The 55652-nt window shown below is 71.2% G+C and carries 52 protein-coding genes and 4 pseudogenes (2 of these 56 cut by a window edge); 27 read left to right on the top strand and 29 right to left on the bottom strand.

From position 1 onward, the window contains the following. A pseudogene (locus AB0I51_RS26665) lies at window positions 1-1113 on the top strand (erythromycin esterase family protein); it begins 225 nt to the left of the window's first position. Here AB0I51_RS26665 and AB0I51_RS26660 read toward each other — a convergent pair. After that, window positions 1077-1643, bottom strand: a complete 567-nt coding sequence (locus AB0I51_RS26660; protein ID WP_362979223.1) for a CGNR zinc finger domain-containing protein — start codon at window positions 1641-1643, stop codon at window positions 1077-1079. The pseudogene AB0I51_RS26665 and the gene AB0I51_RS26660 overlap by 37 nt on opposite strands. 152 nt (window positions 1644-1795) lie before the next feature. On the opposite strand from AB0I51_RS26660, the gene AB0I51_RS26655 reads away from it, so the two are divergent. Continuing rightward, entirely contained in the window at window positions 1796-2797 is a 1002-nt protein-coding gene (locus AB0I51_RS26655; RefSeq protein ID WP_362979221.1) for a zinc-binding dehydrogenase, read from the top strand. A 28-nt stretch (window positions 2798-2825) separates the two neighbouring features. Here the strand turns inward: AB0I51_RS26655 and AB0I51_RS26650 are convergent, their stop codons facing one another. Then, a complete protein-coding gene (locus AB0I51_RS26650; protein WP_362979219.1) occupies window positions 2826-3320 on the bottom strand; it encodes an FBP domain-containing protein in 495 nt (164 codons plus the stop codon). An 89-nt stretch (window positions 3321-3409) separates the two neighbouring features. On the opposite strand from AB0I51_RS26650, the gene AB0I51_RS26645 reads away from it, so the two are divergent. Further along, entirely contained in the window at window positions 3410-4309 is a 900-nt protein-coding gene (locus AB0I51_RS26645; protein WP_362979217.1) for a DUF3626 domain-containing protein, read from the top strand. An 85-nt stretch (window positions 4310-4394) separates the two neighbouring features. Here the strand turns inward: AB0I51_RS26645 and AB0I51_RS26640 are convergent. Further along, window positions 4395-5187, bottom strand: a pseudogene (locus AB0I51_RS26640) (alpha/beta hydrolase fold domain-containing protein). A 270-nt stretch (window positions 5188-5457) separates the two neighbouring features. Between AB0I51_RS26640 and AB0I51_RS26635 the strand changes: the two are divergent. The 4 genes and pseudogenes from AB0I51_RS26635 to AB0I51_RS26620 form a co-directional block, all read left to right on the top strand. Further along, window positions 5458-6184: pseudogene (locus tag AB0I51_RS26635) on the top strand (flavodoxin domain-containing protein); the annotation flags it as partial. 266 nt (window positions 6185-6450) lie between these two features. Continuing rightward, window positions 6451-7419, top strand: a complete 969-nt coding sequence (locus tag AB0I51_RS26630; RefSeq protein WP_362979216.1) for an aminoglycoside phosphotransferase family protein — start codon at window positions 6451-6453, stop codon at window positions 7417-7419. A gap of 66 nt (window positions 7420-7485) precedes the next feature. Next, on the top strand, window positions 7486-8775 hold the full coding sequence (locus AB0I51_RS26625) for an ROK family transcriptional regulator (protein ID WP_362979214.1): 1290 nt from the start codon (window positions 7486-7488) through the stop codon (window positions 8773-8775). Window positions 8776-8805: 30 nt separating this feature from the next. After that, on the top strand, window positions 8806-9456 hold the full coding sequence (locus tag AB0I51_RS26620) for a M15 family metallopeptidase (RefSeq protein ID WP_362979212.1): 651 nt from the start codon (window positions 8806-8808) through the stop codon (window positions 9454-9456). A gap of 4 nt (window positions 9457-9460) precedes the next feature. On the opposite strand, the gene AB0I51_RS26615 is transcribed toward AB0I51_RS26620, so the two are convergent. Next, window positions 9461-10420: an SDR family NAD(P)-dependent oxidoreductase gene (locus tag AB0I51_RS26615; protein WP_362979210.1), complete on the bottom strand. Its 960-nt coding sequence runs from the start codon at window positions 10418-10420 to the stop codon at window positions 9461-9463. A gap of 292 nt (window positions 10421-10712) precedes the next feature. Further along, window positions 10713-11735 (bottom strand): PHP domain-containing protein, encoded by a 1023-nt coding sequence (locus AB0I51_RS26610; RefSeq protein WP_362979208.1) that lies wholly within the window; start codon window positions 11733-11735, stop codon window positions 10713-10715. A gap of 80 nt (window positions 11736-11815) precedes the next feature. On the opposite strand from AB0I51_RS26610, the gene AB0I51_RS26605 reads away from it, so the two are divergent. Then, on the top strand, window positions 11816-12052 hold the full coding sequence (locus AB0I51_RS26605) for a hypothetical protein (RefSeq protein WP_362979207.1): 237 nt from the start codon (window positions 11816-11818) through the stop codon (window positions 12050-12052). A gap of 11 nt (window positions 12053-12063) precedes the next feature. Here the strand turns inward: AB0I51_RS26605 and AB0I51_RS26600 are convergent, their stop codons facing one another. The 4 genes from AB0I51_RS26600 to otr(A) form a co-directional block, all read right to left on the bottom strand. Further along, window positions 12064-13305: a lectin gene (locus tag AB0I51_RS26600; RefSeq protein WP_362979205.1), complete on the bottom strand. Its 1242-nt coding sequence runs from the start codon at window positions 13303-13305 to the stop codon at window positions 12064-12066. A 153-nt stretch (window positions 13306-13458) separates the two neighbouring features. After that, on the bottom strand, window positions 13459-14085 hold the full coding sequence (locus AB0I51_RS26595; RefSeq protein WP_362979203.1) for a VanZ family protein: 627 nt from the start codon (window positions 14083-14085) through the stop codon (window positions 13459-13461). 132 nt (window positions 14086-14217) lie between these two features. Next, window positions 14218-14880 carry a DUF4230 domain-containing protein gene (locus AB0I51_RS26590; protein WP_362979201.1) on the bottom strand — a complete coding sequence of 221 codons (663 nt, stop codon included), beginning with the start codon at window positions 14878-14880 and terminating at the stop codon, window positions 14218-14220. Between the two features lie 205 nt (window positions 14881-15085). Beyond that, window positions 15086-16996, bottom strand: a complete 1911-nt coding sequence (gene otr(A) / locus AB0I51_RS26585) for a tetracycline resistance ribosomal protection protein Otr(A) (RefSeq protein WP_362979199.1) — start codon at window positions 16994-16996, stop codon at window positions 15086-15088. 197 nt (window positions 16997-17193) lie between these two features. Here otr(A) and AB0I51_RS26580 point away from each other — a divergent pair, with 197 nt between their 5' ends. Together AB0I51_RS26580 and tuf are read left to right on the top strand one after the other, a co-directional pair. Continuing rightward, window positions 17194-18147, top strand: a complete 954-nt coding sequence (locus tag AB0I51_RS26580; RefSeq protein WP_362979197.1) for a ribose-phosphate pyrophosphokinase — start codon at window positions 17194-17196, stop codon at window positions 18145-18147. Between the two features lie 55 nt (window positions 18148-18202). After that, window positions 18203-19396 (top strand): elongation factor Tu, encoded by a 1194-nt coding sequence (gene tuf, locus AB0I51_RS26575; RefSeq protein WP_362979195.1) that lies wholly within the window; start codon window positions 18203-18205, stop codon window positions 19394-19396. Between the two features lie 9 nt (window positions 19397-19405). Here the strand turns inward: tuf and AB0I51_RS26570 are convergent, their stop codons facing one another. Both AB0I51_RS26570 and AB0I51_RS26565 read right to left on the bottom strand, forming a co-directional pair. Then, window positions 19406-19786 carry an anti-sigma factor antagonist gene (locus AB0I51_RS26570; protein ID WP_362979193.1) on the bottom strand — a complete coding sequence of 127 codons (381 nt, stop codon included), beginning with the start codon at window positions 19784-19786 and terminating at the stop codon, window positions 19406-19408. A 156-nt stretch (window positions 19787-19942) separates the two neighbouring features. Beyond that, the gene (locus AB0I51_RS26565; protein ID WP_362979362.1) at window positions 19943-20380 is read right to left on the bottom strand and encodes a MarR family transcriptional regulator; all 438 of its coding nucleotides are present in this window, start codon (window positions 20378-20380) and stop codon (window positions 19943-19945) included. Between the two features lie 127 nt (window positions 20381-20507). Here AB0I51_RS26565 and AB0I51_RS26560 point away from each other — a divergent pair, with 127 nt between their 5' ends. Continuing rightward, complete coding sequence (locus AB0I51_RS26560; protein WP_362979191.1) at window positions 20508-21962, top strand: aldehyde dehydrogenase family protein; 1455 nt, start codon at window positions 20508-20510, stop codon at window positions 21960-21962. 25 nt (window positions 21963-21987) lie between these two features. Beyond that, on the top strand, window positions 21988-23094 hold the full coding sequence (locus tag AB0I51_RS26555; RefSeq protein WP_362979189.1) for an NAD(P)-dependent alcohol dehydrogenase: 1107 nt from the start codon (window positions 21988-21990) through the stop codon (window positions 23092-23094). A gap of 5 nt (window positions 23095-23099) precedes the next feature. On the opposite strand, the gene AB0I51_RS26550 is transcribed toward AB0I51_RS26555, so the two are convergent. Beyond that, window positions 23100-24050, bottom strand: coding sequence for an NADP-dependent oxidoreductase (locus tag AB0I51_RS26550; protein WP_362979187.1), 951 nt, complete (start codon window positions 24048-24050; stop codon window positions 23100-23102). Between the two features lie 71 nt (window positions 24051-24121). Between AB0I51_RS26550 and AB0I51_RS26545 the strand changes: the two genes are divergently transcribed. Together AB0I51_RS26545 and AB0I51_RS26540 are read left to right on the top strand one after the other, a co-directional pair. Next, complete coding sequence (locus AB0I51_RS26545) at window positions 24122-25069, top strand: helix-turn-helix domain-containing protein (protein ID WP_362979185.1); 948 nt, start codon at window positions 24122-24124, stop codon at window positions 25067-25069. Between the two features lie 57 nt (window positions 25070-25126). Then, complete coding sequence (locus AB0I51_RS26540; RefSeq protein ID WP_362979183.1) at window positions 25127-25954, top strand: hypothetical protein; 828 nt, start codon at window positions 25127-25129, stop codon at window positions 25952-25954. Between the two features lie 7 nt (window positions 25955-25961). On the opposite strand, the gene AB0I51_RS26535 is transcribed toward AB0I51_RS26540, so the two are convergent. The 4 genes from AB0I51_RS26535 to AB0I51_RS26520 form a co-directional block, all read right to left on the bottom strand. Beyond that, entirely contained in the window at window positions 25962-26525 is a 564-nt protein-coding gene (locus tag AB0I51_RS26535; RefSeq protein ID WP_362979181.1) for a TetR/AcrR family transcriptional regulator, read from the bottom strand. After that, window positions 26522-26884, bottom strand: a complete 363-nt coding sequence (locus AB0I51_RS26530) for a DUF1304 domain-containing protein (protein WP_359608614.1) — start codon at window positions 26882-26884, stop codon at window positions 26522-26524. Before AB0I51_RS26530 ends, AB0I51_RS26535 begins: the two co-directional genes overlap by 4 nt. Before the next feature lie 74 nt (window positions 26885-26958). Next, a complete protein-coding gene (locus AB0I51_RS26525) occupies window positions 26959-28590 on the bottom strand; it encodes an amidohydrolase (RefSeq protein WP_362979179.1) in 1632 nt (543 codons plus the stop codon). A gap of 20 nt (window positions 28591-28610) precedes the next feature. Continuing rightward, complete coding sequence (locus tag AB0I51_RS26520; RefSeq protein ID WP_362979177.1) at window positions 28611-30101, bottom strand: APC family permease; 1491 nt, start codon at window positions 30099-30101, stop codon at window positions 28611-28613. 134 nt (window positions 30102-30235) lie between these two features. Between AB0I51_RS26520 and AB0I51_RS26515 the strand changes: the two genes are divergently transcribed. Next, window positions 30236-30991 carry a helix-turn-helix domain-containing protein gene (locus tag AB0I51_RS26515; protein ID WP_362979175.1) on the top strand — a complete coding sequence of 252 codons (756 nt, stop codon included), beginning with the start codon at window positions 30236-30238 and terminating at the stop codon, window positions 30989-30991. Here the strand turns inward: AB0I51_RS26515 and AB0I51_RS26510 are convergent. After that, window positions 30957-31742 carry a hypothetical protein gene (locus AB0I51_RS26510; RefSeq protein ID WP_362979173.1) on the bottom strand — a complete coding sequence of 262 codons (786 nt, stop codon included), beginning with the start codon at window positions 31740-31742 and terminating at the stop codon, window positions 30957-30959. The genes AB0I51_RS26515 and AB0I51_RS26510 overlap by 35 nt on opposite strands. Next, window positions 31661-32395 (bottom strand): hypothetical protein, encoded by a 735-nt coding sequence (locus AB0I51_RS26505; protein ID WP_362979171.1) that lies wholly within the window; start codon window positions 32393-32395, stop codon window positions 31661-31663. The genes AB0I51_RS26510 and AB0I51_RS26505 overlap by 82 nt, the downstream gene beginning before the upstream one ends. 177 nt (window positions 32396-32572) lie before the next feature. On the opposite strand from AB0I51_RS26505, the gene AB0I51_RS26500 reads away from it, so the two are divergent. Next, window positions 32573-32959 carry a VOC family protein gene (locus tag AB0I51_RS26500; RefSeq protein ID WP_362979169.1) on the top strand — a complete coding sequence of 129 codons (387 nt, stop codon included), beginning with the start codon at window positions 32573-32575 and terminating at the stop codon, window positions 32957-32959. Between the two features lie 21 nt (window positions 32960-32980). On the opposite strand, the gene AB0I51_RS26495 is transcribed toward AB0I51_RS26500, so the two are convergent. Further along, window positions 32981-33283 (bottom strand): DUF4235 domain-containing protein, encoded by a 303-nt coding sequence (locus AB0I51_RS26495; protein WP_362979167.1) that lies wholly within the window; start codon window positions 33281-33283, stop codon window positions 32981-32983. 105 nt (window positions 33284-33388) lie between these two features. On the opposite strand from AB0I51_RS26495, the gene AB0I51_RS26490 reads away from it, so the two are divergent. Beyond that, window positions 33389-34396, top strand: a complete 1008-nt coding sequence (locus AB0I51_RS26490; RefSeq protein WP_362979166.1) for a cation diffusion facilitator family transporter — start codon at window positions 33389-33391, stop codon at window positions 34394-34396. 79 nt (window positions 34397-34475) lie between these two features. Here the strand turns inward: AB0I51_RS26490 and AB0I51_RS26485 are convergent, their stop codons facing one another. Continuing rightward, the gene (locus AB0I51_RS26485) at window positions 34476-34925 is read right to left on the bottom strand and encodes a nitroreductase family deazaflavin-dependent oxidoreductase (protein ID WP_362979164.1); all 450 of its coding nucleotides are present in this window, start codon (window positions 34923-34925) and stop codon (window positions 34476-34478) included. Window positions 34926-35125: 200 nt separating this feature from the next. On the opposite strand from AB0I51_RS26485, the gene AB0I51_RS26480 reads away from it, so the two are divergent. The 3 genes from AB0I51_RS26480 to AB0I51_RS26470 all read left to right on the top strand — a co-directional run bounded on the left by AB0I51_RS26480 (window position 35126) and on the right by AB0I51_RS26470 (window position 37155). Further along, window positions 35126-35569, top strand: coding sequence for a nuclear transport factor 2 family protein (locus AB0I51_RS26480; protein WP_362979162.1), 444 nt, complete (start codon window positions 35126-35128; stop codon window positions 35567-35569). A gap of 142 nt (window positions 35570-35711) precedes the next feature. Further along, window positions 35712-36935, top strand: a complete 1224-nt coding sequence (locus tag AB0I51_RS26475) for a cytochrome P450 (protein ID WP_362979160.1) — start codon at window positions 35712-35714, stop codon at window positions 36933-36935. Window positions 36936-36948: 13 nt separating this feature from the next. Continuing rightward, entirely contained in the window at window positions 36949-37155 is a 207-nt protein-coding gene (locus AB0I51_RS26470) for a ferredoxin (RefSeq protein ID WP_362979158.1), read from the top strand. Between the two features lie 23 nt (window positions 37156-37178). Here the strand turns inward: AB0I51_RS26470 and AB0I51_RS26465 are convergent. Beyond that, window positions 37179-38094, bottom strand: a pseudogene (locus AB0I51_RS26465) (sigma factor). 68 nt (window positions 38095-38162) lie between these two features. Between AB0I51_RS26465 and AB0I51_RS26460 the strand changes: the two are divergent. Next, a complete protein-coding gene (locus tag AB0I51_RS26460) occupies window positions 38163-38804 on the top strand; it encodes an NAD(P)H-dependent oxidoreductase (RefSeq protein ID WP_362979156.1) in 642 nt (213 codons plus the stop codon). A gap of 22 nt (window positions 38805-38826) precedes the next feature. Here AB0I51_RS26460 and AB0I51_RS26455 read toward each other — a convergent pair whose 3' ends face one another. Continuing rightward, a complete protein-coding gene (locus AB0I51_RS26455; protein WP_362979154.1) occupies window positions 38827-39378 on the bottom strand; it encodes a helix-turn-helix domain-containing protein in 552 nt (183 codons plus the stop codon). 99 nt (window positions 39379-39477) lie between these two features. Between AB0I51_RS26455 and AB0I51_RS26450 the strand changes: the two genes are divergently transcribed. Then, complete coding sequence (locus tag AB0I51_RS26450) at window positions 39478-39936, top strand: nuclear transport factor 2 family protein (protein ID WP_362979152.1); 459 nt, start codon at window positions 39478-39480, stop codon at window positions 39934-39936. Window positions 39937-39951: 15 nt separating this feature from the next. Beyond that, window positions 39952-40476: a flavoprotein gene (locus AB0I51_RS26445; RefSeq protein WP_362979150.1), complete on the top strand. Its 525-nt coding sequence runs from the start codon at window positions 39952-39954 to the stop codon at window positions 40474-40476. On the opposite strand, the gene AB0I51_RS26440 is transcribed toward AB0I51_RS26445, so the two are convergent. Beyond that, window positions 40473-41327, bottom strand: a complete 855-nt coding sequence (locus AB0I51_RS26440) for a hypothetical protein (RefSeq protein WP_362979148.1) — start codon at window positions 41325-41327, stop codon at window positions 40473-40475. The two genes, AB0I51_RS26445 and AB0I51_RS26440, sit on opposite strands and share 4 nt — an antisense overlap. Before the next feature lie 206 nt (window positions 41328-41533). On the opposite strand from AB0I51_RS26440, the gene AB0I51_RS26435 reads away from it, so the two are divergent. Continuing rightward, entirely contained in the window at window positions 41534-42505 is a 972-nt protein-coding gene (locus AB0I51_RS26435; RefSeq protein ID WP_362979146.1) for an aldo/keto reductase, read from the top strand. Window positions 42506-42550: 45 nt separating this feature from the next. Here AB0I51_RS26435 and AB0I51_RS26430 read toward each other — a convergent pair whose 3' ends face one another. Continuing rightward, the gene (locus AB0I51_RS26430; protein WP_362979144.1) at window positions 42551-43330 is read right to left on the bottom strand and encodes a phytanoyl-CoA dioxygenase family protein; all 780 of its coding nucleotides are present in this window, start codon (window positions 43328-43330) and stop codon (window positions 42551-42553) included. Between the two features lie 538 nt (window positions 43331-43868). Here AB0I51_RS26430 and AB0I51_RS26425 point away from each other — a divergent pair. Continuing rightward, window positions 43869-45713 carry a ricin-type beta-trefoil lectin domain protein gene (locus tag AB0I51_RS26425; RefSeq protein ID WP_362979142.1) on the top strand — a complete coding sequence of 615 codons (1845 nt, stop codon included), beginning with the start codon at window positions 43869-43871 and terminating at the stop codon, window positions 45711-45713. 3 nt (window positions 45714-45716) lie between these two features. Here AB0I51_RS26425 and AB0I51_RS26420 read toward each other — a convergent pair whose 3' ends face one another. The 4 genes from AB0I51_RS26420 to AB0I51_RS26405 all read right to left on the bottom strand — a co-directional run bounded on the left by AB0I51_RS26420 (window position 45717) and on the right by AB0I51_RS26405 (window position 49742). Continuing rightward, window positions 45717-46208, bottom strand: coding sequence for a universal stress protein (locus AB0I51_RS26420; protein ID WP_362979140.1), 492 nt, complete (start codon window positions 46206-46208; stop codon window positions 45717-45719). Window positions 46209-46224: 16 nt separating this feature from the next. Next, window positions 46225-47475 carry an arsenic transporter gene (locus AB0I51_RS26415; RefSeq protein WP_362979360.1) on the bottom strand — a complete coding sequence of 417 codons (1251 nt, stop codon included), beginning with the start codon at window positions 47473-47475 and terminating at the stop codon, window positions 46225-46227. A 70-nt stretch (window positions 47476-47545) separates the two neighbouring features. Then, entirely contained in the window at window positions 47546-48247 is a 702-nt protein-coding gene (locus AB0I51_RS26410) for a DUF4232 domain-containing protein (protein ID WP_362979138.1), read from the bottom strand. A 112-nt stretch (window positions 48248-48359) separates the two neighbouring features. Beyond that, a complete protein-coding gene (locus AB0I51_RS26405) occupies window positions 48360-49742 on the bottom strand; it encodes a serine/threonine-protein kinase (RefSeq protein WP_362979136.1) in 1383 nt (460 codons plus the stop codon). Window positions 49743-49788: 46 nt separating this feature from the next. Between AB0I51_RS26405 and AB0I51_RS26400 the strand changes: the two genes are divergently transcribed. Next, entirely contained in the window at window positions 49789-50340 is a 552-nt protein-coding gene (locus tag AB0I51_RS26400) for an RNA polymerase sigma factor (RefSeq protein ID WP_362979134.1), read from the top strand. 4 nt (window positions 50341-50344) lie between these two features. Here the strand turns inward: AB0I51_RS26400 and AB0I51_RS26395 are convergent, their stop codons facing one another. Next, window positions 50345-52720 carry a SpoIIE family protein phosphatase gene (locus tag AB0I51_RS26395; RefSeq protein WP_362979132.1) on the bottom strand — a complete coding sequence of 792 codons (2376 nt, stop codon included), beginning with the start codon at window positions 52718-52720 and terminating at the stop codon, window positions 50345-50347. Window positions 52721-52976: 256 nt separating this feature from the next. On the opposite strand from AB0I51_RS26395, the gene AB0I51_RS26390 reads away from it, so the two are divergent. Beyond that, window positions 52977-55652 carry the 5' portion of a glycoside hydrolase family 2 TIM barrel-domain containing protein gene (locus AB0I51_RS26390; protein WP_362979131.1) on the top strand. Its footprint extends 423 nt past the window's final position, so 2676 of the gene's 3099 nt are visible here — the first part of the coding sequence; it begins with the start codon at window positions 52977-52979; its stop codon lies beyond the right edge, outside the window.

Below are 55652 nucleotides of genomic sequence, written 5' to 3'. Positions count from 1 at the left end.
CTCGGCGAGGCCACCCACAGCTCCCACGACTTCCTCGCCCTCAAGGACCGCGTCCTCCGCGACCTCGTCGAGAAGAAGGGCTTCCGCACCTTCGCCCTGGAAGGCGCGTGGAGCACCGGCCTGCGGCTCGACGACTATGTCCTGTACGGCAAGGGGGACCCGCGGCGCATCATGCGCGAGGAGTTCCAGCGCGACTACCTGTGGTGGAACAACACCGACTGTCTGCGGCTCGTCGAGTGGATGCGCGCGTAGAACGTCCGGCACCCCGGCGACCCCGTGCGGTTCATGGGCGACGACATGGGCCAGACCCGAACTGTACGACTCGGTGACCCCCTATGCGGCCCGCATCCACCCGGAGTCGAGTTCCCGCCTCGCCGGGCTGTACCGAGGGCTGCGGCCACCGTCCCGGCCGGGACGCACATCGAACAGTACCTGGACAAGCCGTACGCCGAACGCAAGGGGATGGCCGAACGCACCGGCAGGGCACTGGAGTTGCTGAAGCGGCAGGCACCGGGCAAGGACCGTGCCGCACACGACCGGGCGGTGCGGAACGCGGCCGCCGTCGACCAGGTGGCCCGGCTGTACGACTTCGCCTTCGACGAACCCGGGCAGACGGCCGCCGCCATGCGTTGTCGCGACCAGACGATGGCGGCCGATGTCGTCTGGTGGCAGCGGCACACCGGCACCAGGGTGCTGCTGTCCGCGCACGACGCCCACATCGGCCATGTGCCGTCCGACCCGGTCAACTACCCGAAGATGCAAGGGGCGTTCCTCCGCGACACCCTCGGCTCCGGGTATGTCGGCGTGGGCCTGACCTTCGACCGGGGCTCGTTCAACGCCACCGGCCCGGACGACGCGATCCACCGCTGGACGCTGGGACCGGCCGGCCCGGGCGGCAACGAACGGACCCTGGACCAGGTGCGGTTCGCCGACCACCTGGTCGACCTGCGCACGGTCGCATCACCGGCCCGCGCATGGCTCGACGAGGCACGGCCGACCCGCAGTATCGGCACCGACTACCCGGAGGACCCCGAGAACTTCGCACTGGCCCGCAGCTGCGACGTCCTGGTCCACCTTCACCGCGTCACGGCCGCCCGGCTGCGCGACCGGTAGCCCGCGATCTTCGCGAGGTTGCCGCAGCGGTCCATCGAGCACCAACGGCGGCGGCGGGCCTGGGAGTCGTCCAGGAACAGCAGGGAACACTCCGGGTTCTCGCACTCCTTGACGCGCTCCAGCAGCGGACCGCCCACCAGTAGGACGCCGTCCCGGGCCACCGTCGCCAGCGCCGCGCGCGCCGGATGCGCCGACTTCCAGCGCCACTCACCCAGTTGGGGCGCGAGATCCGGGCGCGCGGCGGCCTCGTTGACCCGGTCGACATCGGCCGCCGCCGGTTCCCGCCCGGCCATCGCGTCCCGTACGACCCGGTAGAGCGCCTCGCGCAGGGTGCGCGCGTCCGTCAGCTCCCGGGCCGTGACCCGCACCGGTTCGGTGTCCGTCGACAGCTCCGCCTCCGTGATCCAGGCGGCCAGGGCGGCCGGATCGGGGAGCCGTTCGACGGGGGTGGCGTGCCGTTTGCCGAGCGTCGCCACGAAGTTCAGGCACGGGCGTCCGCCGATGAACGGGAAGACGGGCGGGGTGGTCATGGCGGTCAGCTTACCTCGTGCACACCGGTTCATGCGGTGTACGCGAGGAGGGCCGACAAGCCTTGACACCGATTCGTCCGGTGTCGCATGGTGACACCAGTTCAAGCGGTGTCGGCCGGGTTCGGTGGCCGCGACAGGGAGTGGGTGGCGGTATGCGTGCGGTACGGATCGACGAGTTCGGCGGGCCCGAGGTGCTGGTGCCGGTCGAGGTGCCCGACCCGGTCGCGGGTCCGGGGGAGGTGTTGGTGCGGGTCGCCGCGGCGGGCGTGAACCGTGCGGACGCCCTGATCAGGTCCGGGAACTACCACCGGGCCGGACGCCCGCCGCTGATCCCGGGGGTGGAAGGAGCCGGTACCGTCGCCGCGTTGGGCGAGGGGGTCACCGGATTCTCGGTCGGCCAGCGGGTCGTGGCCCTCGACGGCGTGAACTCACCCGGTTTCTATGCCGAGTTGGCGGCCGTGCCTGCGACCCAGGTGACCGCACTGCCCGACGGGATCGAGCTCACGCACGCCGCCGCCCTGCCCGTCGCCTGGCTGTCGGCCTGGTACTGCCTGCGGCACCTCGCCCGGGTCACCGAGGAGGACACGGTGGTCGTGAAGGCCGCCGCGAGCGGGGTCGGCAGCGCGGCCGTGCAGATCGCGGCCGAGTCCGGCGCACGGGTCGTCGCCCTCGCCGGATCACCCGAAAAGGCCGCCTGGGCGGGGGAGTTCGGCGCCCAGGCGACCATCGACACCTCGGCGCACCCGGACGAGGCCGAGGTCGACGAGGTGCTGCGGCTCACCGACGGACGCGGCGCGGACGTCGTCCTCGACACCGTCGGCGGCCGGGCCTTCGGGCGCAGCCTGCGCGAGATCGGACACGGCGGCCGGGTCGTCGCCCTCGCCAATGTCGCCCTGGAGCCGAGCACCGTCGACACGCGTGACTTCTATCCGAAGAACGCGTCGATCCTCGGCTTCCAGCTCACCGACCTCCAGGTCCACGGCGGCTACGACCCCCGCCCCGACCTGGGTGAACTGGCCGAGCGGGTGGCTGCCGGCACCTACCGCGTGCCGATCGAGACCGTCGTACCCCTCGCCGAGGCGCGTGCTGCCCACGAGCGGCTGGAGCGCCGCGACAACCGGGGCAAGATCGTCATCGCGGTGCCGGGAGAGTGACGTCGGACGTACAACTCGGGGGCCGACGTCAGACGTACAGCTTGTCGAGGAAGGCGGTCAGATTGCCCACCGTCCGCTCGACCTGCTGCTCCACGGTCAGGCTCTCCTCGATACGGATGCCCGACTCGGGGATCTTCCTGCCGCGCACATAGAGGGAGCAGGCGAGGTCGGTGCACATGTACAGGCCGACCGAGTTGCCCTCGCGGCCCGCCGGACCCGCCTTGCGCGCGGTCATCAGGGAGACCCCGCCGCCCGGATGGGTCGTCACGCACAGCGAACACATGCTCCGGTGCAGAAAGCCGCGCTGAGCGGACGGGAACCGCAGGGTGACCCCGACAGGCCCGTCCGCCCGCTCGGCGACGAGACAACTGCGGTCCGGTGCCCCCGGATCCCGCCAGCCCAGGAAGTCCAGGTCGTCCCAGGGGCGGCTGTCGAGATCGCGGGGGACCGCCAGCCGCTTCGCCTCGCCCTTCGAGCAGTTGACAAATGAGTTGCGGATGGCCTGCTCGGTGAGTGATCTCATGGGGGAGTCTCCTGGGGCGGTGTCCGTCTCCGAAACCTAGGGGGTCTAGGTTTCGGTTCAGGGTAGTGAGGTGAGCGGTGGGGGAGCCAATGGATTTCGGGGCTGTCGGGGCACGCCAGGCGCGGGCACTGCGGCATGTCGCGGCCAGGTCGTCGGGCCCGGCCGTCGATCCGCGACTGCGCATCACCCTCAACTTCCACCCCGACCGCACGGCGGCCGGACGCCCGATCCTCGACGCGCTGGCCCAGGACGGCACGTACCACTCGCAGTTCGTCACCGGCACCGGCAACGGCGGCCTCACCGCCCACCCCGGCGGCGACCGCTGGCGCTGGGAGAGCGGGATCTTCGCCGGTGCCTACGACGGGGCGCCTGCCGCCGAGCGGCCGGTGTACGGCGCGCTGAACTTCCGGCGCCAACTGGTCGGCGCCGCCCCGAGGTTCGGTTCCTCGCACCTCCGGCTGACCGGCGCTGCCCTGGCCCGCGCCACCTTCTGCTACCCCGACAGCGCCGCCGAACCGAGCGACTTCGGAGTCGCCGCCGGAATGTCCCTGATCGCGCTCGCCGAGGCCGACGAGCAGGACGCCCTCAACGACTACATCGAGGCACAGGTGCACGGCGGAGTCGACCTCGCCCGGGACGCCGAGGCCCTCGTCCTGGACGCGAGCTACCGCGGCACCCCGGTCGAGACCGCCGCCCGCCGTCTGCCCGGCCCGGTCGAATGGCACCCTGGATACCGGCTCACCGTGGGCGAGTTGAGGCGGCACGCGGACTACCGAGGGCAGGAGTACGCCGATCTCGGCGCCCGTATCGCGGAGAAGGGCGTGCTCGACCCCCGGATCATCGGCGATGCCGCCCGCACCGGCCGATATGAACTCCAGGACCTGAAGATGGTGTGGCACACCCTGGCCCGCTTCGGGGCGCCGGCGGGGGCGGGGACCGCGGTGGACGGGGTGGACGGCCGCGGTCAGCCGGTGGCGCGGACGAGTTGACGGATGCGACGCCTTGATGGATGTGACGCCGGACAGAACGAGACGCGGGCGGTACGGACTTCACGCGCCGAGGCGCGGGGGCCGTTCAGGCCCGGAGCCGTGCAGTCAGGAACCGTCCGGCCCGGTCCAGGGCGGCGGTCGCCTCGTCGAGGAGCGCACCGTGGGCCCGGAAGACGTGCGGTACCCCGGGGGTCACGTCGAGGGTGACCTCCACGTCCGCGCCGGCGGCTCGCCCGGCGAGGCGCACGGCGTCGTCGAGGAGGACCTCGTGGCTGCCGGCCTGGATGAGCAGGGGCGGAAGGCCGGACAGGTCCGCGAAGACGGGGCTGATCAGGCCGAGCGCGGGGTCCTGCCCCGCCGTGCAGCCGGCGACGAGGGGTTCGAGGAGTTCCCGGGACAGCAGCGGACCGGCCCCTCGCCCGGTGTCCATGGAGGGGCCGGCGAGGGTGAGGTCGACGTAGGGCGACATGACGAAGGCGGCGGCAGGGGCAGCCCGTGGTCGCGGGCGCCGACCAGGGTGGCGACGACGAGTCCACCGCCCGCCGACTCGCCCGCGAAGACGATGTCCGAGGGTGCGACACCGTCGGTCGGCAAGGCTTCGTGGACCGCCGACGCGTCGTCCACCGCCGCCGGATACGGATGTTCGGGGCGAGCCGGTACTCGACGGAGCAGGCATTGGCGGCGGTCCGGCCACCGACCTGCGCGGCCAGACCGGCGGAGCTGAGGGCGCGTCCCCCCAGGAGATAGACACCGCCGTGGAAGTAGACGACGACATGGCGGAGCTCGACTCCGTCGAAGGTGATGTCCGGGAGCGGCCGGGCCGGGTCGTTGTCACGGGCCAGCGGCTTCTTGGTCTCGGCGTGCCCGATCCGTACCACGTTCCTGCCGAACAGCGACGAGGCGCCGAGGTGGTCGGCGGGGTGGTCGGAGCAGACCAGGTGGGTCAGTCCGTTGGAGACGCCGTTGGCGGCCGCGATCTCGTCGATCGTCCGCTGGAGGTCGTGCCCGATGGTCGGGGGCGCCTCGAAGAGCACGACGCTCTCACGGGGCGTCAGGAATGCCGAGTGGTAGGTGCCGTCGGTCACCCAGTACAGGTTCTTCTCGATCCGGCCGACGTAGTGCCCCGGGAGTTGACGGCGGGACCGGGCGCGCTACGACTGTGGCCCACGGCCGCCGCGTTCAGCCGGCACGCGCTTGAGGACACGGTGCTCGGCGGGCGCATCCCGCTCAGCGCCGGGCAGGCCGTCACCGTGATGGCGGTGTCGAGCGTCGTGCCGTCGGCCGGGTGCTCGGCGCCGAGCTGCTCGCGATGCTCGTCCACCGCTACCGGCTCCACGACCACGCGGACTACCGGATCACGGTGAGGGAGACCCTCACCCTCAAGCCCGACGGCTTCACGCTCACGCTCACCCCGCGCACCTCCGCCGACCGGGTGCACCCGCCGCTGCCGGGTCCCGTCGAGGCCCCGTGACTCCCGTGGCGGAGACCGACGTTCCCGCCCGGGTCCGTCCTGGCACCGGAGCCCTCTTCCTGCACGGCAGCAACTACGGCACCTGCCGTGAGTTCGCCGCCCAACTCGCGGACGAGGCAGCAGTGTTGGGCTGCTCCGTGGAAGTCGCACCGCTGGACGCGTACGCCGACGGCCTCCCCACGGACCGTCCCGTCGTGATCACCGCCGCCTCCTACGACGGCCGCCCCACCGACGACGCCGTCGCCTTCACCGCCCGGCTGGAGGAGCACCACGACCTCAGCGACGTGACCTACGCCGTCCTCGGCGTCGGCGACCGCAACTGGGCCGTCACCTACCAGCACATGCCGACCCGCATCGACGCAGGCCTCGCCGAACTCGGCGCCACCCGTCTGACCGACCGGGCGGAGCGACCTTCGTCCAGCACCGGATCGCCGCCGAGGCGGACGAGGTGTGGGCCCTGCTGGACGCGGGCGCCAGGGTGTTCGTGTGCGGCGACGGGTCGCGCATGGCACCGGGCGTGCGGGAGGCGTTCCGTACCCTGTACCGGGACCGCACGCCCGGCGCCGACGAACCGGCCGCCGAGCAGTGGCTCAACCGACTGATGGCGGACGGGCGTTACGTCGAGGACGTGTACGCCGCCGGCTGAACGAAAGGGAGAGGTGGGCGCACGGTGACGGACTCCTGGGAGCGGGCCCGGAAGATCCTCGGCTCGGCGGGCATTCCGCCGGACCGACTCGCCCAGCTTCGTCCGATGGGCGGCGGCACCTACAACACCGTCGAGGAACTCACCCTCACCGACGGCAGCCGCTTCGTCCTCAAGACCGCCCCCACCGCTCCCGGCCTCGCCCACGAGCGCCAACTGCTCGTCTCCGAGGCCGACTTCTACGGTGCCGCCGCCAAGGCCGAAGTGGTGGCACCGCGCGTCCTGGTCCTCGACGGCGACACCCTCCTGATGACCCTCTGCCCCGGCGAACCCTGGGACCACGACTCCCTCACGGGCGGCGAAGTGGCCGTCCTGCGCACAGAGTTGGGCCGACAGCTCGCCCGCCTGCACGAGATCACCGGCCCCGGCTTCGGCTACCCCTCCGGCGCCCTGGGTCCCCTCGCCGCCGACTGGCGGACCGCATTCGCCACGCTCTACGACGCCGTCCTCGACGACGCCCGCCGCTACCGGGCCTGGCTGCCGCTCCCCGCCGACGACATCGCCCGTACGGCCCGCTCCGCCTACGCCGCCCTGGACGAGATCACCGTCCCCCGCGCCGTCCACTTCGACCTGTGGTGGGGCAACGTCCTGGTCGACCGCACCTCCGGAACGCCCCGCATCGGCGGACTCATCGACGGCGAGCGCATGTTCTGGGGCGATCCCCTCGCCGACTTCGTCTCCGTGGCGCTGCTCGGCGACATCAGGAAGGACGACGCGTTCCTCGCTGGTTACCGGGAAGCGGGCGGACGCGTCGAGTTCGACCGGTCGGCCGGCCTCCGCTACGCCCTCTACCGCAGCTACCTCTACCTGATCATGCTCACCGAGGCGGTCCCCAGGGAGTTCGGCGCGCAGGAGAACCGCTGGCGGCGCGAGCGGGTGGGCCCCGAGCTGCTCGCCGCCCTCGGAGAGATCGACGGGACGGCTTCCACCACGTAGTGTGCATTCCACCGCCCCTTAGTTCAGGGCGTGAATTAAGAGGGTGCAGGGTTCGGAGGGAGCCACATGGCGGGGCGGAACGGGCGCACGGTACGCGACCTCAGGCGGGCCAACCGCACGGCCGTGCTGCAACGGCTGTACTTCGACGGACCCCTCAGCCGCTTCGAGCTGGGTCCGGCGACCGGACTCAGCTCCGGTTCGGTGAGCAATGTCGTCGCGGACCTTGTCGCCGACGGCCTGGTCGAGGAGGCCGGCAGTGTCGACTCCGACGGCGGCCGTCCCCGCACCCTCCTCCGAGTCGCCCCGCACAGCGGTCACATGATCGGTGTCGACGTCGGCGAGACCCGGGTCCGCGTCGAGCTGTTCGACCTCGCTCTCACCGAACTCGCCCGCGCCGAACGCCCGTTGGAGCAGCAGCGGTACGAGGTCGAGGTCATCGTCGGCCACATCCGCGACGGAATAGCCGAAGTCCTCACCGCCGCCGACATCGCACCCGAACAGCTCCTCGGTGTCGGCATCGGCGTCCCCGGCATAGTCGAGCACACCCCGGACCACGGCGCCGTGGTGCACGGCCAGACCATCGGCTGGGACGCGGTCCCCCTTGAGGAACTGCTCCGTTCCACCTCCCAACTCCCCGACGCCGTCCCGTACCTCATCGACAACGGAGCCAAGACCCTCGGCCAGGCCGAGATGTGGTTCGGCGGCGGGCGCGGCGCGCGCAACGCGATCGTCGTCCTCTTCGGCTCCGGCGTCGGCGCCTGCCTCGTGACCCCCGAGGTGGAGCACGGCCGGGCGGTCGAGTGGGGGCATCTGACCGTGCGGGTGCGCGGTCGCCGCTGCCGTTGCGGGGCCCTCGGCTGCCTGGAGGCGTACGCGGGCGCCGAGTCGCTGCTCGACCGCTGGCGCGAGCAGGGCGGACGCCCGCCCGAGGGCACCGACGAGGAGACCGCGATGACCGCGCTGCTGGTCGCCGCCTATCCGGCCGAGGGTGCCGAGGCCGACCCGGTGGCGCTCGCCGTCCTGGAGGAGACCGCCGAATACCTCGGTGCGGGTCTCTCCGACCTGATCAACCTCTTCCAGCCCGAGCGCATCCTCATCGGCGGCTGGGCCGGTCTCCAGCTCGGTTCCCGCTTCCTGCCCGCCGTCCGCCACCACGCCACCGCGTACGCGCTGCGCCACCCCGCCGGACGCGTGACCATCGAGCTGGGCCTCCTCGGCCCCGACGCGGTCACCGTCGGCGCCGCGATCCTCCCGCTCGCCGACTTCTTCGCCCGCGGCGGCCGCCGGGCCGAGCCCGCACCGGAGGGCCCACCGCCCGCCTGGCGCACGGCACTTGAGGAGCGCGCCCCGCACTGAGGCGACGGGCCAGCGGGAGATGATCACCCCATGCGCGAAATCGTCCTGATGTCCGACGCCCGGGTCGCCGCCGTCCCCGTCGAGGAGTGCGGGGAGCCCCTCGTCGACGTGAGCGGCGTACTGCTGGTCGACGGCCGCAAGAACAAGGACTCCGACGGCGCGCAACTCCACCTGCGCCGGGGCGTGCTGGACCGGCTGCTCGCAGCGGAAGCGCTGTTGCCCGGTGGCCTGCGACTGCTGTTCGTGGAGGGATACCGGCCGCCGGCGCTCCAGCGCCGCTACTTCGAGAGATACGGCGACGAGCTGCGCGCCGCCAACCCGGACTGGTCCGCCGACCGGATCCGGTCGGCCGCCAGCCGCTATGTGTCGCCGCCCGAGAACGCCCCGCACACCGCCGGCGCGGCCGTCGATCTGACGCTAGCCGATGCCGACGGCCGTGAACTCGACCTGGGCACCCCGATGAACGCCAATCCGGAGCAGAGCGACGGGGCCTGCTACACCGGCGCCGGCAACATCACCGCCGGGGCCCGGGCCAACCGCGCTGTGCTGGGCAGGGCGCTCGGCGCGGTCGGACTCGTCAACTACCCCACGGAGTGGTGGCATTGGTCGTACGGTGATCGCTACTGGGCGCTGACGACCGATGCGCCCGCCGCTCTGTACGGGTCGAAGGAACTCTCGTGACGGCTTAAGCGAAGGCGTTCACACCCGTGAGTTCCGCGGACAGCTGCCACAACCGCGCCGCCTGCTCGGGGTCGGTCGCCCAGGACTTGACGCCGGAGCGCTCGTCGCCGTCGGGGGCGGGCTCCGCGATGTCGCAGTCCTCCAGGTAGACGCCGCCCATGTCGGCCAGCTGGGGCGAGGTCGCTGCCCAGACCTCGGTGGCCGCGCCCTGCTCCGGGGTCTTGAAGCCCGCGGGGTTCAGCACGTTGCCCTGCTCGTCGATCCAGCCGCGCTCGACCATCTCCGCCTTGGGGAGGTGACGCTGCAACGGTGTGATGATGCCGCCGGGGTGGAGCGAGAAGGCTCGGACGTCGCGGCCGGCGGCCAGCCTGTCGAGGTGGACCGCGAAGAGGACGTTCGCGGTCTTCGCCTGGCCGTACGCCTCCCACTTGTCGTAGCCCTGGGTCCACTGGACGTCGTCCCAGCGCATCCCGGAGAAGTGATGGGCGCGCGAGGACACCGAGACCACGCGGGCGCCGCCCGGCTCGATGGCCGGCCACAGCCGGTTCACGAGGGCGAAGTGACCGAGGTGGTTGGTGGCGAACTGCGCCTCCCAGCCGGGCCCGACCCGGGTCTCCGGGCAGGCCATGATCCCGGCGTTGTCGATCATGTAGTCGACGGTGCGGCCGGAGGCGAGGAACCGCTCGGCGAAGCCGCGCACGCTCTCCAGGTCGGCGAGGTCCAGCTCGTCCACCTCGACGCCGGGCAGCCCGGCCACGGCCTCCCGGGCGGCGTCGGGGCGTCGCGCGGGGACGACCACCCGGGCGCCCGCCCTGGTGAGCGCGCGGGTGGCCTCCAGGCCGAGCCCCGAGTAGCCGCCGGTGAGGATGGCGAGCTTCCCGCCGAGGTCGAGGCCCTCCAGGACGTCGTCGGCGGTGCTCTTCGCGTCGAATCCCGAACCGATCTTGTGCTGTGCAGTGGTCATGAGGGGAACGCTACGAATTGAAGTGCGCTCGAAGTCAAGCGGAGGAGCCGCGCGGACCCGGACATGGGGAAGCCCCGACCGCGACGGGGGAATCACGGCCGGGGCGGCCAGGTGGTGGGCGCGGAAGGCGGTCGCCTCGCGGCGAAAGGCTCCACAGGGCTTCAGCCGAACGATCTTCCCTGTGGGCGGAGGTTGAGGCCCGGGGACACTGTTCCCTCCGCACCCACGGTCTGTTCAACGGCGAACTACGGATGGGTGTTCCTGCGCCGTCCGCCGTACGCGGTGATGTGCATCACCTGCCATTGGTCCAGTCCAGCAGCTCGTCCGCGGACCAGGTCGTCAGCACCCGTTCGGCGGGCACCCCGCACTCCTCCGCCCGCGCGCAGCCGTTGATCTGCCAGTCGAGCTGACCGGGCGCGTGCGCGTCGGTGTCGACCGAGAACAGCACCCCCGCTTCGACGGCCTTACGCAGCAGCCGCCGCGGCGGGTCGAGCCGTTCCGGACGGCTGTTGATCTCCACGGCCGTGCCCGACTCGGCACACGCGGCGAACACCGCGTCCGCGTCGAACTCCGACTCCGGCCGCGCGGCGCCCCCGTCCCGCCCGATGAGCAGCCGCCCGGTGCAGTGCCCGAGGATGTCCGCGTGGGGATTCCGTACGGCGGCCACCATGCGGCGGGTCATGGCGCGGGACTCCATGCGCAGCTTGGAGTGCACGGAGACCACCACCACGTCGAGCCGCTCCAGCAGCTCCGGTTCCTGGTCCAGCGAGCCGTCCTCGAGGATGTCGCACTCGATGCCGGTGAGCAGCCGGAAGGGTGCCCAGGTCTCGTTCAGCGCGGCCACCACGTCCAGCTGCTCGCGCAGCCGCCCGGGGGACAGGCCACGGGCGACGGTCAGCCGGGGCGAGTGGTCGGTGAGCACCGCCCACTCGTGTCCGAGCCGGGCCGCCGTACGGCCCATCTCCTCGATCGGGCTGCCGCCGTCCGACCAGTCGGAGTGGAGGTGGCAGTCCCCGCGCAACAGGGCCCGCAGCTCTTCGCCGCCGGGACCGGCCGGCGCGGGGGCCTCGGCCTCCAGTTGCTCCAGATAGGCGGGGACCTGTCCGTCCAGGGCCTCGCGGGCCACCTGTGCGGTCTTCTGGCCGATGCCCTTGAGGGACTCCAGCGTCCCGGCCGCCGCGCGTTCGGCGACCTCGCCCTCGGGGAGCGCCGACAGGATTCTGGCCGCCGTACGGAAGGCGCGTACGCGGTACGTCGGGGCCAGGGACCGTTCCAGCAGGAAGGCGATCCGGTCCAGTGCCTGCACGGGATCCATCGAGCCTCCTCCCGCGAGCGGCCCCCGGCCTGGCACCTTGGACCATTCGCGACCGCGTGATGCGTTCTAGGCTCTATTGCATGACCGAAATCGCCAGCCCGCACATCTCGACCCCGCGGATCATGGTGCTCAAGGTGCAGCCCGGTACCCCGCCGTTCCGCATCGTGGAGATCGACGGGGTGATGGTCTGCGAGGCCCGAGGGATCACCGACGTCCTACAGGTCGCGGCCGTGCACGGCATCACGGTCCGCGACCTGGACGACCCGGACGTGGTCCGTTGGGTCGGCGGGGACAAACTCACCTGGCTGCCGCACTAGCCCCTACGGAATCAGCCGACCGTCCACTTCTGGTTGGCGCCGCCCGAGCAGGTCCAGATCTGCAGCGGGGTGCCGTTGGCCGAGTTGTTGCCGGTGACGTCCAGGCACTTGTTGGCCTGCGGGTTGACGATGTCGTTCGCCGAGCTGACGGCCCATTGCTGGGCGGCGCTGCCGTTGCAGTCGTAGAGCTGGACCTTGGTGCCGTCCGCGGTGCCGCCGGCGTTCACGTCCAGGCACTTGCCGAGGGCGCGGATCGTGCCGTCGGAGCCCACGGTCCACTGCTGGGCGGCGGAGCCGTTGCAGTCGTAGAGCTGTACGGCGGTGCCGTTGGCGGAGTTCGCTCCGTTGACGTCGACGCACTTGCCGGCGAGGCCCCTGATCGCCACCCCGGTGGCCGTGTCGCTCGTGGTGACGGACACCGAGTCCACCACCAGCTGAGCCGGGAACGCCGTGGCGCTGTTCGGGTCGCCCGGCCAGTCGCCGCCGACCGCCAGGTTGAGGATCAGGAAGAACGGCTTGTTGAACGCCCAGGTGTTGCCGCCCACGTCGGCGGGGGTGCGCGTCTCGTAGACGACCCCGTCGACCGACCACTTGATCGAGTTGGGCGCCCAGTCGACGGCGAACGTGTGGAAGGCGTCCGCGAAGGCCGCGCCGTTCGCCAGCGTGTAGCCGGCGCCTATCCCGTTGGCACCGGAGTAGCCGGGGCCGTGGATGGTGCCGTGGACCGTGGAGGGCTCGAAGCCGACGTTCTCCATGACGTCGATCTCCCCCGAGTTGGGCCAGCCGACCGAGCCGATGTCGGTGCCGAGCATCCAGAACGCGGGCCACATCCCCTGCCCGCGCGGGATCTTCATCCGGGCCTCGACATGTCCGTACTGCGCGCTGAACTTCCCGGAGGTGTTCAGCCGGGCCGAGGTGTACTGACAAGTGCCGTACCAGCACTGGTAGTTGGCGGGGTTCTCCTTCTTGGCCGTGATCACCAGATGGCCCTGGCCGTCCAGGGCCGCGTTGTTGGTGCCGGACGTGTAGTACTCACGCTCGTGATTGTTGACGTTGTCGCCGGTCTCCTGCGTCCACTTCGAGGAGTTGACGGCACTGCCGGCCGCTCCGTCGAAGGTGTCGGAGAACGTGACGGCGTCCGCCTGGGCGTCCGACGTGGAGGCCGCCTGCGCCGGACCGATCGCGGCGGAGGCGACCAGCGCGGCGGACAGGGCGGCGAAGAGGCATCTGCGGAGTACGCGTGTGGAGGCCACGGCATTCCCTTCTGTGCGGCGGACGTGGGGACCGACACGCCGACTGAGGTGGGGGGTGAAAGCGTCGCCTCTTGATTTAAGGAGTGAGATAAGGAGAGCGTCAATACCTTGGTACGGACCACTGGTTGAAAGTTGCGGGCCAGTAGTTGATCGTTACGACGCGGCCTTCGGCGCTTTGGGCGCCTTCGCCGCCTTCGATGTCCTTGCCGCCTTCGCGACGGGCTTCCGCGCGTGCACCGCCCGGCCGAGCCGGCGCCCCAGCAGGACCCAACCGATCAGCGCGCCCGTGGTGTTGAGGATGACGTCGTCGATGTCGAAGGCCCGCCCGGTGATCAGCGCGCCCTGCGCGAACTCCACCAGGAGCATTACGGTCGCGGTCAGCAGCAGCACCTTCAGGATGCCGCGCGCCCGTGGCGCGAACACGGGCACCAGCACCCCGAACGGGATGCCGAGCACCACGTTCCCGCCGATCTGCTTGATGGCGTCGCGCATGGCCGGCTGGTCGAGATAGGCCTTCAGGGAGCGGCCCGGGTGCAGATTGGTGTGCACGAGCGCCTTGGACGCGGGCGACGGTTCCAGCGTGAGCTTGGCCAGTACGACGGCGAACGCCACCATGAAGACGAAGCCGACCAGCATTGCCAACAGGCGTAGCGGGAGAGGGAGTCGGTGGCGCTGGGGAGGTTCGGGCTTCGACTGTCGCGGGGCGCGGGCCGCTTTCGGCCCGGCCTCGGTCTTGGGCCCGGTCCAGATGCGGCGCAGACGTGCGGCGGTACGGCCCATGCGTGAGGTCCTCCGGTCTTCAACTTCCCTGTCTGGCAGGGCGGTTACCCCCGATTCGGCGGAGGATGCCGTGACGGGCGGACGGAACCCGTGTGCGGCGCATGTGCCCGCACACGGGTTGCCGATGGCTGCTCAGGCCGCGTACGAGATGGTCACCGTGGTAAAGCCCAGCGAGCCGAGCAGGCCCTTGAGCATGTTGGTGGTGTTGGTCTCGGCGCGCGTGGTCAGACCGCTGGTCTTCGCCGCCGCGGCGATGTGCTTGGAGGCGAGCTTCTGCACGGCCTGCTCGCTGTTGGGGTTGTCGGAGAAGACGTCGCCCAGGCGGTCCAGCAGACCGCGCTGCTTGGAGACCGTGTACGAGTGGTCCGGGTCCAGCGCCGGCTTGCCGAGCGTCGCGTGCGGCAGCTTGATGCTGGCCGACGTGCGGTCGCCGTTGACCGTCACGTCCTGCTTGCCGAGCTTGCCCAGGTCGACATAGCCCTCCACGGTGCCCGCGCCGACGTACAGCGTGCGGGTACCGCGGATCGCCTCGGGCAGGAACTTGGCGTCCTTCTCCAGATCCACGACGACCTGGAAGTTGCCGGAGGCCGCGTCGTAACGGCTCATGTCCTGAATGGACTTGAGTAGCGCCGGACCCGAACGGTCGTGGGTCTCGGTGCCGAAGATGTCACGCAGTCCCGGCAGCACGGCAAGCCGGAGCCCGGCGAACAGCACGGCGATCACAACGACGACGGCGGTGAGCACCTTCGCCCAGCCCGGCATCCGCCGGGGTATACGGCTGATGGAAGTCGTCATGGGGACGGCCCTCCCTTCCTCGGTATCCGCATGCCCCCCAAATTCGCTGTCAGACCGACCCGTTGGTGGAACGGGCGCGCCGACGGGAGCGCGGAGGGCGCACAAGCGGGAAAAGTCACTGTTCCGGCGCGCCAGGGGCCCTGGTCGACCGCGCAGACAGCATTTCCCGGCCGCCTCGCCCCATGCGTCTCGTGACCTTTCCGGATCACGGTCCGCTCCATGTTGTGACACTGGCCGCGGACGCCCCGAACACGCCTCGGTGCGACCGCAGTTCACGGTCGCCGGACGGACGCGACCACCACACCCCCTCACCGTGCGTGAGCCCCGGCAGGGCCGACTCCACCTCCCGCACCCGCCGGGCAGGCAGCCCACCGGTGATCAGCCAGGAGCCGACACCCCCGGTCGTTCCCGTGAACTCGGCACGACAGGAAGCGAGTTGCGAGGTCACCGGCGCGAGCGCGTCCAGTGGGACCTCCGCCTCGAAGGCGACGTACGGCTCGTACAGCCGCGTCCCCGCCAGCCGCAGCGCCCGCCGCAGCACGACCGGGGTGAGACCCCGGAAGTCGGCGGCCGTGCTGAGCGGGCCGACGAATCCGGACCGGGTGAGGGTGACCCGGCAGTCCGTCACCGGTGCGCCGTGCAGCCCGCTGAGCAGGGTCGCGTGGACCGTGTCCTCGACGGCCTGGTGGAACGCGCGGGGGAGCGCGCCGAGTTCGGTCTCGTACGCGAAGACCCCGCCGGAGCCGCGCTCTCCCGGTTCGACGCGCAGTCCGATCGTCGCCCAGTAGCGGGTGCCGTCGCGCCACGGCAGTTCCTCGCAGGCCTCGCCGGTCCCGGCCGGGCGTTCCAGGAACCGCACCCGGCTCGGCTCGAAGTCGGCCTCGACGCCGAAGTCCTGGACGAGGGTCGCCGCGAGGACATCCTTCTGGACCTCGCCGTACAGGAGCAGCACGGTCGCCCCGGAGGCGGCGGGCCGCGCGTGCAGCAGCGGGTCCTGGTCGGCCAGCGCCAGCAGCGCCGAGCGCAGCGCCGCCGCCTGCTCGGGACAACGGGCCCGTACGACCGTCTCCAGGGTCGGCGGCGCGAACTGCGGTGCCCGCTCGGTGAGTTCACCGAGCCGGTCGCCCACCCGGATGTCCTTCGGGCCGGTCAGCGCGCCGATGTTCCCGGCGGTGAGCGGGCCGGGCCGGCCGATCACTTCGAGACGCGTGACCCGTCCGGGGACCTCGACGGCCCGGCCGTCCGCCCCGTGCCGGCGGAACGTGAGCCGCTGCTGCGGGGCCACCTCACCGTCGTAGAGCCGCAGATACGCCGTCCGTTCGCGGCCGGGGCCGGGGCGTACCGCGAACACCGTGCCTCTCGGGCTGCCCGGGCCGGCCGGTGCGGGCGGGATCAACCGGACCATGTTCTGGACGAGTTGGAGGATTCCCTGGCCGCTCAGGGCCGAGCCGAACAAGAGTGGGTGGATCGAACCGTCGGCCGTGCGGGTGGCGAGGGCCTTGCGCAGGTCGTCCGGTGTGGGCTGCGGGCCGTCGACGACCGCCGCGAGAACGGACGGGTCGACGTCGGCCAGGGACTCGGCCAGGTCCGGGTCGCCGGGCGGGCGGGGCAGCACGCGGGCGCCGGGCGTGCCGAGGCCCGTCACGTCCGTCAGCGGTACGACGTGCGGGGTCAGCCGGCGGCGGATGTCCACAACGAGGTCGTCGGCGCGGGCGCCGGCCCGGTCGATCTTGTTGACGAAGACGAGCGTGGGCAGCCGTAGCCGCCGCAGGGTCCGCAGCAGGATCCGGGTCTGCGCCTGGACGCCCTCCACGGCGGACAGCAGCAGTACCGCGCCGTCGAGCACCTCCAGGGCACGCTCGACCTCCGCGACGAAGTCCGCGTGGCCGGGGGTGTCGATCAGGTTGATCTGGGTGTCGCCGACGGTGAAGGCGGCGACGGCCGAACGGATGGTGATCCCGCGCCGTCGCTCGATCGCGCCGTCGTCCGTACGAGTGTCACCGGCGTCGACGCTGCCGAGCCGGTCGATCGCGCCGTGGTCGAACAGCAGCCGCTCGGTGAGGCTGGTCTTACCGGCGTCGACGTGGGCCAGGATTCCGATGTTCAGGGTGTGCATGCGTGGTCGAGTCCTCGAGAACCGTCGTCCAGTGGGAAGGCTGGTTGATTCCGAGGAGTCGGCGCATCTGGGGCTCCTGACATGCGGGGGAGTACGGGCGCCGCCATCATGGCGTGCAGGAGTGGGCGGCACGCAACCCGTTTTCGCGGGTCAGTAGCATGAACCACGGCCGGGAATGATCATGCGAGGAGCAGATCGTGCGAGACATCGCCGTGTTCAGCGGGAGTGCCCACCCCGAGTTGGCGAAGGAGGTCTGCGCGCATCTCGATGTACCGCTCAGCCCGACCCGGGTCAGCCGGTTCGCCAACGACTGCCTGGAGGTACAGCTCCAGGCCAACTGCCGGGAACGGGACGTCTTTCTGATCCAGCCGCTCGTCAAACCGGTTCAGGAGAACCTGGTGGAGCTGCTGTTGATGTGCGACGCGGCGCGCGGCGCCTCCGCCGGGCGGATCACCGTCGTCATGCCGCACTACTCCTACGCCCGCTCCGACAAGAAGGACGCCCCGCGCATCTCGCTCGGCGGACGGCTGGTCGCCGACCTCATGGTGGCCGCGGGCGCGAGCCGCGTCCTGGCCATGACGCTGCACTCGCCCCAGGTGCACGGCTTCTTCTCGGTGCCCGTCGACCATCTGCACGCGCTGCGCGAACTCGCCGCGCACTTCCGGCAGTACGACCTCTCCCGCACCACCGTCGTCTCCCCCGACCTCGGCAACGCCAAGGAGGCCGCCGCGTTCGCCCGGCTGATCGGCGCCCAGGTGGCGGCCGGCGCCAAGCAGCGGTACGCGGACGACCGGGTCGTCATCAGCTCCGTCATCGGCGACATCGCCGACCGGGACGTCATCGTCCTGGACGACGAGATCGCCAAGGGCAGCACCGTGCTCGAACTCCTGGACCGGCTACGGGACTTGGGCCCGCGCTCGATCCGGGTCGCCTGCACCCACGGCCTGTTCGCGGCGGGCGCGCTCAAGCGGATCGGCGAGCAGCCCGACGTGCTGGAGATCGTCTGTACCAACACCGTGCCCGTGCCCGAGGAGGAGCGCACCGAGAAGCTGCGCATCCTGTCCATCGCCCCGGCGCTCGCCGAGGCCGTGCGTCGCATTCACAACGGTGAGTCCGTCAGCGCCCTGTTCGACGCGCCGCCGAACGAATAGACATGAGGGGACGGAGCAACGCTCGGCAGCACCGAGGTGATCAGGAGGACTCGCCGTGGCGAAGGCGAAGTTCGAGCGGACCAAACCCCATGTGAACGTCGGCACCATCGGTCACATCGACCACGGCAAGACCACTCTCACAGCGGCCATCACGAAGGTGCTGCACGACCGGTTTCCCGACCTCAACCCCTTCACGCCGTTCGACCAGATCGACAAGGCGCCCGAGGAGCGGCAGCGCGGCATCACGATCTCGATCGCCCATGTCGAGTACCAGACCGAACGCCGGCACTACGCGCACGTCGACTGCCCCGGGCACGCCGACTACATCAAGAACATGATCACCGGCGCGGCTCAGATGGACGGCGCGATCCTGGTCGTCGCGGCCACCGACGGACCCATGCCGCAGACCAAGGAACACGTGCTGCTGGCCCGGCAGGTCGGTGTGCCGTACATCGTCGTCGCCCTCAACAAGACGGACATGGTCGACGACGAGGAGATCCTGGAACTGGTCGAGCTGGAGGTGCGGGAACTGCTCACCGAGTACGAGTTCCCCGGCGACGACCTCCCGGTGGTCAAGGTGTCCGCGCTCAAGGCCCTCGAAGGGGACCCCGAGTGGACCGCCTCGATCCTCGAACTCCTCGACGCAGTCGACGAGTTCGTGCCCCAGCCGGTGCGGGACGTGGACCGGCCGTTCCTGCTGCCGATCGAGGACGTCTTCACCATCACCGGGCGCGGCACGGTGGTCACCGGCCGGATCGAGCGCGGGGTGCTGAAGGTCAACAACGAGGTGGAGATCATCGGCATCCACCCGCAGAAGACGAGGACGACCGTCACCGGTATCGAGATGTTCCGCAAACTCCTCGACGAGGGCCGGGCCGGCGAGAACGTCGGACTGCTGCTGCGCGGGGTGAAGCGCGAGGACGTGGAGCGCGGCCAGGTCGTCATCAAGCCCGGATCGGTCACCCCGCACGTGGAGTTCGAGGCCCGCGCCTACATCCTCTCCAAGGACGAGGGCGGCCGGCACACGCCCTTCTTCCACAACTACCGGCCGCAGTTCTACTTCCGCACGACGGACGTGACCGGTGTGGTGACCCTGCCCAAGGGCACCGAGATGGTCATGCCGGGCGACAACACGACCATGCACGTCGAGCTGATCCAGCCCATCGCGATGGAGGAGGGGTTGAAGTTCGCGATCCGGGAGGGCGGCCGGACGGTGGGTGCCGGTCAGGTCACCAGGATCGTGAAATAACCCCTGTCGTCACAACGTGCCGGACGTGGCCTCGGGCTGCCCCAGGGCCGCGTCCAGCGTCGGCTGCGGCGGTAACAGCCGGCTCAGACCGGTGACCCGCAGGATGCGCAGGGTCAGCGGGTGGGTGCAGACCAGATGCAGCCTGCCGTCCCGCTCCAGCAGCCGCTGCCGTGCCCGGTACAGCGGGCGCAGCCCCGAGCAGTCGAAGAACTCGACCTGCCTCAGATCGATCACGATCCGCGCGTCCGGCCACCCCGTCACCCGGTCCAGGGACGGGAGGATCTCCATCGCCGCGACGATGTCGATCTCCCCGCGGAACTCCAGGACCGTGAACCCACGGTCCTGGTGGATACGCAGATGCCGGGTGAGCGGCGCGGGTTCCTGCTGCACGACCACATCCCCTCCAACCGGCCCTCGGTGAAGCGGGGTTGAGCACAAAACCGTTCCCCGCCCTGAAAGTTACCCTCGATGGAGTGAATTTGAGCATGTTCGATTGACATATGTCTTCGAATCGAGCCAGAGCTTTCTGAGATGTTCGGTGCGGGCCTACGACAACGCGTGCCAGGCCTTGGAAAGCGCCTGGCGGAACTGCTCGCTCTGATGCGCTGTGAGCTCGCGCACCATCCGCTCCTCCAGCTCCCGCACCGGCCCGGCGCAGCCGGTCAGCAGCTCGCGCCCCGCGTCGGTCAGCAGGATCAGCAGCTCGCGCCGGCTGCGCGGATTTCGCTCGCGGCGGATCAGTCCGCGTCCCTCCAGTGAGCGGACCAGATCGGCGATGGACTGCGCGGTGACGAAGGAATCGCGGGCCAGTTGTGCCGCCGACAGGCCGTCGTGTCGCTCCAGGACCGTGAGCGCGGTGTACTGGAGTGCGGTGACACCATATGGCCTGACCAGCTCGTCCAGGCGTGAGCGGACGACCAGCTCCACCTGCTTGACCATGTACAGCAGGGACGGGAGCGTCTTCGTCGCTTGGGCGCCAACCAGGGATTCAGCCATGGATTCACCCTAGAGCATTGACAGGAAACCTGTCTGTAATGAGACTGCGGACCAGACGAGCAACCAACAGGAATCCTGTTGATTGAAATCTTGGCAACGATGCTGAGGAGTGGCGATGACCGCCTTCGAGATCGAACCCGGCCGCCTGTTCGTCGGGGGGCAGTGGCGCGAGGCCGCCGACGGAGCGCGCACCGAGGTGGTCGACCCGTCCCGGGGTCGGGTCGTCACCACGGTCGCCGAGGCGGGCCCCGCCGACGTGGACGCGGCCGTCCGCGCCGCCCGCGAGGCCTTCGACAGTGGCCGCTGGTCCGGCCTCAGCGGTCGTGAACGCGGCCGGATCCTGCACCGCGTCGCCGAACTCATCCGCGAGAACGCGGACGAACTCGCCCGGCTGGAGAGCCTCGACGTAGGCAAGCCCATCACCCTGTGCCACGCCGTCGACGTCACGAACGCGGCCAACGACTACGAGCACTACGCCGCCCTGGCCTTCTCCCTGGACGGCTCGACCCGCGACACCCCGCTCAACGCCCTCGCCTACACCAAGCGCGAGCCGCTGGGCGTGGTCGCCGCGATCACCCCCTTCAACTTCCCCCTGATCCTTGCCGGTTCGAAGCTCGCCCCCGCCCTCGCGGCCGGCAACACCGTGGTCCACAAGCCCGCCGACGAGACCCCGCTCAGCGCCCTCTACATGGCCGGACTGCTCCAGCGGGCCGGTGTCCCGGACGGTGTCGTCAACGTCGTCACCGGCTCGGGACCGGTCGCCGGAGAGGCCCTCCTGCGGCACGCGGGCGTCGACAAGATCGCGTTCACCGGCTCCACCGCCGTCGGCCGGCACGCCGCGAGTATCGCCGGCGAGAACCTCAAGCCCGTGACCATGGAGCTCGGCGGCAACGCGGCCCACATCGTCTTCGAGGACGCCGACCTGGAGAAGGCCGTCGGCGCGGTCATCAAGGGCTTCGTCTTCAACACCGGCCAGTTCTGCATGGGCGGCCCCCGCCTGCTGGTGGCCCGCCCCGTCTACAGCACCCTCCTCAACATCCTCGCCGACGCCGTCCCCGGCGTACCGCTCGGCGACCCCCGGCTGCCCGAGACCGTTGTCGGCCCGATGGCGGGGGAGAAGCATCTGCGCAAGGTCGAGGAATACGTCGACCTCGCCCGCAAGGAGGGCGCCCGCATCGTCTGCGGCGGCGAACGCCTCGACCTCGACGGCGGCTACTACTACAAGCCCACCGTCATCGCCGACCTCACCAACGACTCCCGGGTGATCCAGGAGGAGATCTTCGGCCCGGTCCTCACCGTGCAGCCCTTCGACACCGAGGACGAGGCCGTCGAACTCGCCAACTCCACGCCCTACGGCCTGGCTTCCGGCGTCCAGACCGGCAACCTGGCCCGCGCCCACCGCATCGCGGACCGCCTCCAGGCGGGCATCGTCTGGATCAATGACTGGGCGATGCTCGACCCCAACGTCCCCTTCGGCGGCGTCAAGGACTCCGGCTTCGGCCGCGAGTACGGCCCCGAAGGCCTGGCCGCCTACACCCGGACCAAGTCCGTCGTCGTCTCGCTCGACTGACCCGGCCCACCAAGGAGTTTCTGCGATGTCCACCATCACGCGCGCGGCCGTCGTCGAGTCGGGCGGCGCACCCTTCACACTCACCGACGTCGAGCTGGCCGAGCCCGGCCCGCACGAGGCGTTGGTCCGGGTCGTCGCAACAGGCCTGTGCCACACCGACCTTGGCGTGGCGAGCGGCGGACTGCCCTTTCCGCTCCCGGGAGTTCTCGGTCACGAGGGCGCCGGTGTCGTCGAGGAGGTCGGCTCCGCCGTCACCGGTGTCGCACCCGGCGACCATGTCGTGCTGTCCTTCACGTCCTGCGGCGACTGCCGCAACTGCCAGGGCGGACACCCCGCCTACTGCGCGACCTGGCTCCCGCTGAACCTCATCGGCGGTCGCCGCGCCGACGGCAGCAGCACCATCAGCCGGGACGGTGAGCCGCTCGGCGGCCACTTCTTCGGTCAATCGTCGTTCGCGGAGCGGGCGTTGGTCGACGAGCGCAGCCTCGTCAAGGTCGACCCGGAGGTGCCGCTGGAGTCGATCGCCCCGCTGGGCTGCGGGGTCCAGACAGGGGTCGGCGCCGTCTGGAACGTCCTCAAGCCCCGGCTCGGTGACACGGTCGTGGTGCTCGGCGCCGGGGCGGTCGGCCTTTCGGCGGTGATGGCGGCCGCGCTGACCCCGGCCACCCGGATCATCGCCGTCGACAAGGTCGCCGAACGCCTCTCGCTGGCAAAGGAGTTGGGTGCCACCCACACCGTCAACGCCGGTGAGGCCGACCTCGGCGAGACCCTCGCGGTGCTGACCGACGGACAGGGCGCCGACGGCATCGTGGAGACCACCGGCAGTGTCGCCGTCCTCCGTCAGGGCGCGGACGCCCTCGCCGCCCGGGGCACCCTGGTCGTCGTGGGAGCGCCGCCGTTCGGCAGTGAAGTCGCCCTGGACGTCAACGGGTTGATCCCCGGCAAGCGCATCGAGGGCCTCACCCTCGGGGACAGCGAGACGCAGAGTTTCATCCCCGCCCTCGTGCGGCTGGTGAAGGCGGGGCGGCTCCCGCTGCACCGCCTGATCACCACGTATCCGTTCGCGGACATCGACCAGGCGGTGCGGGACATGAGCGCGGGCAAGACGATCAAGCCCGTGCTCACCTTCTGACCTGCTCAGTCGACCGTCAGCACCAGCTTGCCCGAAGTCCGGCCGGTGCCGCCGAGCCTGTGTGCCTCGGCGGCCTCGGCCAGCGGGAACGCCCCGGCGATCGTCGCGCGCAGCTTCCCCGCCTCGACGAGCTCCGCGACGGCCTCCATGTCGGCGCGGTCGGCGTCGACGAGCATCCGGACCGCGCGCACACCGAGCCGCTCGGCCTCCTCGGGGAACTCCGCCGTACCGATCGGAATGATCGACACCACGACCCCGCCCGGACGCAGCACCCGCAGCGACTTGAGCGCGGTCTCGCCGCCGACCGTGTCGAGGACCACGTCCACGTCCTTCACCGCATCGGCGAAGTCGGTCTCCCGGTAGTCGATCGCCTCGTCGACGCCCAGCTCGCGCAGGAAGCCGTGCTTGCCCGCGCTCGCCGTACCGATCACATATGCGCCGCGCGCCTTGGCGATCTGCACGGCCACATGCCCGACCCCGCCGGCCGCCGCGTGGACCAGCACCCGCCGGCCCGGCTGGACGTCCGCGTTCTCCACCAGCGCCTGCCATGCGGTCAGCGAGACCAGGGGCAGCGCGCCCGCCTGGACGTGGTCGATCGCGGCCGGCTTGTGGACGAAGGAGCGGGCCGGAGCGGCGACGTACTCGGCGTGCGAGCCGTGGCCCCACGGGTAGGACAGCATCCCGAAGACCTCGTCGCCGGCCTTGAAACGGGCGACACCGACACCGACGGCCTCGACGACGCCCGAGACGTCCCAGCCGAGGACGAACGGGGGCTCGCCGAGGAATCCGCCGGTCTTCCGGTGCTTCCAGTCGGTGGGGTTGAGCCCGGCCGCCCGCACCTTGATCAGGATCTCGTTGGCGCGCGGCGCGGGCCGCTCGATCTCCGCGACTTCGAGGACCTCGGGACCGCCGAGGACGTGCTGCGTGATGACGCGCATGGTGTTCACAGTGCTCATGTTCATTGAGCTTGCCGGGTCCCGCACGACAAGAAAATGGCACGATGGCCAACCTTCGATAGAATCGTGCCATGCAGCATGTGGAACGGGTCGTGGTCCTGGCGCTCGACGGCGTCTACCCCTTCGAGCTGGGCATCCCCAGCCGGATCTTCGGCGCCGCCGACGGCCGCTACGAGGTGCTGACCTGTACGGTCGACGGCCGTCCGGTGCGCACCAGCGCCGACTTCTCGGTCGCGGTGGAGCACGGGCCGGAGATCCTCGAAACGGCGGACACGGTCGTGGTCGCCTCCATGGCGACCCTGCGCATCCCCGAGGGACTGCCCGCCGGGATCGCCGACGCCCTCGCCCGGATCCGCCCCGACGCCCGCATCGTCTCCATCTGCACGGCCGCCTTCGTGCTCGCCGCCGCCGGACTCCTCGACGGCCGCCGCGCCACCACCCACTGGCAGGTCGTCGACCGCTTCCGGGCCCTGTATCCCCAGGTCGACCTGGACCCCGACGTGCTCTTCGTGCAGGACGGCCGGATCCTCACCTCCGCCGGCGCGGCCTCCGGAGTCGACATCTGCCTGCACATCGTGCGCACCGACCACGGCAGCGAACTCGCCAACACCGTCGCCCGCCGCTGTGTCGTCCCGCCGTTCCGCGACGGCGGCCAGGCCCAGTACATCCAGCAGCCGGTGCCGGACTCCGGCGCCACGAGCACGGCCGCCACCCGCGACTGGGCCCTGACCCGCCTCGACGAACCCCTCGCCCTGAACGACCTGGCCCGCCACGCCGGAATGAGCCTGCGCACCTTCGCCCGCCGCTTCAACGACGAGGTGGGCCTCAGCCCCGGCCGCTGGCTGATCCAGCAGCGGGTCGCCCGCGCCCGCGACCTGCTGGAGGCCAGTGACCTGTCGGTCGACCAGATCGCCGGCCGCGTCGGCTTCGCGACCGGCGCGTCCCTGCGCCAGCATCTGCACGCGGCGATCGGGGTCTCGCCGCAGGCCTACCGGCGTACGTTCCAGGAAGCCCGCTGAATCCCAACGTTTCGGGTCGACCGTGCGTCGTAGGAACAAGACGTGAGGGGGCAGGGCATGCGCAGTGGGCTCGGGGCGGTGGCCGTGCTGGTGGCGGCGACCGCGGTGGGATGTGGCACCAAGGGCGGGGGAGACGTCGTGGTCGCGGGCACACCGCCGGCCACGCCCTACGACGGACCGCTGTACGTGGCGGCCGCCGGTTCCGACAAGCCGGGTGCGGCCGGCCGGGCGCTGGAGTGCGACGGGGCGAGGTACGCGGGCGGCGGCGCCGACGCGTGGAGCAAGGGCGACGGCGGCAAGACACCTGAGGGCGGCCTGCGGACGTACTTCGACATCGAGCAGCCGGACGTCCCGCGCACGGGCTATCGCGTCGAGCGCAAGGAGAGCGGGCGCGTCCTGTTCTCCTACGACGTCGACGGCCGCACCAAGGTCGCCGTCGTCGTCGCCAAGGACCAGAAGAACAGGCCTGGTTGGGGCCCGGAGACCAGCGCCTCCTGCGACCCGGCGGAATTCCCGGCGAGCTTCACCAAGGCGCACGGGTACGAGATCTGGACCGACACGCACGGGAAGCGCGTGCCGACGACGGTGGTGAGCAGCTCGGTCGGGGCCGCGCACTGCGACTGGCAGAAGGCGCACTTCCTGCAGACCGGCAAGGGCGCGAAGGGCAGGCTGTACGCCCGCGATCCGGACAAGGTGCTCCCGGCCGGGATGCTCACCGCCCCCTACGACGGCGACGTCTCCATGCCCGCGACCGCCCGTGATACCGGATACCGTTACCAGGACTGGGAGTTGTGGCTCGCGGCCGACGCGTCGAAGGCCTACGTCCGCACACCGGACGGCGTGGAGGCCTGGCCGTCGGTGAAGGACGGGCAGGCCTGTCTGTGAGCTGTCGTCACCGGCTCATGTGCAGGGCGACCAGCAACTGCCATACCTGGTCGGCGATTTCCTCCGGCGTGCCCTCCAACAGGCCGTGCAGCCAGTCGGCCAAAACACCGCCGAAGGTCCCGGCGACCGCCGAGGCGACCAGCGGGGCGTCCGCCGCACCCGCGAGTTCACGCTCACGGAGGCTGTAGGCGCGCAGGTCCCGGTGCAGCACCCGGCCGAGCGGACCACCGCCGCCCGGGCTCAACAGGGTGCGGTACAGGGCCGCGTGCGGGAGCAGACCGGCGAAGAACTCCGGCAGCGCGGGCGGCGCGTGCACAGGGTCGGGCCGCCCGCGCCAGGCGTGCAGCGCCTCCACCGCGTCCCGTACGACGTCCGCGCAGGCGTCGACCGCGAGCGCCTCCAGGCCGTCGTAGTGGACGTAGAACGTGGCCCGGCCGACGCCGGCCCGGCGCACCAGGGCGGCGACGCCGACCTCCTCCAGGGGGTGTTCGGTGCACTCGTCGAGGAGGGCCCGGCGCAGCCGTGCCCGGGTGCGGGCGGCCCGCGGGTCCTCGGGCTCGGCGCGGCTCACCGCGCGATCAGTACGGCGGCCAGGGCCAGCGCGCCGGGAAGCGCCTGCGCGAACAGGATGCGCCGGTTCGCCGTCACCGTGCCGTAGACGCCCGCGACCACGACACAGCTCAGGAAGAACACCTGGGCGCGGAAACCGGTCGGGTCGGCGGCGATCAGACCCCAGATCAGACCGGCGGCGAGGAAGCCGTTGTACAGCCCCTGGTTGGCGGCCAACGGCGCGGTGGCTCTCGCCATTTCGGGATCGAAGCCGTGCAGGCCGCGCCCGGGCTTCTTCTCCCACAGGAACATCTCCAGCACCAGGATGTACAGATGCAGCGCGGCCACCAGGCCCACCAGCACGTTCGCGAGCGTCTCCACGATCAGCCGACCCTTCGTCGTAATGGACAGGTGTCCACTATAGCTGGACACCTGTCTATGAACGACCACTCCGGTCAGGCCCCGTCGGCCGCGTACACCTCCGCCCCTCCCACATAGGTGAGCGCCACCCGCGTCCGTGCGATCTCCTCCGGCGGAACGGCGAACGGATCACGGTCCAGGACCACCAGATCCGCCAACGCCCCCGCCGCCACCCGGCCGGTGTCGTCCAGATGGTTCGCATACGCCGAACCCGCGGTGTACGCGGTGAGCGCCTCGGCGAGCCCGATGCGCTCGCCGGGCAGGAACACCGGCCCGGCGCTTCCGGGTTCGACCCGGTTGACCGCGACATGGATGCCCTGCAGCGGATCGGGACTGCTGACCGGCCAGTCGCTGCCCGCCGCGAGCGTGGCCCCGGACCGCAGCAGCGCCCCGAACGGGTACTGCCGCAGGGCGCGTTCGGGTCCGAGGAACGGAATCGTCAGCTCGTCCATCTGCGGTTCGTGCGCCGCCCACAGGGGCTGGATGTTCGCGACCGCGCCGAGCCGCGCGAACCGCGCCACGTCGTCCGGGTGCACCACCTGGAGGTGCGCGAGATGCGGCCGGGTGTCGCTCGTCCCGTTCGCCTCCCGTGCCGCCTCGACCGCGTCCAGCGCGTTCCGTACGGCCCGGTCGCCCAGCGCGTGGAAGTGGCACTGGAAACCGAGCGCGTCCAACTCGGTCACATACTTGGGCAGTTGGCCCGGGTCGATGAAGCTGGTGCCCCGGTTTCCCGTGGCGCAGCCGCACTTGTCCAGGTAGGGGTCGAGCAGGGCGGCGGTACCGGTCTCGGCGACCCCGTCCAGCATCAGCTTCACACTGCCCGCGCGGAACCGGCCTTGGCTCAACGCGGCCCTCCGCTCGGCGAGTTCGGGGATCTGCTCGGCCCCGCGCTCCCGGTCCCACCACAGCGCGCCGACCACGCGCGCGGTGAGCGAACCGTCGCGGGCGGCGGTCACATACGCGTCCGACGGATCGTCCATCCCCGCGAACTTCCCCACGATCGCGTCCTGCCAGGCCGTGATGCCGAGCGCGTGCAGATGCCGCTGGGCGTGCAGCAGCGCGGCCAGCCGGTCGCCCGGGGTGGTCGGGGGCGTGAACCTGCCGACCAGCTGCATCGCCCCCTCCTGGAGCGTCCCGGCCGGTTCGCCCGACGCGTCCCGCTCGATCCGCCCGTCCGCCGGATCGGGCGTGTCCCGCGTGATGCCCGCCAGCTCCAGGGCCCGGCTGTTGACCCACGCGCCGTGATGGTCGCGGTTGGGCAGATACACCGGCCGGTCCGGTACGACCGAGTCCAGCAGCTCCTTCGCCGGCGTACCGCCCTCGAACGCCTCCATCGACCACCCGCCGCCGGTGATCCACTCCCGCTCGGGATGCGCGTCTGCATAGGCGCGCACGGCGGCGAGCGTGTCGGCCGCGGTCCTGGTTCCCGTCAAGTCGCACTGCGTCAGCTCAAGCCCCGCCGGCACCGGATGCACATGCGCGTCCTGGAACCCGGGCAGCAGCAACCGCCCCGCCAGATCGACGACTTGAGTGCCCGGCCCGGCGAGGTCGTGCACCTCGGCATGTCCTACGGCCGTGATGCGGTCGCCGGTGACGGCCACGGCGGTCGCCGTGCGGCCCTCGGGGGTGAGGACGGGGCCGTTGGTGAAGAGGAGGTCTGCGTGCATGGTCCGTTTCCTTGCAGGGGTCAGGAAGAAGTGGCGAGCAGCTGCGGGGCGTCGGCGTCGGTACCCTCCCCGGACGTGAAGTAGGGCGACCTGCGTATCCACTTCGCCCAGGCGGCGGCCACGAAACCCGACACGATCATCGCGGCCGGGGTGAGCAGCAGGAACCAGCCGTTGTCCGCGCTGACTTCGAGGTGGTCGGTGGAGGTGTAGAAGGACCAGGCGAGGTAACCGCCGAGCCCCAGCAGGGCCAGGGCGCTCAGCGTGGGCAGCACCACCGCGCGGATGCCCTGCCGCCAGTTCTCCCGGAGGAGGGAGCGGAAGCGCACGGCGGCCGCGAGGGCGGTGAGCGCGTAGGAGAGGGCGACGACGATGCCCACGGCGTTCACCGTCGCCATGATCATGTCGGCGAGGCGGGGTATCACCAGCGCCAGCGCGGCAACCGCTGTCGCCAGCGCGCCGATCAGCAGGGTGCCGAGGGCCGGGGTGCCGTAGCGGGAGCTGACCTTCGACCAGACCGGGCCGAGCGTACGGTCCCGGCTCATCGCGAACATGCCCCGGGCGGTGGGGATCACGCCGGCCTGGAGGGAGGCGACCGCCGAGAACATCAGGGCCACCAGCGGTAGCGCGGCCAGCGGCCGGGACGCGAGCCGGTCGCCGAAGTACGCCAGTCCCTGGGCGCCGTGGCCCGCCAACTCCCCCTCGGACAACACCCGTTGGAAGGCGATCGAGCCGAGCAGGAACAGGCCCAGCATCGTCACCAGGGTGATCAGCCCGGCCCGGGACGCGTCACGGGGGTCGCGCACCTCCTCGTTCACGGTGAACGCGGCCTCGAATCCCCAGTAGCAGAACACCGAGAGGAGCAGGCCCTGGGCGAGCGCCGACGCGGAGGGGATGGCGAAGGGGTCGAACCAGCTGAGGCTGAAGGAGTGCGGGCCGGTGACGATGCCGTAGCCGCAGAAGCCGAGCAGGACGACGTACTCGAAGATCAGCAGTCCGGTCTGGAGGCGGGCGGCGGTGCGGACGCCGGTGACGGCGGTCAGGGTGACGGCGATCAGGACGACGACGCCGACGGTGGTGGTCTGGGCCGTCGAGCCCGGATCGAGGGCGAGGCCGCCCACCGCGTGCACCCCGGCCTCCCCGGCGAACTGGATCATCGCCGAGCCGGTGACCGCCGTCGTGTACGCGAGGAACGCGATCGTCGCGACGATGTTCACCCAGCCGACCAGGAAACCGAGCCACGGGGTGAGTGAACGGCCCACCCACACATAGCCGTTGCCCGCGTTCGGTTCGACCTTGTTGAGGCGGGAGTAGGCGCCCGCGATGCCCAGGATCGGCAGGAACGCCAGCAGCATGATGGCCGGCAGATGCAGCCCGACCACCCCGGCGGTCACGCCCAGTCCGATGCCGATGCTGGTGGTCGCGGCGGTGCTGGACGCGGCGATGGCGACGCCGTCCAGCAGCCCGAGGGACTTGCGCAGGGCGGGCCCCGACGGGGGTGGCGTGTCGATCATGGCGTGCTCTCCGCTCGCACCGGGGGGCCCGGACGGCCCCGGTGAACGCACATGAAACTGCGCGGGCCCTTAACAGGTCAACGGTGTTGTCATAAGGTGCGGACACCCGGAACCGAGCAGCGAGGAGGTGCCGGATGAGCGACCGTGTCGTCCCGGCGGCCGACCGGCGGCGCAGACGTCCCACCAAGCAGGGCGTGGTCCTGTCCGGGGAACTGATCGTCGAGACGGCCCTCAGACTGATCGAGGAACACGGCGCCGAGGCCCTCTCGGTACGCCGCCTCGGCCGCGCCCTGGGCGCCGACCCCAGCTCCCTGTACCGCTACTTCAGGCACACCGACGACCTGATGCTGGCCGTCGCCGACGAACTGATCGGCCGCACGCTGCGCACCTGGCATCCCACCGGCGACTGGCTGGCCGACCTGCGTGACCTGGGCCTGCGCATGCACGCGGGCGCGCTCGCACATCCGAGGGCGGCGATGCTCAGCTCGTACCGGGTGACCGGGCGGGTGTACGAGATCCAGGCCGTGGAGACGATCCTCGGAGTGCTGCGCGGGGCCGGTTTCCCCGACGCCGACGCGGCGCGGATCTACCACGCCTACGTCGACCAGGCCCTCGCCTTCGGCGCTCTCGACTCCGCGAACACGGCGCTGCCGAAACCGGCCCGCGACGCGGAGGCAGCCGTATGGCAGGCGACGTACGCCCGGCTGCCCGCCGACACGCACCCGCACATCGCGGCCACGGCCCGCCATCTCGTGGCCACCATGCGGCACAGCTCCTACCCGGCGGCCCAGGACCTGCTGCTGAGCGCGGCGGCGGCGCGGCTCGCGGAGATCCGGGCCGGGGAGCGGGCGCTGCCTACGAGGAGCCTTGGGCGAAGTCCGTCGTCGTGAACGTGGCCCGGTCCCCGGAGGTCGTGCCGTCCGTGATCCACCAGCGGGTGGCGGGCTCGCCGTAGTAGCCGAACTTGGCGTCGGCGCCCCAGTTCAGGATCAGTTCGTCCTTGCCGTCCCTGTCGAAGTCGGCGGCTCCCACGGGCCGGGCGTGGCGCCACTTCGCGGGGATCCGCCGGCCGTCCGTCGTGGCGGGTCCGTCGCGCAGGACCGTGGTCCGCCCGGTGTCGTCGATGAGTGTGGCGCCCGTGTGCGTGGCGACGAGGATGCCGTCCCGGCCGTCGCCGTCCGGGTCGGCGGACGCATAGCCGCCCGGCCCGTAGTCGGTGCGCGCGGACCCCGGTGCCTCGGGCAGGCGGTATGTCACCGGTGCGCCGCCGTCGCCCGGACGCACGGCGAGCGAGCCGTCGACCTCGGCCGGCTCGGTCTCGTAGCCGGGTTCGTCGTTACGGCTGCCGTCGTCGCCCACGGCCACATCGCGCTGCCCGTCGCCGTCGAAGTCGCCGAACACGTGGGCGTTTCCGCTCCTCAACCGACGCCCGGACCCCGAGAGTCGGGCACCCCGCCGGGCCGTGAAGAGCGTGTTGCCGGACTGCTCGCCGTCGCTCACCGCGTGCAGCAGCAGCGAGGTCGCGCGGGGAGCGCCGGACGGGTCGACGGCGTCGGCGATCAGTTCGCCGTCCACCCAGGGGAGGCTCGTGTCGGTGCGCTCGGGCGCGCCCGAGCGCGTGAACGGGCCGTAGAGCACCACCAGGGAGGAGTGGTTGTACGCGAGCCGGCGAGGTCGTGGTGCCCGTCCCCGTCGAAGTCGCCGCGCACCAGCGAGCGGAGGCGCAATCTGCTTGCGCTCTGCGGCAGTTGAACCGGTGTGGCGGAGGCCTTCGGGGTGGACCCGCCCCAGCTGACGTACGGGACGGTACGCGCCGTGACAACGTTGCCGTCCGACACCGTCGAGCCCTGGACGGACGTGACGAAGTCGGGGAAGCCGTAGCCGTCCAGATCGGCGGTCGTGACGTTCGCTGCGGACACCGAGTCCTTCGCCGCCGACAGTTGCTTGCCCGGTGCGGGCAGGCCCAGGTCGCCGCGCCCGAGGACCGTGCGCGTCGACGGGTCGAGCCCCTTGGCCGACCCGTGGACCACACCGACCCGTTCGTCGAGGGTGTCCTCCCCGGCACCGTGGACCGCGACCGGCACCACGAGGTCGTGATGTCCGTCGCCGTTGATGTCGTCGGGATCCCTGGAACCCTTTCCCGGAGCGGGAGTTCGGCTCGCGGCGGCCGTGCTCGGTCCGCGCGGGGAGGACGACGGTTCACGGGAGGCGGCGCCGTCACCGCTTCCGCAGCCGCTCAACGGAGCCAGCGCGGTGCAGACGGCGGGGGTCACTACGGCGAGACGCGGCTTCATCCGCCCCACTCTCGCATCCCTTGTCACACCCGAACCAGGGGAGCCGTGCGGTCGTTGCGCTTTCGTTGATCGCGGCCGACCGTCGGCTTCGTCGGCATCAACCGGCCGAACGGGGATACCCGTTGGGTGCGTGGCAACCGGACTCGACGCTTGCGCGCCTGAATTCTCGGAGGAACCATGGCACTCGTGAACGCAAGCTTCGTGGTGCTCGACGCGGTCGAGCCGGAGAAGCTCGCCGTGTTCTACACGGAGTTGCTCGACGGCGAACAGACGGACATCTCGCTCGACCAGGTGGAGATCAGGGGCGCCGACGGCACCCGGCTGGCGTTCCGCCGCGACGCCGGCGCCATCCCACCGAGCTGGCCCCGCGCCGAGAACAACCAGCAGGTCCACCTGGACTTCCTGGTGGAGGACCTGGACGAGGCGGAGCGCAGGGTTATCGGCCTCGGAGGACGCGCGCTGGAGACGAAGGACATGCCGGGCCCGTACGAGGAGCGCGTGTACGCGGACCCGGCCGGCCACTCCTTCACCCTGCGCCCGGTGCCGGCCACGACGTCCGAATAGGGCTGAGGCCCCTCAACGCCCTTACTCCCGGCCGCTCTTGTCCTTCGACGGCCAGACACCGGTCGAACGCTCGATGGCCTTCGCGCCGGTACGGTCCGCCGCGCTGCGTGCCACCGCGAACAGGGCGCCCTGGAGGGCGGCGGCCAACAGGATCTCGCCCCAGCCGCGGTCCCGGTCCAGCGGGTCGGGGGCGTCCTCCTCGTGCCGTATCGCCTTCCACGTGGCGCGGAAGGCGCGACCCGCTAGCGCGCCGCTCACCAGACCCAGGACGAGGCCGACGGGCTGGTAGACGAGGGGGAGCTTCTTCTTCTTGTTCTTGGCCACGGGGGTCTCCTTCTGCGGACGAGCCGGTCGGCACCCCGACGGTGCCATTGAAACCGGGGCTTCGGTAGAGGGTGTGAGTACCGCCCTCAGGGGCAGTCGGCGTAGATGAGCGACACAGTGACCGACCATGGATCCGACCGTACGACGGAACAGGAATCCGACGGTGCCACGGACCGGAGGACCCGGGTCACCGTCCTCGTCGCCCTCGCCGCCAACCTGGTGATCGCGGCCGCCAAGGCCGTCGGTGGTCTGGTCGCGGGATCGCCCGCGCTGCTCTCGGAGGCCGCGCACTCGGTGGCCGACAGTCTCAACGAGGTCTTCCTCCTCGCCGCCCTGCGCCGCAGTCGTCGCCCCGCCGACCAGCGGCATCCCTTCGGCTACGGCAAGGAGCGGTTCTTCTGGTCGCTGCTCGCCGCCGTCGGGATCTTCGTCATGGGCGCCTGCTTCTCCGTGTTCCAGGGCATGGAGGCCCTGCGCAACGGCGCGGAGGAGACGTCCACCGGCTATGTGGTGGGCCTGGTCGTGCTCGCCGTGTCCCTCGTCGTGGAGGGCGTCTCCCTACTGCGGGCCCTGCACCAGGTGCGCGCCCAGGGCGGCGGCATGGACGCCCTGCGCGACCCCGCGCTGCGGACCGTCGTCGCCGAGGACGGCACGGCGGTACTCGGTGTGACCCTCGCGATCTTCGGCATGGCGCTGCACATGATCACCGGCCAGGTGGTGTGGGAGGCGTCCGCCTCGCTCGCCATCGGCGTACTGCTCGGCTACGTCGCCTACCGCCTCGGCCGTGACGCCCGCGACCAGCTCATCGGCGAGGCGGTCGACCCGGAGCTGAGCGACAGGATCCGCTCGCTGCTGGCGGCGGAGCCCGAGATCGACAGCGTGGAAGCGCTGTTCACGATGCGGATGGGGCTCGACTCGACGATGGTCGCCGCCCGGATCGACCTGGTGCCCGGCATGGACAGCGAACGGGTCGAGGAGGTGTCCATGCGCATCAAGCGATCGCTCGGCCGGGCCGTGTCCGAGACCGGCGAGATCTTCCTCGACATCACCGACCGGCCCGCGCGGGAGGCAGCGGAAAGCCCCGCCGCGACGGGGGAGCGCGGCGGGGCCTGAAGGGCGGATGCCCGGCGGCCACCGGTTCATGCGTCTTGGAACAAGGAATTTCCCGGCGGACGCGGAACGGCTCCCGGCGTCAGCTTCCGTCGGCCGGTTCGAGGACGAACACGGGGATCTGCCGGTCCGTCTTCGTCTGGTACTCGGCGTACGGGGGGTACGCGGCGACCGCCCGCTCCCACCACTCGGCCTTCTCCTCGCCGGTGACCTCGCGGGCCGTCAGGTCCCACTTCTGCGGGCCGTCCTGAAGCTCCACCCGGGGGTCGGCCTGGATGTTGAAGTACCAGACCGGGTGCTTGGGCGCGCCACCCTGCGAGGCGACCACGGCATACCGCCCGTCGTGCTCGACCCGCATCAGCGGGGTCTTCCGGATCTTCCCGCTCTTGGCGCCCACGGTCGTCAGCAGGATGACGGGCAGACCCGTGTCCAGCAACGTCGTCCCCTTGGTGCCACCGGAGCTCTCGTACAACTCCACCTGGTCGCGCACCCACTGCGTCGGGCTGGGTTCGTACTCGCCCTCAAGAGGCATGGCATCCGTCCCATCTCGCGTTCTACGGCTGTCTGGCACCAAGATTCAACACCAGCCGACGCGCGATTCATCCACACCGCGATTCTCTTCGGCCATGCCCCCTCGGCCGGGTGACGACGTCGGAGGCAATCGCGCCGGCCCGGCTCCTCGGACACAGTGCGACACCCTGCACGATCACCGGACGAGAAAAGGGCACCCGCATGTCCGCGACCCCGACCGCACGCACCGTCGTCGAGGACCTGCTGCACCGGATCGGCAACGCCGAGCCCGAGCACATCGCGGAGCTCTGCGCCGAGCACGCCGACTGGAAGCTGAACCGGCCCCAGGACGAGCACGGCCGGGCCGCCACGCCGTGGATCCGGCACCGGACCGGCCGCGCCGGCGCCGCCGACCATTTCCGGGACATCGCCGCGCACCATGTGCCGGAACAGGCGGCCACGGAGATCGAGCACGTCCTTGTCGACGGCGCGGACGCGGTCGTGTTCGGCGAGATCCGGCTGACCGTGAGGTCCACCGGACGGCCGTATCGCGCCAGGTTCGCCCTGCATCTTACCGTCCGGGACGGGCTGATCGTCCGTCACCACGTGTACGAGGACAGCCTCGCCGTGGCCCGTGCCTTCAGCGGCGGATCAGATGCGCGGTGACCGTGGGACCACGCGAAGCGGACCGCCAGGTTCGGCCAGATTGTAGGGACCACCGATCTGGCCGAACTTCAGGTGGCTCCATAGGTGCCTCGGGCATCTAATGAAGATCGGCACGACGCACTCTTCGTCTGCGAGGTCTTCCATGACGGATCTGACGGATCTGACAGCTCCGACCGACCTGACCGAACCTGTCGCCTTCCCCCAGAGCCGCTCCTGCCCCTACCACCCGCCCACCGGCTACGACACCCTGCGCGCCGACCGTCCGCTGAGCCGGGTCAGCCTCTACGACGGCAGCCCGGCGTGGCTGGTCACCGGACACGCCGCCGCCCGCGCCCTGCTCGCCGACCAGCGCCTGTCCTCCGACCGCACCCGCCCCGGCTTCCCGGCCACCAGCCCACGCTTCGCGGCGTTCCGGGACCGTACGGCCGCACTGGTCGGCGTCGACGACCCCAAGCACCGCACCCAGCGCCGCATGATGATCCCCGGCTTCACCGTCAAACGCGCCACGGCGATGCGGCCCGACATCCAGCGGATAGTCGACGGACGGCTCGACGCGATGATCGCCCGGGGCGGCCCCGCCGACCTGGTGCCCGCGTTCGCGCTGCCCGTGCCCTCGATGGTGATCTGCGCACTGCTCGGCGTCCCGTACGCCGACCACGAGTTCTTCGAGGCGCAGTCCCGGCGGCTGCTGCGCGGTCCCGGGCCCGAGGACAGCCGGGACGCACGCGCCCAACTCGACCAGTATCTGGGCGAGTTGATCGACCGCAAGCAGCGGGAACCGGGTGAGGGACTGCTGGACGACCTCGTCCGGGAGCAACTGAACGAAGGGGCCCTGGACCGGGCCGAGTTGGCCTCTCTCGGCCTCATTCTCCTGGTCGCGGGGCACGAGACGACCGCCAACATGATCTCCCTCGGTACGTTCACACTGCTGCGCCATCCCGAGCGGCTGGCCGAACTGCGGGCCGATCCACGGCTGTTGCCGGACGTGGTCGAGGAGCTGATGCGGTCGCTGTCGATCGTGGACGGGCTGATGCGGCTGGCCGTCGAGGACATCGAGGTGGACGGCGTGACGATCCGGGCCGGCGAGGGAGTGCTCTTCTCGACCTCGGTCGTCAACCGCGACGAGGACGTCTACACCGCCCCGGACGCCCTGGACTGGCACCGGCCCGCCCGCCACCACATCTCGTTCGGCTTCGGCATCCACCAGTGCCTCGGCCAGAACCTGGCCCGCGCCGAACTGGAGATCGCCCTGCGCAGCCTCTTCGACCGGCTGCCCACGCTGCGCCTGGCCGCACCCGCGGAGGAGATCCCCTTCAAACCGGGCGACACGATCCAGGGGATGCTGGAACTCCCCGTGACCTGGTAAGAGGCTGCGTTCCATGCACACCGAAATCCACATCGACAAGGACCTCTGCATCGGGGCGGGCCAGTGCGCCCTGGCGGCCCCGGGCGTCTTCACCCAGGACGACGACGGCTACAGCACCGTGCTGCCCGGCAAGGAGGACGGCGCCGGCGACCCGATGCTCCGAGAGGCGGCCCGCGCCTGCCCGGTCACCGCCATCACGGTGACCGAACCGACGGGCTGAGCGGGAGCCGTCGTAGGAGTCGGTCAGCCCGCCATCCCCAGTACGGCCACCTCGACACCCCGCAGCCGCCCCCGATCCGCGACCACCTCGTACGCCGCGACCCGCCCGCCCCCGACGGTCACCCGGAGAGGGATCAGCAGCCGTCCGCCCGGAGCGACCACGATGCCCACGTCGCTGTCGACGAGGGCGAGCGCGGCGAACCGGGCACGGTCGCGCAGCAGTACCGTCCCCTCGGCGACCGCCCGGGCCCCGCGCAGCTCGGTCGGAACGCCGGGCGGCGGCGCGGCGGGTTCGGCGTGCCGGACGACGTCCGGGGCCAGTACGTCGAGCAGTGCGCCGAGGTCACCGCCCCGCGCCACGGCGAGGAAGGCCTCGACGACCTTCCGGTGCCGGTCCGGTTCCGCGCCCCGGCACCGCCGGCGTGCCCCGCACCTTGTGCCGGGCCCGGCTGGCGAGCTTCTTCGCGGCGGGCGGCGAACGGTCCAGCACCGCCGCTATTTGGTCGAACGGCACCGCGAACAGATCGTGCAGCACGAACGCGACCCGCTCGGCCGGCCCTGGGGGTCCCCCGGGTCGAGCGAAGCCGAGAGCTGGGGGAGTGTCCAGCACCACCAGCAGCGCGACCCCCACCGAGTCGGCGAGTACGGCCTCGTCCTCGGGCAGGTCGGCGGCGCTCGGCTCGGGCAGCCCGTCGCCGTAGGGGTCCTCACGCCGTGACGCGCGGGTGCGCAGCATGCCGAGGCAGATACGGGAGACGACCGCCGTCAGCCGGGCGGCGAGGTTGTCGATGTCGTCGCCGCCCGCGCGGCTCAGCCGCAGCCGGGCGTCCTGGACCGCGTCTTCCGCCTCGCCGGACGAGCCCAGCATGCGGTGGGCGACGGCCCGCAGCCGCCCGCGCTCCGCCTCGAACCGCCGCGCCAGTTCGTCGTGCCCGTGCATGGGTCACCTTTCCTCGTCGTGCTCCGTCACCTCTCCGACGCACCCGAACCGACCGAGGTGACCGCATCGTGCTGCTGCACATCGACTCCAGCGCCGACACCACCACCGACTCCGTGACCAGGCAACTCACCGGGACCTTCGCCCGGACACACGGCACGGCGGACCACCGTCACCGCGACCTGTCCGCCGAGCCGGTGCCGCCGATCACCCCCGCCTACACCACCCTCGGCCGCCGCGTGGAACGCGAGGGCTTCGTCCCGCCGGCCAAGGTGCCCGCGCTGATCGAGAGCGCCGCCGAGCGGCGCGAGTGGGACCCGACCCTGCCGCTTGTCACCGAACTCCTCGCCGCCGAGACCCTGTTGCTCGATGTCCCGATGTACAACTTCTCCGTGCCCGCGAGCCTGAAGGCGTGGATCGACCGGGTCACCTTTCCCGGTGCGCTCACCGATCCGGACACGGGCGAGAGCCTGCCGCGCGACACCCGCGTGGTCGTGGTCATGGCCCGCGGCGGCGGTTACGGCCCCGGCACCCCGCGCGAGCACTTCGACTTCCAAGCGCCTTGTCTGCGGGCCTACTTCGGCAACCTGGGCGTACCGCCGGAGCACCTCCACCTCGTCGCCGCCGAGCTGACCCGGGTCGACGTCCTGCCTCACCTGGCCGGTCTGGAGGACCGGGCGGCGGCCTCCCTCGCCGGGCCCGCGCCACGCTGACGGCACTCGCAGCCGTCTGACCTCAGCGGGCCCGCAGCAGCGAGCGGACCGCCTCGCGCGCCTCCGCCGCCGGCTCCGCGCTCCCGGTGATGCCCGCTGTGACCATGGCCCCCTCGGCCAGCAGGAACACCTGCCCGGCCAGTGCGGCGGGCAGCCCGGCGTCCGCCACGAGGGCGGCCAGATAGTCGCGGAACGCCCGCTTGTGCGCCCGGACCTGGGCCACCACCCGCTCCGAGGTCGCGCCCAGCTCGCCGTAGGAGTTGATCCATGCGCAGCCCCGGAAGTCGGCCTCGCCGAACCACTCCTCCAGCCAGTCGAAGACGGCCGGAATCCGCTCCCGTGGATCATCGTGCCGCTCGACGTGCTCGGCGAGGCGTCCGCGCCAGCGCAGGTCACGCCGTTCGAGATACGCCTCCACCAACTGGTCCTTCGCCGGGAAGAGCTGGTAGAGCCGCTTGAGGGAGAGCCCGGAGGCGGTGCGGACGGCGTCCATGCCGACGGCCTGGACGCCCCGGCCGTAGAACAGCTTCTCGGCGGCGTCCAGCGCCTGCTCCCGGGCGACTTCGCTGTCCATGAAACGACCCCTCCTTGACGCGAGAACGAACGTTCTCTACGTTAGCAGTCGTCCGGAGAACGCTCGTTCTCGCCCTTGTTCCCCGCTCTGGAGACGACCATGGCCGACCGTCCGCCCCTCCCGCCCTTCACCCGTGAGACCGCTGCCCAGAAGGTGCAGGCCGCAGAGGACGCCTGGAACACCCGGGACCCGCGGCGAGTCGCGCTCGCCTACTCGGAGGACTCCGTCTGGCGCAACCGCGACACCTTCGTCACCGGCCGCGCCGAGATCGTCGAGTTCCTCACCGCCAAGTGGGAGCGCGAGCACGAGTACGCCCTGCGCAAGGACCTCTGGGCCTACGACGGCAACCGCATCGCGGTCCGCTTCCAGTACGAGTGCCGGGACGCCGACGGGCAGTGGTGGCGGTCGTACGGCAACGAGCTGTGGGAGTTCGACGAGCACGGGCTGATGACCCGGCGCGAGGCGAGCATCAACGACCTGGCCATCGACGAGAAGGAACGCCGCGTCTTCGGGACACGGCCCGAGGCCGAGCGGGGGAGTACGTTCCCGCTCCAGTAGCCCTAGGCTCCCCGGGTGACCGAACAGGACTCGAAACCCTTCCTCTACGTCGTCGTCTGCGCCGCCGGCATAGCCGTGGACGTCGGCAGGCTGATCGCCGCCGCGCAGGAGCGGGACTGGGAGGTCGGGGTCATGGCGACCCCGGTCGCGATGGGCGGCTTCTTCGACACGGCCGCCGTCGAGGCACAGACCGGCCGCCCGATCCGTTCGGCGTGGCGAACTCCCGGAGATCCGCGCCCCTTTCCGCCCCCGGACGCCGTGATCGTCGCGCCCGCCACCTTCAACACGATCAACAAGTGGGCGTCCGGCACGGCGGACACCCTCGCTCTCGGCACCCTCTGCGAGGCGTACGGCCTCGGTGTGCCGACCGTCGTACTCCCCTGTGTGGGCGACGCGTTGGCCGCCCACCCCGCCTACCGGGCGAGCCTGGCACGCCTGCGCGAGATGGGCGTCCGCTTCGGGGAGCCGTACTCCGGCGAGGCCCAACAGGACGGCGGGCGGCCGGAGTTCGGCTGGGCGCGGGCGCTGGACCTGCTCTAGGAACAGGTCACCGTGGGCCCGGCCAGCATGCCCCCGGTGTAGAGCGTCTGGCCCTGGGGCATCCAGTAGCCCAGCTTCGAAACCACCGTGGAACAGCGGGACTTGAGGGTGACCCGGACCACCACGGTGTCCGGGTGCCCCGGCTGGAGATCGGTGAGTGCGCAGTCCAGGGCGTGCGGGAGCCGGTCCTGCGCGGGGTGGCGGCCGATCAGCGGATTGACGCAACGGGTGTCGGTCGTGGTCAGTTCCGCCCCCGTGCCCTCCTCCGCGATGAGCCCGAACCGCGCGCTGCCGTCGCCCTCGTCACTCTCCCGCCTGACCGTGTACGTCAGCGTCGTCACGGAGTCCGGCCGCAGTGTGCTCCGGTCGACCTCGATGCCGTGCGTCGCCTTCGGCCTGGGCGCGGTCAGCGTGAGAGTCGCGCGGACAGTGCCCTCCACATCCACCCCCTCGGGGATCGAGCGGACGCGCACGGTGGCCGTGAAGTCGTACGTCCCCGGCCCCGGATACTGCCCCGACCCGGGCAGCGTGCCGGACGCGACCGTCTCGCCGGCGCGCCGCGCGGTCCAGGTGCCCGAGGTGCGGCACGCGTAGTGGACGGTCGCCCGGAGCTGCCGGCAGGTCGCGGGCGCCGAGACCGCCATGGTCGGGGTGCCGCTGCCCGCGCAGAGGCTGACCATGGCATGCGCTCCGCGCGCGCCGTGCAGGGTGCCCGCCGGTGCGCACAGCGTCGACGGCGGCTCGGGCGCGGGCGGCGCCGGGTCCGTGTCGCCCCACGCGGGCGACACCAGGGCCAGCGGCAGCACGGCCGCCCCCAGCAGGGTCCTCAGTCTGGTCCAACGTCTCGGCACCGCGATCCTCCCGTACGGCCGCGACCGGCCGGGCGCCGGTCGTCCGCACCGAGGATGCGTGCCCCCGCGGGCCGCCCGGCCGCTCCCACGCCGCGCGGCCGGGGGCGGTCACACCAACGCCGGACGCCGGTCGGTGCCCGACTTCGAGCACTCACGAAGTCGTACGCTCCAAAGCGGTACCGAACTCGAAGGCAGGAGCAGCAACAATGCAGTACGTGAAGCTCGGTTCGACCGGCCTGGACGTCTCGCGGATCTCTCTGGGCTGCATGACCTACGGACTTCCGGACCGCGGCACCCACGAGTGGACCCTCGACGAGGAGGCGTCGCGCCCGCTGATCCGGCAGGCGCTGGAGGCCGGGATCAACTTCCTCGACACCGCGAACGTCTACTCCGACGGCACCAGCGAGGAGATCACCGGCCGGGCACTGCGCGACTTCGCCCGCCGCGACGAGGTCGTGCTCGCCACCAAGGTGCACGGACGCACGCACTCGGGACCCAACGGCGCCGGACTGTCCCGCAAGGCAATCATGGCGGAGATCGACCACAGCCTCGAACGCCTCGGCACCGACTACGTCGACCTCTACCAGATCCACCGCGCCGACCCGCACACCCCCGTCGAGGAGACAATGGAGGCGCTGCACGACCTGGTGAAGGCGGGCAAGGTCCGCTACATCGGGGCGAGTTCGATGTACGCGTGGCAGTTCGCCAAGCACCAGCACGTCGCCGAGCGGCACGGCTGGACCAAGTTCGTGTCCATGCAGAACCACTACAACCTCCTCTACCGTGAAGAGGAGCGCGAGATGCTGCCGCTCTGCGCGGATCAGGGCGTCGGTGTGCTGCCGTGGAGCCCGCTGGCGCGGGGCCGCCTCACCCGGGACTGGGGGACCACCACCGAGCGCAGTAGCACCGACAACTTCGGCAACCGTCTCTACCAGGACGGCGACCGGACGATCGTCGAGGCGGTCACCCGGATCGCCGGCGACCGGGGTGTCCCGCGCGCCCAGGTCGCCCTTGCCTGGCTGCTGCACCAGGGCACGGTGGCCGCACCGATCATCGGCGCGGCCAAGCCGCAGCACATCGAGGACGCCGTCGCCGCCGTCGAACTGGAGCTGAGCGACAAGGAGATCGAGGAACTGGAGCGGCCCTACCTTCCGCACGCGATCAGCGGCCACTCCTGACACTTCGTCAACAGGCTTGTTTTCAGGCTGAGTCGATGCGAAGAGTCAGTGCGGTCCGTGCGGTGCGAACTCCGAGCCGCACGGACCCGCTCCGGCGCTCTCCGTGAGCGGCACCCGCTCGCCGCTCATCGTGATCGTGCGGTAGAAACTCCCGATCCGGTCGGCCGAGCGGCCCACGTAGTGCCCGATGAACGAACGGCGGAAGCGGTCCGCGCTGCGATTGGGCTGCGAGCCGTGCACCAGGCTGCCGTTGAAGAACAGGACGTCCCCGGGCGCCATGTCGACCGGGACGGCAGAGAGCCCGGGCGGCGGGGGAACGTACTCGCGGGCGAAGGACACCCCGGGATCCGCCTCCTCCGGGCAGAACACGTCCATGCGATGGGTGCCGGGCACGACCTCCAGGCCGCCGTTGTCCCGGTCGATCTCGTCGCAGGCGATCCACGCGGCCACACAGGTGCCGGGCTCGGCCCGCAGATAGAAGTTGTCCTGGTGCAGCGCCTGGCCCCGGGCTCCGGGCGGCTTGAAGTAGAACATGCTCTGCGCGGCCAGCACCTCTTCGCCGAACAGGGTTTCCAGGACGTCCCGCAACCGCGGGTCCAGCAGGAAGCGCAGGGCGAGGTCGTCGATCTCGTGCGGGTGCATCACCCTCGGATATGCCAGCAGCGGATCGTCGGAGGCGCGCGGCGCGAAGTGGCCGGGCACCGGGCCCGCCGCGTGCAGTGCCGTGAACCGGTCGCGGAGCCGGTCGATCTCGTCGTGGCTGAACAATCCGCGCGCGACCGTGAACCCGTCCTCCTCGAACGCGCCGATGTCCGTGGCTGTCATGCGGGACCTCCTCGGTGTGGTGTCACTCCCACAGTGTCAGGAGGCCGGGCGCCCGCCTATTGGTTGGTCGTGAACGCTCTCATCGGTGCGGGGGTGGCAGGTGTCAACTCCTGTGGCGACACCGTCCGGTCGGGCGATGGGCCCGGCGGCTCGAACATGACCTGGGAAGACGGGAGGAGCGGCGGTGTGCCCGACCGGTGTGCCGGACGCACTCGGCTGCACCCGGTCAATGGTTTTGGGATTTCCCGTGCGGATACGGTGGCAATCCCATGACGGACCCCATTGACGAATCGTCAAATGAGTGGTGCCGGAACGCAATGCACAAAACCGCGGAAGACCTTGTTCCGTCTCGCTGACCTGTGCAAAGGTGTGCCTGTCGGCGTGCGGACATTAGATGATTCCCCTCTGCGCGCACGAGGCCGCTCCCGTACGCCACTCCCCTTGCTTCAAAAGAGCTGCCCCAGGCGGATGTTGGAGTTGCCGTCAATCGGACGGGCGGACCCTGTCGGCTCGTCGGCGCAGTCGCATACCCGCCGGTATGGACTATATTCCGCGTTTCACCTGGAGGAATGCAGCCGTGACGGACCCAGGTCCCTCGAATTCCCCGACTTCCGCTCACCACTTCGAAGTGACCGACGAGCAGCTCAGCGCCGAGCTGAAGAAGTGGACGGGGACGACGCCAGCGCTGCAACCGGTCGGCGAACTGCTGGACCGGCACTGGGAAGCAGCCTTCGCCTATGCGGGGCTGTGCACCGACGGGCCGCACCACGCCGGAATGCTCACCACGGCCGCTTTCACCCGGCTCTTCGGAGAATCCCTTCGGCAGTCCGGACCGAGCGCGGCCTGGCGACCTCAGGTGCTGGTCACCGTCCGCCGTATCGCCGGGGAATGGGACACCGACCGCCGGCAGGAAATGCTCCACCCGAACCTGCGCTCGGCTGCCGGCGACGGCGACCGCGTCGCCGCCCGGCTGCTCCCGGTGCCCGAACGGCGCCTGCTCTCCCGGGCGTTCCAGCGGCTGCCCCAGACTGCGCGCACCCTGCTGTGGCACCTTGAGGTCGAGAACGAGCCGACCGCGATAGCCGCCGGACTCGTCGGCCTCGACGAGGAGGGCGCCCGCATCGAACTCGGCCGCGCCGTCGTCCGGTTGCGCGAGGAATGCCTCCTGGTCCACCGCGAACTCGCCCACGACGACGAGTGCCAGCTCTACATCCGGCTGCTGGACGTCACCTTCCGGCGCGGCGGCGCGGAGGTCGACCCGGACCTCGGTATGCACCTCACGGTCTGCAAGCACTGCCGGCACACCGCCGACCAGCTGAACCAGTTCAACGCCGGACTGGGCGTGGCGCTCGCCGAGGCGGTGCTCGGCTGGGGCGCACGCGCCTACCTGGAGGTCAGGGCCGGCAGCCGCAACCTGCCCGCGCAGATGTCGTCCGCCTCGACCGAACTCGCCCTGCGCTCCGGCCCGCGCCGCGGCGAACTCAGATCGGCCCACAAGGCGGCCCGCCGCGTCCGCCGCCGCAACCTCACCGCGGCCGTGCTCACCGTGAGCGGACTGGTCGTCCTCCCGCTCGTCCTGTGGTCCGCAGGCGGCTCCGGCGGCGCCAAGAGCACGACCGAGAAGCAGGCCACCGGCGCCTCCGGCACCGGCAAGGAGTCCGCCAACCCCTCCTGGGTCGGCGCCAACGACACGACGCAGGGCACGCTCAGCGGCCGGCTGCACAACGTGGACTCCGGCCTGTGCATCGGCGTCGTGGGCAACAAGCCCCTCAAGGGTGCCGAGGCCGAACTGCAGACCTGCTCGTCGGCGGCCGGCCAGCAGTGGTCGTACGAGACCGACGGACAGCTGCGCAGCACCGCCGACCCCGGCCTGTGCCTCGACTCGCACCTCGCCTACGAGGTACAGCTCGCCCCCTGCACGAGCGCGTCCTCGGCGACCGCGAAGAACATCCGCTACGACTTCACCCTCCAGGGCATCCTCGTACCGCGCTGGAACCAGGACCAGGCGCTGACCCCCGCCTCCACCGACGGCGGCGGCGCGCTCGTCCTGAAGACCCGCGCGGACGGCACGGCGCAGCGCTGGGTCTTCGACACGTCGAAGGCCGACCCGCAGATGCAGGTCGTCAACTGGGACACCGACAGCAGCGACGCGCCGACCCCCACCAGCAAGAAGGCCGCCCCGACGGCCACGCCCACCCCGTCGGCGACACCCACTCCGACGCCGAGCGCGTCGACCCCGCAGTCCACGCCGACGACGTCGTCCCCGACCGACTACTGCGACGCCTACCCGACCTACTGCTCGGGCGGCGGCTGGGGCGGAGGCGGCGGATACGGCGGTGGGTACGGCGGCGGGTATGGCGGCGGGTACGGCGGCGGCCACTGAACCTCAGTGGTGCGGCGGTGGCGGAGGCGGCAGGGTCGAGATACCAGGCGCCGCCTCCGGCCAGACCAGCAGCACCGGACAGGGCGCGTGATCGACGGCGAACCGGACGGCGGGCCCCAGACTGTGCGGGCCCAGCCGGGCCCGGTCGCCGTCGCGGGCCAGCACCAGCAGATCGGCGTCCCCTGCGGCGGCCACCACCTCCCGCTCGACCCGCCCGGCCCGCTCCATCCGTTCGCACGGCCGCCCCAGCCGCTCGGCCGCCGCGTCCAGCAGTTCAGCCGCAGACGTGCTGCCCAGATTCTCCAGCCGGGTCCCGGGATCACGCCCCGGACCGCCCCGTCCGAGCAGCCCGGCGAACGCACCGTGCGCAACACCGGGCACGTCCGGCCCGCTGACATGCAGCAGCACCACGTCGGAATCCTCCGGCGCATGCGTCCGTACGGCGTCCACGCAGGCGGGCCAGGTGCCCTCGACCAGCCAGGCGATCACACGCATTCGGCCTCCCTCGGTGTCAGAGAACCTGGAGCGACACCCACAGTGCCACCGTCGCGGGGACGAGCGCCGACGGCACGGCGAGCAGCCCCAGCTTCGTGAACTCCTTGAGATCCACGCCGTGTTCGTGCTGATGCACGATCCGCCGCCACAGCAGCGTCGCGAGCGACCCGGCGTACGTCAGGTTCGGCCCGATGTTCACCCCGAGCAGCACGGCGAGCACGGCCCCCGGCCCGGACTGCGCGGTCAACGGCAGCAGAACCAGCACGGCCGGCAGATTGTTGATGAGATTCGCCAGTACGGCGGCCAGCGCGGCGATCCCGAGCAGGGCCGCGATCCCGGTCCCACCGGGCAGGACATGCCCGAGCGCGTCGGAGAGCCCGTTGTCCACCACCGCCCGCACCACGATTCCGAGCGCCAGCACGAACGCAAGGAAGGACGGGGCGGCGGCCCGTACGACCGTCAGCGGGGTCGCCTGCCGCCGCAGCAGCCCCCGGCCGGCCATGACGAGCGCCCCCGCGAACGCGGCCCACGCAGGATCGATACCGATCGCCGAGGTCAGCACGAACCCGGCGAGCGTGCAGGCGACGGTCGCCAGCGCGAACACCGGCAGCTCGGGCGTGTCGCCGGAGGCCGGCGACGGCGCGGCCGCCGCGAGGTCGCGGGCGAAGAACTTCCGGAACACCAGGTACTCGGCGCCGATCGCGACCAGCCAGGGCAGCGCCATCAGCCCGGCGAACCGGGTGAAGCTCAGGCCGCTCGCCGCGAACGCGAGAAGGTTCGTGAGGTTGGAGACCGGCAGGAGCAGGGAGGCCGTGTTCGACAGGTGCGTGCACGCGTAGACGTGCGGCTTGGGACGCACACCCATCCGGGACGCCGTCGCGAACACGACCGGCGTCAGCAGCACGATGGTGGCGTCCAGACTCAGTACGGCGGTGATCGCGGAGGCCAGCGCGAACACCGCCGTCAGCAGCCGGCCCGGGCTGCCCTTCGCCCACTCGGCCATCCACGCCCCGCAGGCCCGGAACAGGCCCTCCACATCGCAGAAGTGGGCGAGCACCAGCACCGCGGCGAGGAACCCGACCACCGGCCCCAGCTGCTCGGCCTCCGCCCGCGCGTGGTCGAGCGAGATCGCCCCGGTCGCCACGGCGATCCCGGCGGCCGGGACGGCCATCACCGCCTCCGGCCATCCGAAGGGACGGACGACGGCCCACACGAGGACGGCGACGAGCAGGACGACGGACAGTGCTTCGGCGAGCGGGGTGTTCAGGGGTCGGTCCTCCGGGACGCGGGCAGTGGTGCCCGCCCCATGTAACCAGGCCGCGTCGGAAAGCCCGCGCTCAGGCGCCCGTTCCCGCGCTGAACACCGTCAGCCGCACCGAGGACGAGTTGCCCGACACGGGCACCGCGCCGTTCGTCCACGTCACCTTCAGCGGGTCCTTCTCGTCGGGCGGGGTCACCACCAGCGTGGTGGGGGTCGCCGTCTTCGCGCCGCTGATCTCCGGATTGGAGAAGGTCAGCCCCGCCCAGGCGCTCTGCCCCGGCTTCAGCGTGACCGTGGTGACGGCGCTGCCCGTCTCGCGCACGGGGTCCGGGCCCAGCTGCGTGCCGGACGCGTTCACGAACGCGGCGCCGGGATAGCCGCGCACCGTGCAGGTACGGCCGGAGAAGTTGGTGAGCACGATCGGGAAGTTCTCCTGCCCGGCGCCCGGGTCGTTGCCGCCCACCGTGGCCTTCAGCTCGGAGGTGTGGCACCGGCTGCTGCTCGCGGCGGAGGTGCTGGAACCCGTGGAGGGGGACGAGGAGGTGGCCGAACCCGACGAGGCGGAGTCGGACCCGGAGTCGGAGCCGCCCGACGAGGTGACCGGAGTGCTGGACCCGTCGGCCGAGGCGTCGCCGCCCGCGGGAGCGGCCGTACCCGACTGGGTCTGCGGGCTGCTCACCGTGCCGCTCCCGTTGCCGCAGGCCGTCGTCAGGCCCAGGACGGCGACCGCGCTCACGAGAAGGGCCGCCCGGCGCAGGGACTGGGACGTGTTCGCCATCTTCAACACTCCTGGTGGTTCACCCCACAGCGCCTCGCGCGCTGTCACTGGGGTCCGATGCGCGTACGCACCGAAAGGTTCGCTGGATCGACGACTTTCTTACGACAGTGGATCAGGTGACCCGGAGCGAGCGCAGTATGCGCGAGGTCGCGTCACCGCTGCGCTGCCGTATCTGGACGTACACCTGGGGCTGCGCGGCGCCGCCGACCAGGCGCAGCGCGGTCTCCGAGAGGGTGCCGGTACCGCCCGAGCAGTCGCTCCAGGTGCGGATCGTGCCGCGCCAGGTGGCGCTGGAGTAGGCGCGGCTGCCGTCGTAGTGGCAGCCGGAGTGGGCGATGCCGTCCACCTTCGTCGCCACGCTGCCCTGCTCGCTCAGGCCGACGAACACGCCGTTCGCGTCCGCCGAGAGGTCCGGCCATTTCGCCAGGTCGTCGGCGACGGCCAGCCCCGGTTCCTGCCCGGCCGTCAGCCCGATCGAGTGCGGGTCCCAGCCCGCGTCGCGCAGCTGACGGCCCCAGGAGGCCGGTACCTCGACCACCAATCGCCCGGTGCTGTCCTTGACCGTCAGTACCGAACTCCCCGACGACAACGGCAGGTTGAGCACCGCGGCGCCCGCCCCTGCGGCCACGACGACGAACAGCCCCGCCATCAGCGCGACCCCCCGGTGCCGTCCGCGCGGCTTGTGCACCGGGGAGGCCTGGGCGGCCTGGGCGGCCAGCCGCTCCAGCTCCTCCGCGAACGCCCGTGCCGTCGGCCAGCGCCGCTCGCGGTCCGGCTCCAGCGCCCGCAGCAGGGCCCGCTGCACCTCGGGGGAGAGATCGGGCCGCAGCCGGTCCGGCCGTAGGACCTGACCGGGCGCTCCCGGAACCGTGCCGGTGGCCAGCTCGTAGCCGAGCGCGCCCAGGCTGTACACATCGGCCCGCTCGTCGATGCCCGAGCCGGGCTGCGCCTGCTCCGGCGGCTGATAGCCCGCCGAACCCGCGGCCAGGGTGAGACCCGAGGCATGCGCCAGGCTCTTCGCCAGGCCCAGGTCGGCGAGCAGGACCCGCGCGGTGCCGTCCGGGGCGGTGCGCAGCAGCACATTGGTCGGCTTGATGTCCCGGTGCACGATCCCCGCCTCGTGCAGCGCGGCGGCGCCCCTGGCGGCCAGCGCGGTCAGCCGCAGCACCTCGGGCACGGGCAGCGGGCCGGCGGCGAGCAGATCGGCGAAGGTGCCGGCGTCGGCATACTCCATCACGAAGTACGGCCGCCCGTCGGGCAGTTCACCGATGTCGTAGACCTGCACCACCCGGTTCGAACCGGCCCTGCGCAGCAGCCGGGCCTCGGAGAGGAAGCGCTCGCGGATGTCCATGCGGTGCGCCCAGTTCTCGGCGAGGACCTTCACGGCCACCGGGGCCTCGAGCTCGTCGTCGTGCGCGAGCCAGACCGTGCCGAACGCGCCGCTGCCCAGGCGGCGTTCAAGGCGGTAGCGGCCGATCTGTTCGACGTAGTGCATGGGACTATCATGCCTGCTCGGAGATCGAGGCGGAGGAGTGGATCCAGTGCAGGACACGGCGCCGACCGAGGAGCTGGCCAGGCGCGCGGCAGCCGGTGACGCGGCCGCTCTCGACGCGCTGCTCAGGTCGATCCAGCCCGACGTGGTACGGCGGTGCGGACGGTTCCTGCCGTGCCGGGAGGACGCCGAGGAGGCCGCGCAGGACGTACTGCTGCAAGTCGCCCGGAAGATCGGCACGTTCGAGGGCCGCAGCCTCTTCAGTACCTGGCTCTACACGGTCGTCGCCAACGGCGCCCGGCAGAAGTACCGCGAGCTGAAGCGGCGGGCCGCCGAGCAGCCGGCCGTGATCGATGTCATGCAGCATGTCGACCCGCGCACCACGAGTGTGATCGCCGGGTCGAAGATCGACCTCCTGGAGGCGATCGAGCGCCTTGAGCGGGAGTCCCCGCACCTGGTCGAGCCGCTGGTGTACCGGGACATCTGCAAGCTGGAGTACGCCGAGATCGCCGAGCGCCTGGGCATCCCGCTCGGTACGCTGAAGTCCCGGCTGCACGAGGCCCGCCGCCAGGTCAGGCCCTGGTTGACCGACCTCTCCTGACGCCTCAGTCCTCGTCGAACAGGGACAGCTCCGCCCAGATCGTCTTGCCGTCGGCCGTGTGCCGGCTGCCCCAGCGCTGGGTGAGCTGGGCGACCAGCAGCAGTCCGCGGCCGCCCTCGTCCCAGGTCTTGGCGCGGCGCAGGTGCGGGGCCGTGTGGTTGGTGTCGGACACCTCGCAGATCAGCGTGGTCGCGTCATGGATGAGCCGGAGCCGGATGGGGTGCGCGCCGTAGCGGATGGCGTTGGTGACCAGCTCGCTCACCACCAGTTCGGCGGTGAACCCGGCCTCGCTGAGGTTCCAGGTGTCGAGCTGCTCCACGACCTGTTTGCGGATCGGGGCGACGAGTGACGGGTCGGCCGGGATGTCCCAGGTGGCGACCTGCTCGGCGGGCAGGCCCTGGGTGCGGGCCAGCAGCAGTGCCACGTCGTCGGCGGTGCCGCCCGGCGGGAGCACGGCGTGCAGGATGCGGTCGCAGGTCTCCTCCAGGGAGTCGGAGGAGGCGTACAGCGCGTCGAACAGCAGCCGGTGACTGTCGTCGAGGTCCCGCTCGCGGTTCTCGGTCAGCCCGTCGGTGTACAGCGTGAGCACGGTGCCCTCGGGCAGCTCGAACTCGGCCGACTCGAAGGGGAGTCCGCCCAGGCCGAGCGGTGGCCCCGCGGGCAGGTCGATGTGCTCGGGCGGGCCTCCCGGCCGGATCATGATCGGCGGCGGATGTCCGGCGCGGGCCAGCGTGCAACGCCGGGACACGGGGTCGTACACCGCGTACAGGCAGGTCGCGCCGACCTCGCCGGGGCTGCCCTCGCCGCCGGCCTCCGCGGACAGCCGTACGACCAGGTCGTCCAGGTGGGTCAGCAGTTCGTCCGGGGCCAGGTCGATGTCGGCGAGGGTGCGGACGGCCGTGCGCAGCCGGCCCATGGTGGCGGAGGCCTGGATGCCGTGGCCGACGACGTCCCCGACGACCATGGCGACCCGCATCCCGGACAGCGGGATCACGTCGAACCAGTCGCCGCCGACCCCGGCACGCGCCGCCGGCAGATAGCGCGAGGCGGCTTCCAGGGCGGCGGTGCGCGGCAGTTTGCGGGGGAGCAGGCTGCGCTGGAGCGCGAGCGCGGTCTCGCGTTCGCGGGAGAAGCGGCGGGCGTTGTCGATGCAGACGGCGGCGCGGGCAGTGACCTCCTCGGCCAGCAGCACGTCGTCCTCGGTGAACGGGTCGATGCGCCGGTACCGGGTCAGGACCGCAACGCCGAGGGTGACGCCCCGGGCCTGGATCGGCACCGCCATCGAGGAGTGGATCCCGTACTCCTGCACGCGCCTGGAGCGGGTCCTGTCCCAGGCCAGCCAGAGTTCGAGGTCCCGGCCCGAGGCCACCAGGGTGCGGCCCGCGACCAGCGCGTCGGCCTGCGGGGACTGGGCGGGGTACAGGTCCGACTGGCCCGGCTTGGCGACCGCCTCGGGGCTGCCCTGCTGCACCGAGGCGTGCGCGGCCCGGCGCAGCCTCACCGGTGCGGTGATCGCCGCCGGCGGCTCGCCACCGTGCTCCTGCGGGTCCAGCAGGTCGATGCTGACGAAGTCGGCCAGGGCCGGCACACAGACATCCGCGAGCTCCTGGGCCGTACGGGTGACGTCGAGGGTGGTGCCGATGCGGACGCTCGCCTCGTTGACCAGTTGCAGCCGCTCGCGCGCCAGGTAGTTCTCGGTGAAGTCGTGCGCGGCCAGACACACGCCCCGCACCCGTCCCTCGGTGTCGGTGATCGGCGCCATCCGGGCCAGCCAGGCGTGCGCGGCGTCCTCGCCGCCGGTGCGCATGTAGATCTGGAAGTCCTGGGCGGTGCCGGAGGTGAGCACGCGCAGCATGTACTGCTCCAGCTCCGCGCTCTGCGTCTTGCCGCCGATCTCGGTGATCCGCAGGCCCTGGATCCGCTCCTCGGGCAGGCCGATCACCTCGGCCATCGCGTCGTTGACCCGGCTCAGCCGCAGGTGCTCGTCGTAGACCGCGATGGCGCACGGCGACTGGGTCAGCGCGGCGGTCGCGAGGGGGTCCTCCGCGGCTTGCGGGCCGCCGCCCTCCAGCGGTGTCACCACGAGCCAGTCGCCCGGTCCGCCGTCCCTGGGGCGCCGGTGGTGGGCCAGCAGCCACACCGGTACGGCACGGCCGTCCCGGTGCCACAGCGTGACCGTGCCGTCCCAGCGGGCACCGGTGGGAACCGGGAGCGCCCCGGTGCCACCGGCCAGCAGCCGTACGGCCGGGCGGCCCACGACCTCCGCCGCGGTGTGGCCGAGGAGCCGCTGCGCCCCCGCGTTCCACTCCAGCAGAGTTCCGGCATCGTCGATGACAACCCGCGCCGTCGCGGCATCGTCGAACGGGTAGACCGGACTCATCGTCGCCACTCCATCGCGCGCACTCACAGTGAACAACCAGGCCACTTGTGTTCCAGCCTAGTGCGTCACGGTCCCGCGCGGACGAGAACCCCCGGGCCCGGGGAGCAAGGCGGTCAAGGGGGAAAACCGGTCGAAGTGGCGCACTGGACGGGTGGCCGCCCCCGCACTCTTGACGGCCCTGCGTGGCACCCCGTCAGAATCTGTTCGGTCACGATCAGTTGTGAGTACTTCTGGGCCCTGATGAGGGAGAGCCGCCATGACGGTCACTCGCAGATCGGTTTTGATCGCTTCTACGGCCGCGCCGACGGCCATGTCACTCCTGGCCACCCCGGCCGCACGCGCCGCCGGCGCCACGGCGGACGCGTCCGGCCGCCACACCGTCGCGCTGCGGGACGGCTGGCGCTTCGCGCTGGTCAATCCGGGCGGGATCACCGACCCGACCGGCGCCTACGCGGACGCCGCCGCACCGGACTACGACGACTCGGCCTGGCGCGAGGTCGCGGTCCCGCACGACTGGAGCATCGAGCAGACCCCCACCACCGCGAACGGCACGACCAGCGGCACCGGCTTCTTCCCCGGCGGCCTCGGCTGGTACCGGATCGCCTTCACCCTGCCGCCGGCCTTCGCGGGCAAGCGGATCTCGGTGGAGTTCGACGGCGTCTACATGGACTCCTACGTCTACTGCAACGGCACGCAGGTCGGTCAACACCCCTACGGATACACGGGGTTCGCCCTCGACCTCACCGACCTGGCGCACACCGACGGCAGCACGGAGAACGTGGTCGCCGTGAAGGTGCAGAACCAACTGCCCAGCAGCCGCTGGTACTCGGGCAGCGGCATCTACCGCGAGGCCCGCCTGGTGATCACCGAGCCGGTGCACGTCGAACGCTGGGGAACCTACGTCACGACGCCGGACATCACCGCCGAACGGGCCGTCGTCCGAGTGCGGACGTCCGTGCTGAACGAGTCGGGCGCCGCGAGCGAGGTCGAGATCCGATCGCGGATCGCCGACCCCGGCGGCCGGACCGTGGCCCGAGCCACCTCCACGGCGAGTGTCGCCGACCGCGACACCGAGACCCATGAACTCGCCGTCCCCAAGCCCAAGTTGTGGGACATCCAGACGCCGGACCACCGCTACACCCTGGAGACCGAACTGCGCGTGGGCGGCAAGCGGGTCGACACGTACCGCACGACCTTCGGCATCCGCAGCTACCGATTCGACCCCGACGAGGGCTTCTCCCTCAACGGAACCCCCACCAAGATCAGGGGAGTCGACCTCCACCACGACCAGGGCGCCCTCGGCTCCGCGATCAGCCTCGACGCCGTGCGAAGGCAGTTGACCATCATGAAGTCGATGGGCGTCAACGCCTTCCGCACCTCCCACAACCCGCCCTCGCCGCAGATCGTCCGGGCCTGCGAGGAGCTGGGCATCGTGATGATGGTCGAGGCCTTCGACTGCTGGCACACCGGCAAGACGACCTACGACTACCACCGGTTCTTCGACACCTGGTGCGAGTCGGACGCCACCGAGATGGTCCGCGCCACCCGCAACTCGCCCGCCGTGGTGCTCTGGTCCATCGGCAACGAGATCCCCGACTCGACCTCCACCGCCGGGCTCGCCATGGCCGACCGCATCATCGGCGCCGTCAAGGCGGCTGACGACAGCAGGCCCGTGGTCATAGGCTCCGACAAGTACCACTCCGTGCCGGCGAAGGGCTCCGCGGCCGACCTCATGCTCGCCAAGCTGGACGGTCTGGGCCTCAACTACAACACCGCCAAGTCCGTCGACGCCCTGCACGCCGCCTATCCGCACTTGTTCCTCTTCGAGTCGGAGTCCTCCTCCGAGACCTCGACCCGGTCCACCTACCAGGAGCCGGAACACCTCAACACCGGCGAGAACCACACTCCGGGCAGACGCGCGACCTCCTCCTACGACAACAACCTCTCCTCCTGGACGATGAGCGGCGAGTACGGACACAAGAAGGACCGAGACCGGAAGTGGTTCGCGGGCCAGTTCCTGTGGTCCGGCATCGACTACATCGGGGAGCCCACGCCGTACAACGTGTTCCCGGTCAAGGCGTCCTTCTTCGGCGCGGTCGACACGGCGGGCTTCCCGAAGGACATGTACCACCTGTTCCGAAGCCAGTGGGTCGACGAACCCATGGTCCATCTGCTGCCGATGACCTGGAACCACGAGCCGGGCGACACGGTCGAGGTCTGGGCCTACGCCAACGTCGACACCGTCGAGCTGTTCCTCAACGGAAAGTCCCTGGGGGCCCGGACGTTCGACACCAAGAAGACCACCGACGGCCGCACCTACCTGGAGACCACCGAGGCCACCGGCGACGACAGGACCTTCACCACCGGCCCCTACCCGGGCAGCTACACCAGCCCGAACGGCAGCGCGGGCAAACTCCACCTCGGCTGGAAAGTGCCCTACGAGCCGGGCGAGTTGAAGGCCGTGGGGAGCAGCGACGGCAGGACGGTGGCGACGGACGTGCTGCGCACCGCGGGTGCCGCGCATGCCGTGCGCCTCACGGCCGACCGCAAGTCCCTTGCGGCCGACGGCCGTTCACTGGTCTTCGTGACCGCGGAGATCGTCGACGCCCATGGCGTCGTGCTGCCGGACGCCGAGGACCTGATCGCCTTCGCGGTGACGGGCGGCTCCCTGGCCGGGCTGGACAACGGGCGGGAGGAGAGCGCCGAGCGCTACCAGGCGAGCACCCGAACCGCCTTCCACGGCAAGGCACTTGCGATCGTGCGGTCCGGTACGCGGGCCGGCGCGCTGAAGGTGACGGCGCGCGCGGAGGGGCTGCGGACCGGCACGGTCACCGTCCGCACGACACCCGCCCGGGACATGGCCGCGACACCGGCACCGCGCTTCGAGGCCGACTACCCGGCACCCCCGAACTACCCCTACGCCGACGCCAGT

This window comes from Streptomyces sp. NPDC050549 (assembly GCF_040655035.1).
Lineage (GTDB): Bacteria > Actinomycetota > Actinomycetes > Streptomycetales > Streptomycetaceae > Streptomyces.
Note: the sequence above shows the minus strand (reverse complement) of the source record. Positions and strands in the feature narration are given on the sequence as shown.

Excerpts from the sequence above, each read along its gene's own strand:
- AB0I51_RS26660 (WP_362979223.1), bottom strand. The coding sequence starts at position 1,643 with ATGACCACCCCGCCCGTCTTCCCGTTCATCGGCGGACGCCCGTGCCTG.
- AB0I51_RS26655 (WP_362979221.1), top strand. The coding sequence starts at position 1,796 with ATGCGTGCGGTACGGATCGACGAGTTCGGCGGGCCCGAGGTGCTGGTG.
- AB0I51_RS26650 (WP_362979219.1), bottom strand. The coding sequence starts at position 3,320 with ATGAGATCACTCACCGAGCAGGCCATCCGCAACTCATTTGTCAACTGC.
- AB0I51_RS26645 (WP_362979217.1), top strand. The coding sequence starts at position 3,410 with ATGGATTTCGGGGCTGTCGGGGCACGCCAGGCGCGGGCACTGCGGCAT.
- AB0I51_RS26625 (WP_362979214.1), top strand. The coding sequence starts at position 7,486 with ATGGCGGGGCGGAACGGGCGCACGGTACGCGACCTCAGGCGGGCCAAC.
- AB0I51_RS26620 (WP_362979212.1), top strand. The coding sequence starts at position 8,806 with ATGCGCGAAATCGTCCTGATGTCCGACGCCCGGGTCGCCGCCGTCCCC.
- AB0I51_RS26615 (WP_362979210.1), bottom strand. The coding sequence starts at position 10,420 with ATGACCACTGCACAGCACAAGATCGGTTCGGGATTCGACGCGAAGAGC.
- AB0I51_RS26610 (WP_362979208.1), bottom strand. The coding sequence starts at position 11,735 with ATGGATCCCGTGCAGGCACTGGACCGGATCGCCTTCCTGCTGGAACGG.
- AB0I51_RS26605 (WP_362979207.1), top strand. The coding sequence starts at position 11,816 with ATGACCGAAATCGCCAGCCCGCACATCTCGACCCCGCGGATCATGGTG.
- AB0I51_RS26595 (WP_362979203.1), bottom strand. The coding sequence starts at position 14,085 with ATGGGCCGTACCGCCGCACGTCTGCGCCGCATCTGGACCGGGCCCAAG.
- AB0I51_RS26590 (WP_362979201.1), bottom strand. The coding sequence starts at position 14,880 with ATGACGACTTCCATCAGCCGTATACCCCGGCGGATGCCGGGCTGGGCG.
- AB0I51_RS26560 (WP_362979191.1), top strand. The coding sequence starts at position 20,508 with ATGACCGCCTTCGAGATCGAACCCGGCCGCCTGTTCGTCGGGGGGCAG.
- AB0I51_RS26555 (WP_362979189.1), top strand. The coding sequence starts at position 21,988 with ATGTCCACCATCACGCGCGCGGCCGTCGTCGAGTCGGGCGGCGCACCC.
- AB0I51_RS26550 (WP_362979187.1), bottom strand. The coding sequence starts at position 24,050 with ATGAGCACTGTGAACACCATGCGCGTCATCACGCAGCACGTCCTCGGC.
- AB0I51_RS26545 (WP_362979185.1), top strand. The coding sequence starts at position 24,122 with ATGCAGCATGTGGAACGGGTCGTGGTCCTGGCGCTCGACGGCGTCTAC.
- AB0I51_RS26540 (WP_362979183.1), top strand. The coding sequence starts at position 25,127 with ATGCGCAGTGGGCTCGGGGCGGTGGCCGTGCTGGTGGCGGCGACCGCG.
- AB0I51_RS26525 (WP_362979179.1), bottom strand. The coding sequence starts at position 28,590 with ATGCACGCAGACCTCCTCTTCACCAACGGCCCCGTCCTCACCCCCGAG.
- AB0I51_RS26520 (WP_362979177.1), bottom strand. The coding sequence starts at position 30,101 with ATGATCGACACGCCACCCCCGTCGGGGCCCGCCCTGCGCAAGTCCCTC.
- AB0I51_RS26515 (WP_362979175.1), top strand. The coding sequence starts at position 30,236 with ATGAGCGACCGTGTCGTCCCGGCGGCCGACCGGCGGCGCAGACGTCCC.
- AB0I51_RS26505 (WP_362979171.1), bottom strand. The coding sequence starts at position 32,395 with ATGAAGCCGCGTCTCGCCGTAGTGACCCCCGCCGTCTGCACCGCGCTG.
- AB0I51_RS26500 (WP_362979169.1), top strand. The coding sequence starts at position 32,573 with ATGGCACTCGTGAACGCAAGCTTCGTGGTGCTCGACGCGGTCGAGCCG.
- AB0I51_RS26490 (WP_362979166.1), top strand. The coding sequence starts at position 33,389 with ATGAGCGACACAGTGACCGACCATGGATCCGACCGTACGACGGAACAG.
- AB0I51_RS26485 (WP_362979164.1), bottom strand. The coding sequence starts at position 34,925 with ATGCCTCTTGAGGGCGAGTACGAACCCAGCCCGACGCAGTGGGTGCGC.
- AB0I51_RS26480 (WP_362979162.1), top strand. The coding sequence starts at position 35,126 with ATGTCCGCGACCCCGACCGCACGCACCGTCGTCGAGGACCTGCTGCAC.
- AB0I51_RS26475 (WP_362979160.1), top strand. The coding sequence starts at position 35,712 with ATGACGGATCTGACGGATCTGACAGCTCCGACCGACCTGACCGAACCT.
- AB0I51_RS26470 (WP_362979158.1), top strand. The coding sequence starts at position 36,949 with ATGCACACCGAAATCCACATCGACAAGGACCTCTGCATCGGGGCGGGC.
- AB0I51_RS26455 (WP_362979154.1), bottom strand. The coding sequence starts at position 39,378 with ATGGACAGCGAAGTCGCCCGGGAGCAGGCGCTGGACGCCGCCGAGAAG.
- AB0I51_RS26450 (WP_362979152.1), top strand. The coding sequence starts at position 39,478 with ATGGCCGACCGTCCGCCCCTCCCGCCCTTCACCCGTGAGACCGCTGCC.
- AB0I51_RS26435 (WP_362979146.1), top strand. The coding sequence starts at position 41,534 with ATGCAGTACGTGAAGCTCGGTTCGACCGGCCTGGACGTCTCGCGGATC.
- AB0I51_RS26430 (WP_362979144.1), bottom strand. The coding sequence starts at position 43,330 with ATGACAGCCACGGACATCGGCGCGTTCGAGGAGGACGGGTTCACGGTC.
- AB0I51_RS26425 (WP_362979142.1), top strand. The coding sequence starts at position 43,869 with ATGGACTATATTCCGCGTTTCACCTGGAGGAATGCAGCCGTGACGGAC.
- AB0I51_RS26420 (WP_362979140.1), bottom strand. The coding sequence starts at position 46,208 with ATGCGTGTGATCGCCTGGCTGGTCGAGGGCACCTGGCCCGCCTGCGTG.
- AB0I51_RS26410 (WP_362979138.1), bottom strand. The coding sequence starts at position 48,247 with ATGGCGAACACGTCCCAGTCCCTGCGCCGGGCGGCCCTTCTCGTGAGC.
- AB0I51_RS26405 (WP_362979136.1), bottom strand. The coding sequence starts at position 49,742 with ATGCACTACGTCGAACAGATCGGCCGCTACCGCCTTGAACGCCGCCTG.
- AB0I51_RS26395 (WP_362979132.1), bottom strand. The coding sequence starts at position 52,720 with ATGAGTCCGGTCTACCCGTTCGACGATGCCGCGACGGCGCGGGTTGTC.